This is a genomic window from Sphingomonas profundi, from assembly GCF_009739515.1.
GTDB lineage: Bacteria > Pseudomonadota > Alphaproteobacteria > Sphingomonadales > Sphingomonadaceae > Alterirhizorhabdus > Alterirhizorhabdus profundi.
The window spans coordinates 4,194,829-4,249,263 of sequence record NZ_CP046535.1; the positions used below are offsets into that span (position 1 = coordinate 4,194,829).

The following is a 54,435-nucleotide window of genomic DNA, read 5'->3' on the forward strand; positions in this document are numbered from 1 at the left end:
TCAACGCCGTTCCGCCTGTCGACGCATGTCGGCGATGTCGGGCACATGCTGGTGGTCGGGCCGACCGGCGCCGGCAAGTCCGCTCTGCTCGCGCTGATCGCGCTCCAATTTCGGCGCTACGTGAATGCCCAGGTGTACATCTTCGACAAAGGCTTCTCGGCCCGCGCCGCGGTCCTGGCGATGGGCGGCGCGCACCATGCGCTGGGCCTCGGCGCCGACGCCGGCGAGACGCTGGCGTTCCAGCCGCTGCGCCGGATCGACGACGCGACCGAGCGGAGCTGGGCCGTCGAGTGGATCGCGGCACTCCTGACGCACGAGAAGGTAACCGTCACACCCGAGGTCAAGGACGCGGTCTGGTCCGCGCTTGGCAGCCTCGCGTCAGCGCCGGCCGAAGAACGCACGCTGACCGGTCTGACCCTGTTGCTCCAGTCAAACGCGCTGCGCACAGCACTCGGCGCCTATACGCTAGACGGCCCCTATGGCCGGCTGCTCGATGCCGCGGAGCAGCATCTCGCATTCGCCGATGTTCAGTGCTTCGAGACGGAGGCGCTGATGGGCCAGACCGGCGTGGTCGCGCCGGTGCTGACGTATCTCTTCCACCGGCTGGAGGAGCGGTTCGATGGACGGCCGACGCTCCTGATCCTCGACGAAGCCTGGATATTCCTCGACCATCCTCTGTTTGCCGCCCGAATCCGCGAATGGCTGAAGGTGCTGCGCAAGAAGAATGTCGCCGTGCTGTTCGCGACCCAGAGCCTCGCCGACATCGCAACAAGCAGCATCGCACCCGCCATCATTGAGAGCTGCCCGCAGCGCATCCTGCTGCCCAACGACCGCGCGATCGAGCCGCAAAGCCGCGAGGCCTATGAGCGGTTCGGGCTCAACGACCGCCAGATCGAGCTGGTCAGCCGCGCGACCCCCAAGCGGCAATATTACCTCCAGTCCGCGCGCGGCAACCGGCTCTTCGAGCTCGGCCTTGGACCGATCGCGCTGGCGCTCTGCGGCGCCTCCGACCCCGTCACGCAGGCGCGGATCGACGCGATAATCGTAGAAGGCGGCCAGGCGGACTTCGCCGCCCGCTTCCTTGCCGGCACCGGCCTCGACTGGGCCGCCGAGCTTCTCACCGATTTTCCTGCCCCCCAAGTCCCCGAAGGAGATGAATGATGCTTGCCCGACTTCCCATTCGTCGAAACATGACCGTCGCGCTGCTTGCGCTCGGCCTGACCGGATCGCTCGCGTTGTCTGTCGTCGTGCCATCGACACCAGCGCAGGCGATCGTCGTGTTCGACCCCAGCAACTACAGCCAGAACATCCTGACAGCGGCGCGAACCCTTCAGCAGATCAACAACCAGATCCAGTCGCTCCAGAACGAAGCGAACATGCTGATCAATCAGGCAAAGAACCTGACGCGCATCGACTTCCCCGAGCTGCAGGCGATCACCCAGACTCTCCAGCAGATCGACCGGCTGATGGGCCAGGCGCAAGGCATCCGCTTCCAGGTTGCGGGTCTCGACCAGCAATTCCGGCAGATGTTTCCCCAGAGCTTCGCCCAGGCGCTGAGCACCAACGATCAGGTCGACGCCGCGCGCAGCCGGCTCGATACCGCCATGTCGGCGTACCGCCAGACGATGACGGTGCAGGCCCAGGTCGTCGAAAATGTCGCGGCAGACGCGCAGACGCTTTCCGCGCTCATGGCCAAGAGCCAGGGCGCCGAAGGCGCGCTGCAGGCGCAGCAGGCGACCAACCAGTTGCTCGCGCTCACCGCCAAGCAGCAGTTCCAGATCCAAAACGTGATGGCCGCGCAATACCGCGCCGAGGCGATCGAGCGGGCGCGCCAAGGCCAGGCCGAGATCGATGCGCGCGCGGCGGCCAAACGATTCCTCGGCTCCGGCACGGCCTACACGCCCCAGTAGTGCCGCCGGTCAGGGCGACGGCGGTCCCTCTCCCGTCGTCGTCCGCCGCGGGGCGGGGCTTCGCTCCCCCGGTCCCGCCTCGCGGCATCTTTTTATCTCTTCGGGATACCGCCAACGTGAACGACCTCAACGTCATCGACCGCTTCATGCAGGCCTTCATCCGCTACATCGACAGCGGATTCGGGCTGCTCGGCGGCGACGTCCATTTCCTGACCGTGACGCTGATCGGGATCGACATCACGCTGGCGGGTCTGTTCTGGGCGATGGGCGGTGACGACAATGTCATCGGCCGGTTCATCAAGAAGATCCTCTATATCGGCGCGTTCGCGTTCATCCTGAACAGCTTCTCGACGCTGGCCGACATCATCTTCCGCTCGTTCACCGCCGCCGGCCTCACGGCGGGTGGTGGCGGAATGACTGCCGACGACCTGCTCAAGCCAGGCCGGCTTGCGGGAGTCGGCTTCTCGGCCGCGTGGCCGCTTCTTCAACAGATATCCGACCTCACCGGCCCGATCGCCTTCTTCACGAACTTTGCGACGATCGCGGTGCTGTTCCTCGCCTGGGCGCTGACGATCATCACCTTCTTCGTATTGGCCGTGCAGGTCTTCGTCACGATTATCGAGTTTAAGCTGACATCGCTGGCCGGCTTCATACTCGTGCCGTTCGCACTTTGGAACCGCACCAGCTTCCTCGCCGAGCGCGTGCTCGGCAACGTCGTCAGCTCGGGCATCAAAGTGATGGTGCTTGCCGTCATCATCGGCATCAGCTCAAACTTCTTCACCGAGTTCGCGACGCCTGGTCAAGGCGAACCGGACTTGGCCGCCGCGGCGAGCCTGCTTCTCGCTTCGCTGACATTGTTCGGCCTCGGCATCTTCGGCCCCGGCATCGCGTCGGGGCTTGTCGCCGGCGCACCCCAGCTCGGCGCTGGCGCAGCGCTCGGCACGACGGTCGGTGCGGCTGGCATAACGATGCTCGCCGGCGGCGCGGCCGTCGGCGGCGCGCGCATGCTCGGCGGTGCTGCGCTTGGCGCTGTCCGCGCGGGCACGTCGATGGGATCGGCGGCGTCGACCGCCTACACTCTAGGCAAGGAGACCGCGCCCGCGCCCACCATGTCCGCCGGTCTTGGCGGAGTCGCGCGAGCCGCCGGCAACGCAGCGCGCGATCGCACCTCCAGCACGCTAGGCCTAGGCGAAGCCGCATCGCAGGGCCGCGCAGCCGCATGGAACGCGTTCAACCGCACGGGCGGAGACGCCGCGTCCCAGTCCCACGACGGCGACGGCGCGCCCGGATGGGCACGCGCCATGCGCAACCAGCAATCCGCCCGCCATCACCGCCAGATCGCGCTGCACACCCTCCAGCAGGGAGACCGCGGCGGCGCTTCCGCCACTCCGGACATCAAGGAAAGGGACTAGTCGATGATCTTTAAACGCGGCGTCCAGCGCTATGGACGAACTCCCGAACCGGAGACGCCCTACCAGCGTGCCGGGCAGCTCTGGGACGAGCGCATTGGGTCTGCTCGCGTGCAGGCGCGCAACTGGCGTCTGATGGCATTCGGATGTCTCGCGCTGACGACCGGCCTGTCGGGCGGTCTCGTCTGGCAATCGATGCAGAGCCGGGTGACGCCCTATGTCGTCGAGGTCGATCGGCTGGGCGAGGCCCGCGCCGTATCCGAAGCCGAGGCCGGCTATCATCCGACCGATCCACAGATCGCCTGGCACCTCTCGCGCTTCATCGCCAATGTGCGCGGCCGCTCGCTTGATCCGGTGCTGGTGCGACAGAAATGGCTCGAGGCCTACGATTTCACCACCAAGCGCGGCAGCCAGTTTCTCGGCGATTACGCGCGCGGGGCTGATCCCTTCGCCAACATCGGCGAACGCACCATCTCGGTGCAGGTCACCAGCGTCGTGCGGGCATCGGACCGCTCGTTCCAAGTGAAGTGGACCGAAACCGCCTATGAGCGCGGCAACGAGACTGGCACGTCGCGCTGGACCGCGATCCTGACGGTCGTGCTCAAGCCGCCCAGCGACGCCGACACGATCCGCCGCAATCCGCTCGGCCTCTATGTCGATGCCGTCGACTGGAGCCGCGAGCTCGATCCGCCCGCACCGCCGAGGCCGTCTCCCGCGCCGCTCGCGGCCCCGACCGTCCCAGCCACCGTGCCGCTCGGCTCACCCCTTGATCCCGACCTCGCCGCCCCGACGCGGCCCAATCCGGAGCCCCGTCCATGAAATTCGTCCTCGCCGCATCGGCGCTAGCCGTTAGCATTGCGCCGTCCGCACAGAAGGCCGCGTCGCCGCCACCGGCTCCGGCGCCCACACCGATGGCGACGGCAGTGCCCATCACGACGCCGCCCTCCAAACCGCAGATCCGCCGTGCCCACGTTCGAAAGTCGATCCGATCCAGTGTCTCGCGCGTCGCGGCTGCCAATCGCGCAGCAACGCAGGAGCCGCAGGCCCAAGCATTCGTGAACGCCGTGCAGGTCTACCCCTTCAGCGACGGCGCGATCTATCAGGTCTACACCGCACCCGGCGCGGTGACCGACCTTACGCTGCAGCCCGGCGAAAATCTCGTCGCCGTCGCGGCCGGCGATACGGTGCGCTGGGTTATCGGAGACACGACCAGCGGCGCCGGTACGGACAAGCGGACGCACATCCTCGTGAAGCCGTTCGCGACCGGGCTCGCCACAAACCTCGTCGTCACCACCGATCGCCGCAGCTATCATCTCCAGCTCACCGCGACGTCGCACACCGCCATGGCCGCCTTGTCCTGGACCTACCCGGCGGACCAGCTGATCGCGCTACACCGCGCCGCCGATCAGGCCGAGGCAGCCGCGCCGGTCGCAGAGGGCCTTTCGATCGACAGTCTGCACTTCAACTATAGGCTGAGCGGCGACAGGCCGGCTTGGCGGCCGCTGCGCGCCTTCGACGACGGCCGTCAGACCTTCGTGGAGTTTTCGGCGAGCATCGCCGTCGGCGAGGCGCCGCCACTTTTCATCATCGGTCCAAACGGCGAGGCAGAGCTGGTCAATTACCGGGTGCGCGGTCGCTTCTACGTTGTCGACCGCATCTTCGAGCGGGCCGAGTTGCGGCTCGGCGCGAGGAAGCAGCAGATCGTCCGTATCGATCGGGTCGCCGAGGACAGCGCGGCGCGCAGGGGCCAACGCTCATGAGCGAGGCTGTCATCTCACCCGCTCCGAAGGTCGATCCTGAAACGCTGGCGATCCGGGCCAGGCCCGCGCGGGCGATCCGTTTCCGTCGCGGCGTCATCATCGCCATCGCAGCTGTGGGCTCGGTCAGCCTCATCGCGGTCGCCTGGATCGCCTTGAAACCGCGCGTGTTCAGCGCGGTCGCCGATAGACAGGAACTGTCCGAGCCCAGCAACCGGCCGGCGACCGATGCGCTCAACGGACTGCCCTCGACCTATGGCGACACTCCGAAGCTTGGCCAGCCGCTGCCGGGCGATCTCGGCCGACCCATTCTCGAAAGCCAACGCCGCATGGCCATGGAGACCGGAACGGGCTCCGATGCATCGGCCCAGATGGTCGCGCAGGAACGTCAGCGGCAGCTGGCCGATCTCAAGGCCGCACGAGAATCGGGGGTCTTGGTTCAGGGCCGGACGGCGGTAGCCGTGCCAGTAGTGCCCGAAGCCGCTACGGCGTCGGCCGCGACGGATACCGCAAATCCCGCGCTCGATCCGGATCGCGATCCCAACGCCCAGGGCCGAAAGGCGCAGTTCGTCGGCGCGCTCGACAAGTCAGGCGATATCAATTCGCACACACTCGCAGCAGCTCCCTCGCCATACCTGCTGTCGGCTGGGAGCGTGATTTCGGCGAGCCTTATTACAGGGCTTCGGTCCGATCTGCCGGGCTTGGTCACAGCGCAGATCACTGCGCAGGTGTTCGACAGCCCCACTGGCCGCATCCTGCTCATTCCGCAGGGTGCGCGGCTGATCGGCAGCTACGACAGCGTCGTGGCGTTCGGCCAGAAACGGGCGCTGATCGTCTGGCAGCGTATATTGCTTCCAGATGGCAGCTCGCTGCGGATCGACAATGTGCCCGCAACCGATGCCTCGGGCTATGCAGGCCTGCAGGACAAGGTCGATTTTCACACTTGGGCTCTGCTCAAGGGCGTCGCGCTCTCCACCTTGCTCGGGGTCGGCTCGGAGCTGACCGTCACGGGCGAGAGCGATCTCGTCCAGGCTATCCGGGAATCGACCCAGCAGAATGTCTCGCGCGCCGGCGACCAGCTCACATCGCGCAGTCTCAACATCCAGCCAACGATCACGATCCGGCCGGGCGCGACAGTCCGGCTGGTCGTCCACAAGGATCTCATTCTCGCGCCCTGGCGCGGTTAGGAGCAAGCCATGCCTGATCTGAAACTAGGGAAACTGCCCGACCGGACACCGATTAAGCTGGCGATCATGATCATGCCGGACCTCGCGACCGATCTTGCCGCTTATGCAGCGGCCTATCAGGAAGCCTACGGCAAGGAGGAGGCCATCACCGACCTCATTCCGGCTATGCTGGCCGCGTTTCTTGAAAGTGATCGCAACTTTGTACGCGGCAGGCCGAGGTCGTGACTATGCCTTCCACAAACGAACGCCAATCCCACGCCGTCGTCATCGAGCCGCTCACTGTCCGCATATCGACAGCGGTCCAACTGACCGGGATAAGCCGGTCGCGGCTCTACGAGCTTATCCAGTCAGGCGATCTCACAACGATCAAAGTGGGGCGATCCACTCTCATTCCCTACAAGAGCCTTAAGGCTCTAACCGGCGCCTAGCCTGGCGAATTCCGGCCCTTGCTGAAGTCTGGCCGCAGGATTTTTGCACCGTCGCGCAGTTCGTCGAGATAGTCCGACCAGTGCTGCATCATGCGGACGCGCTCGTCCCAATATTCGCCGCGGGTATAGGCGCGGCGCACCATGGACGTGTCGAGATGAGCGAGTTGCTTCTCGATCGCGTCGGGATTCCAGATGCCCATCTCGTTGAGCAGGGTCGCCGCCATTGCGCGGAAACCATGGGCCGTCATTTCTTCCTGGCTGTAGCCGAGCCGACGCAGCGCCGCATTGATGGTATTCTCGGACATGCATTGCTTTGCCGATCGGAACGACGGGAAGAGAAATCGTCCCTCACCGGTCAAGGCGCGAAGCTCCGCGAGGATGTCCAGCACCTGACGCGAAAGCGGCACCCGATGCGGCCGCCGCATCTTCATCTTCTCTGCCGAGAGGGACCAGAGCGCGGCCCGTGTGTCTATCTCCGACCATTCCGCGCGGCGCAGTTCGCCCGGCCGCACGAAAAGGTGCGGGGACAGTCGAAGCCCGATCGATGTGATCTCGTGACCCGTATAGCCTTCGATCGCGCGCAACAGGCCTCCGACTTCCTTGGCGGTCGTGATCGCAGCGAGGTGTTGGACTTTCGGTGTGATGAGCGCGCCGCGCAGGTCGGCCGCGACGTCGCGATCGGTGCGGGCGGTTGCGATGCCATACCGGAATACTCGACTGAGCACGCTGCGCATTCGCCGGGCGCTTTCATAGCGGCCGGTTGCCTCCACCTTGCGGAGAACGGCGAGAACCTCCTGAGGCGTGATCTTCGAGATCGGCAAGGTACCAATCATCGGATAGGCCATGCCGAGCAGCCAGCGGATCTTGTCGAGCGTGATCGGCGCACGGCCTTCGCGTTCGTTCTTCGCCACCCATTCCTCTGCGATGGTTTTGAAGGTGTTGTCGGCGGCGACCTTGCGCGCGAGGGTGTCGATCCGCTTCTCGGCAGCAGGATCAAGCCCGGCGGCGATCTGCTCCCGAGCCTTCTCACGCAACTGACGTGCCGCAGCGATGCCTATCTCGGGCCAGCCGCCGAAATAGAGCGTCTTCTGCCGGCCAAGGTACCGGTAGTTCATGCGCCAGAGTTTCGCACCGTTCGTCTGAACGACGAGGTACAGCCCATCGGCGTCGGCCACCTTATAGGCCTTGTCTCTGGGCTTGGCGTTGGTGATCTGGATGTGACTCAGTGCCATGATGGTGCCAGCTCCGAAGGGCTCGCCGACACCATCAAAAACACCATCATTTTGATGGTGCTGCCGATGGATTCGGGTGGATGAGCCCGGATTCCAAACGGCGATTTTCACTGAAAATATGCTGTAAAACCAGCTGCTTGCTGGACCTTCCCGGACGTCGCCGGAAAGGCCTCTGGTGCCCAGAAGAGGACTCGAACCTCCACGACCTTGCGATCGCCAGCACCTGAAGCTGGTGCGTCTACCAATTCCGCCATCTGGGCACGGGGTAGGCGGCGGCCTTTAGGGGAGGGTGTCGGCGCTTGTCAACAACGGTCGGGCTGGGGCATGGCATCCGCGGACGAGACAGTAACGGGAAGCGCGAAGATGGATCGGCTGGTGACGCTGTTCGGCGGGGGCGGCTTTCTCGGCCGGTATGTCGCGCAGGAGCTGCTGCGCGGCGGCGCGCGCATCCGCGTGGTGGAGCGGGATCCGCGCAAGGCCTGGTTCCTGAAGCCGCTCGGCGGCCTCGGCCAGACGCAGTTCGCCGCGGCCGACATCACCGATCCGGCGGGCGTCGCGCGGGTGATCGCCGGCTCCGATGCGGTGGTGAACCTGGTCGGCATCCTGAAGGGCCGCTTCGATCGCATCCACGTCCAGGGCGCGCGGACGGTGGCGGAAGCGGCGCGCGATGCGGGTGCGGGCGCGTTCGTACAGATCTCGGCGATCGGCGCGGATCCCGAGTCGCCTTCCGCCTACGGCCGCAGCAAGGGTGAGGGCGAGGCGGCGGTGCGCGCGGCGTTTCCGGCCGCCACCATCGTCTGCCCGTCGATCATCTTCGGGCCGGAGGACGGTTTCGTCAATCGCTTCGCCGGCCTGGCGCAGAGGCTGCCGGTGCTGCCCGTGGTGCGCGGCCAGGCCAGGTTCCAGCCGGCCTATGTCGGCGATGTCGCACGGGCGATCGCCGCCGCCGCGCTCGATCCGGCGCGTTTCGGCGGGCAGACCTACGAGCTTGGCGGGCCGCAGGTGCTCACGATGCGCGAGCTGAACGTCTGGATCGCCGGGGCGATCGGCCGGGCGCCCGCCATCCTCGATCTGCCGGACGAGCTGGTCGGCCCGATGGTGAAGGTGGGCGGCGGCCTATGGGGTAGCCCGATGACCTACGATCAGTGGCTGATGCTGACGCGCGACAATGTCGTGTCGCCGGGTGCGGCGGGTTTCGCCGCGTTCGGCATCGCGCCGTCACCCCTCGCGGCGGTCGCGCCGGCGTGGCTCGTGCGCTACCGCCGTCACGGCCGCTTCGCCAAGCCGCGCGGCGAGGCCGCCTGATCGCTTCATCTTGATCGCGCTGTCCTCCGCCGATCGCCATTGATCCCCGCCCTCGCCGGTCTGGCGCGGCGGCAAGCCCCGCCCGCCGCGTGTATCGCGCGGTGGCAAGCCAGGTGAACGCTCATGGGTCCGTCGCTGCTCGTCATCGTCCTGCTCGGCATCGTCGAGGGGCTGACCGAGTTCATCCCCGTCTCCTCGACCGGGCATCTGGTGCTGGCGGGCGAGCTGCTCGGCTTCCACGATCAGTCCTCGGCCACCTTCGACATCGTCATCCAGCTCGGCGCGATCCTGGCCGTGCTGGTGCTCTATGCCGGGCGCTTCACCCGCGTGCTGGCGGGCCTGGCGCGGCGTGATCCGGCGGCGATCGCGTTCTCGCGCAACCTGCTGCTCGGCTTCCTGCCGGCGCTGGTGATCGGCGCGATCGTCTACAAGGCGATCAAGGCGATGCTGGAGACCCCGGTGATCGTCGCGGTGGCGCTGATCGTCGGCGGCGTCGCGATATTGGCGATCGAGCGCATGGTGAAGAAATATACCGTCTTCTCGATCGAGGCGATGGGCTGGCGCACGTCGCTGGGCATCGGCGTGATACAGTGCCTGTCGATGATCCCCGGCATCAGCCGCTCCGGCGCCACGATCATGGGCGCGCTGACTCTGGGGGTGGAGCGGAAGACGGCGGCGGAATACAGCTTCTTCCTCGCCATCCCGGTGATGCTCGCCGCCTCCGCGAAGGAGTTGTGGGAGCAGCGCGACGCCCTCGGCAACAATGACTGGAACGCTATCGCGATCGGGTTCGGCGTGTCGTTCGTGGTGGCGCTGGTCGTCATCAAGGCGTTCATCGCCATCGTGTCGCGCCACGGTTTCGCGCCGTTCGCCTGGTATCGCATCGTGGCGGGAACGGCAGCCCTGATCTGGCTACTTAGTCGATAGGTCCGTATCGAGCCCATAACGCCATCCCAGCTTATCGACATCCATGCGCTAAGCGATTGAAGATGCGAAGTAGGTAAGCTATTCATACCTAACATCCACTTTGCGCATGACTCTCCTTCACGAACGCGCTATGAAGCGCCTGCCGAGGAGATTGCTGATGGCCGATAATCCGATGCTGTCGTTCGTCCGCGTGGGCCAGGACTATCCGTCCAAACGTGCCGCCGACGAGCGCAACGACGACTTTCGCGAGATCGCGGCGCGCTATGCGATCGAGAAGGCAGAGGAGCAGTCCTCGCGCTGCTCGCAGTGCGGCGTGCCTTATTGTTCGACGCACTGCCCGCTCCACAACCACATTCCGGACTGGCTGCGCCTCACTGCCGAGGGGCGGCTGCGCGAGGCCTATGAGCTGAGCAACGCCACCTCGACCATGCCGGAGATATGCGGCCGCATCTGCCCGCAGGATCGGCTGTGCGAGGGCAATTGCGTGATCGAGTTCTCCGGCCACGGCGCCGTCACGATCGGATCGGTCGAGAAGTTCATCACCGATACCGCGTGGGAGCAGGGCTGGGTCGAGCCGATCGTGCCGCTGCCCGATCGCGGTCAGTCGATCGGGGTGATCGGCGCCGGCCCGGCCGGCCTCACCACGGCGGAGCTGATGCGCGCGCGCGGTTACGAGGTGCACGTCTACGATCGCCACGATCGCGCCGGTGGCCTGCTCACCTACGGCATCCCCGGCTTCAAGCTGGAGAAGGACGTCGTCATGCGGCGCGTCCGGCGGCTGGCGGATGCCGGCATAATCTTCCACTACGGGTTCGCCGTCGGCACGGATGCACGGTTGGCGGACCTGCGCGCCAGGCACGATGCGCTGCTGATCGCCACCGGGGTCTACAAGCCGCGCGCGATCAAGGCGCCGGGCGTCGGATCGGCCGGCATCGTCGACGCGCTCGACTATCTCACCGCCTCGAACCGCAAGGGCTTCGGCGATGCCGTGCCCGCCTTCGACGATGGCAGCCTGGATGCGTCGGGCAAGAACGTGGTCGTCATCGGCGGCGGCGATACCGCGATGGACTGCGTGCGCACCGCCGTGCGTCAGGGCGCCCGTTCGGTGAAGTGCCTCTACCGCCGCGATCGCGCGAACATGCCGGGCTCCCAGCGCGAGACGAAGAATGCCGAGGAGGAGGGCGTTGAGTTCGTCTGGCTCTCCGCGCCGGAAGCGTTCGACGGCGAGGGCGCCGTCAGCGGCGTGCGCGCGGCGCGGATGCGGCTGGGCGCACCGGACGCCTCCGGCCGCCGCGCGCCGGAAGCGCATCCCGGCAGCGAGTTCCGCCTGGACGCCGATCTGGTCATCAAGGCGCTCGGCTTCGATGCGGAGGATCTGCCGAAGCTGTTCGGCGCGGACGAGCTCTCCGTCACCCGCTGGGGCACGGTGCGGATCGATCACAAGACGATGCAGACGAGCATGGACGGCGTGTTCGCCGCCGGCGACATCGTGCGCGGCGCCAGCCTGGTCGTCTGGGCGATCCGCGACGGCCGCGACGTGGCCGAGCGGATGCACCTGTACCTGAAGGCGAAGGCCAAGGCGGCCCCGGCGCGCGAGATGGTGGCGGCGTGATCCGCACGGGTCTCGTCGCGATAATGTTGGTCGGTGTGCCGGCTCCGCCGGTGCTTGCCGAAGCATCGATGACACCTCCGGCGTCAGTCGAGGCCCCGGCTTTGCCGCCGATCGAGCCTGCGCGCCGAGCTGCGGCGCAGCGGGTGATCGATGCGATATGGCCGCTGGGCACCTATGGTCGCGTGATGAAGCGATCCATGGACGGCGCGATGTCAATGATGACAGGCGATCTCATCGGCGGCCTCACCGAGTCCGCGCGCGCGAAAGACCCGTATTTCGACGAGCGCATGCGCCTGACGATGGGAGTCATGGCCGAGGAAATGGCCAAGCTCATGACGAAATATGAGCCCGGCATCCGTGCCGGGCTGGCGGACGCTTACGGGCGTCACTTCGATCTCGCACAGCTGAACGATCTGGATCGTTTCTTCGCCACGCCGACCGGCAAGCTCTATGCCTCGGAATCGATGGTCATGATGACAGACCCCGCATTGATGAAGCGGATGCAGGCCTTCCTGCCGGACATGATGGCGGCCATGCCGGACATCATCAAACATATGCAGCAAGCGACGGCTCACCTGCCGCCACCGCCGAGATCCGCCACGGATGACGCCGCCCACGCCCCTGCGAAGACGGATGACTGATATGACCTTCCCCACGCCCGAGCATGAGCGCATCGCCCGCGAGGGCATGTACCGCCCCGAATATGAGGGCGACGCGTGCGGCGTCGGCCTCGTCGCCGCGACGGACGGGAAGGCGTCGCGGCGCGTCGTCGCGGCGGCGATCGATGCGCTGAAGGCGGTGTGGCATCGCGGAGCGGTGGATGCGGACGGCAAGACCGGCGACGGCGCCGGCATCCACGTCGACCTGCCCGTCCGCTTCTTCGACGACGCGATCGAGCATGCCGGCCACAAGCCGATGCCGAACCGCCTGGCGGTCGGCATGATCTTCCTGCCGCGCACCGACTTGGCCGCGCAGGAGACGTGCCGCACGATCGTGGAATCCGAGATCATCGATTTCGGCTACACCATCTACGGCTGGCGGCAGGTGCCGGTCGACGTCTCCGTGATCGGCGAGAAGGCGATGTCGCTGCGGCCGGAGATCGAGCAGATCATGATCGCCGGCCCGCTGCCGGACGCCGCCTCGCGCGCCGAGTTCGAGAAGGATCTCTACCTCGTCCGCCGCCGCATCGAGCGCAAGGTGATCGAGGCGCAGATCAACGGCTTCTACGTCTGCTCGCTGTCCTGCCAGTCGATCATCTACAAGGGGCTGTTCCTCGCCGAGGCGCTGTCGGTCTTCTATCCGGACCTGCAGGACGAGCGGTTCGTCAGCCGCGTGGCGATCTTCCACCAGCGTTATTCCACCAACACCTTCCCGCAATGGTGGCTGGCCCAGCCGTTCCGCACGCTTGCCCACAATGGCGAGATCAACACGATCCGCGGCAACAAGAACTGGATGAAGAGCCACGAGATCAAGATGGCGGCGCTCAGCTTCGGCGAGCATTCGGAGGAGATCAAGCCGCTGATCCCGGCCGGCGCGTCCGATACGGCCGCGCTGGATGCCGTGTTCGAGGCGATCTGCCGCTCCGGCCGCGACGCGCCCACCGCCAAGCTGATGCTCGTGCCCGAAGCCTGGCAGGACAAGCCGGCGATGCCGCAGGCGCACAGCGACATGTACTCCTATCTCGCCTCAGTGATGGAGCCGTGGGACGGCCCCGCCGCGCTGGCCATGACGGACGGGCGCTGGGTCGTCGCCGGGGTCGATCGCAACGCGCTGCGCCCGCTGCGCACCACCCGCACGGCGGACAATCTGCTGATCGTCGGCTCGGAAACGGGCATGGTCGTGGTGCCGGAATCCTCGGTCGTCGCCAAGGGCCGCATGGGGCCGGGCCAGATGATCGCGATCGATCTCGACGAGGGCCGGCTCTACGGCGATCGCGACATCAAGGATCGCATCGCCGGCGAGGCACCCTATGGCGAGTGGATCAAGGACTTCCTCTCGCTCAACGATCTGCCGCCGGCGGAGGCGGGCGCCGCCCCGCGCTACGACCGGCCGGAGCTGATCCGCCGCCAGGTGGCCGCCGGGCAGACGCTGGAGGACATGGAGCTGATCCTCAGCCCGCAGGTGGAGGACGCCAAGGAGGCGATCGGATCGATGGGCGACGATACGCCGCTGGCCGTCATCTCGGACAAGCCGCGCATCGTCAGCCAGTTCTTCCGCCAGAACTTCTCGCAGGTCACGAACCCGCCGATCGATTCGCTGCGCGAGACGCAGGTGATGTCGCTGAAGACGCGATTCGGCAACCTCGCCAACATCCTCGATACGGAGAGCGCGCAGTCGAACGTGCTGGTGCTCGATTCGCCGGTGCTGGCCGGTGCCGACTGGTCGCGGCTGAAGGCGCATTTCGGCAGCCACGCGGCCGAGATCGACTGCACCTTCCCGGTCAGCACCGCGACGGACGCGCTGCGCCAGGCGATTGCCACGGTGCGCGCCGAGGCCGAGAAGGCGGTGCGCGAGGGCAAGACCGAACTGTTCCTCACCGACGAGGCGGTGAGCGCCGACCGCATCGCCATCCCGATGGTGCTGGCGGCCGCCGGCGTGCACACCCACCTCGTCCGCAAGGGCCTGCGCTCCTACGCCTCGATCAACGTGCGCTCGGCCGAATGTCTCGACACGCACTATTTCGCCGTCCTGATCGGCGTCGGCGCGACGACGGTGAACGCCTATCTGGCCGAGGCGGCGATCGCCGAGCGGCACGGCCGCGGCCTGTTCGGCGATCTGTCGCTCGAACAGTGCCTGAAGCGTCACCGCAAGGCGATCGACGACGGGCTGCTGAAGATCATGTCCAAGATGGGGATCGCGGTGATCTCCAGCTATCGCGGCGGCTATAATTTCGAGGCGGTCGGCCTCAGCCGGGCGCTGTGCAACGATCTGTTCCCCGGCATGCCGGCCAAGATCTCGGGCGAGGGCTATGGCTCGCTCCAGCTGAACGCCGCCGAGCGGCACGAGGCGGCCTTCGACGAGCTGGTGACGACCCTGCCGATCGGCGGCTTCTACCGCCAGCGCGCGGGCGGGGAGGCGCATGCCTATTCGGCGCAGCTTATGCACCTGCTGCAGACGGCGGTCGGCACCGACAGCTACTCCACCTACCTGCAATTCTCGCGCGGGGTGAAGGATCTGCCGCCCGTCTACCTGCGCGACCTGATGGAGTTCAACTGGGCGCGGGAGGCGATCCCGATCGACAGCGTCGAGGCAATCACCGAGATCCGCAAGCGCTTCGTCACGCCCGGCATGTCGCTCGGCGCGCTCTCGCCGGAGGCGCACGAGACGCTGGCGATCGCGATGAACCGCATCGGCGCGAAGGCCGTGTCGGGCGAGGGCGGCGAGGACAAGCGCCGCTACAGGCCCTACGAGAATGGCGACAACGCCAATTCCGTCATCAAGCAGATCGCCTCCGGCCGCTTCGGCGTCACCGCCGAATATCTCGGTTCCGCCGAGGAGCTGGAGATCAAGGTCGCGCAGGGCGCCAAGCCCGGCGAGGGCGGGCAGCTGCCCGGCTTCAAGGTGACGGAGATGATCGCCCGCCTGCGCCACTCCACGCCCGGCGTCACGCTCATCTCGCCGCCGCCGCACCACGACATCTACTCGATCGAGGATCTGGCGCAGCTGATCTACGATCTAAAGCAGATCAACCCGCGCGCCCGCGTGTGCGTGAAGCTCGTGTCGTCGGCCGGCATCGGCACGATCGCGGCGGGCGTCGCGAAGGCCCATGCCGACGCGATCCTGATCGCCGGCCATGTCGGCGGCACCGGCGCATCCCCGCAGACCAGCATCAAATATGCCGGCACGCCGTGGGAGATGGGGCTCAGCGAAGCCAATCAGGTGCTGACCCTGAATGGTCTCCGCCACCGCGTGAAGCTGCGCACCGACGGTGGCCTCAAGACGGGCCGCGACATCGTGATCGCCGCGATCCTGGGCGCCGAGGAGTTCGGCATCGGCACGCTCAGCCTGGTGGCGATGGGCTGCATCATGGTGCGCCAGTGCCATTCGAACACCTGCCCGGTCGGCGTCTGCACGCAGGACGAGGGCTTACGCAAAAAGTTCGTCGGCACGCCCGAGAAGGTCATCAACCTGATGACCTTCATCGCCGAGGAGGTGCGGGAGATCCTCGCCAAGCTCGGCGTCCGCTCGCTGGACGAGATCATCGGCCGCACCGAGCTGCTCCGTCAGGTGAGCCGCGGCGCCGAGCATCTCGACGATCTCGACCTGAACCCCATTCTGGCCAAGGTGGACGCGCCCGATCATCACCGCCGCTTCTCGGCGGAGGGGCATCGCAACGAGGTGCCGGACAGCCTGGACGCGCAGATGATCAAGGATGCGCGCGCGGTGTTCGAGCGTGGCGAGAAGATGCAGCTCACCTACTCGGTGCGCAACACGCACCGCGCGGTCGGCACCCGCTTCTCGGCGGAGATCACCAGCCGCTTCGGCATGGCGAAGCTGGCGGACGGCCATGTCCATGTCCGCCTGCGCGGCTCGGCCGGCCAGTCGCTCGGCGCCTTCGCCTGCAAGGGGCTGACCCTGGAGGTGTTCGGCGATGCCAACGACTATGTCGGCAAGGGCCTGTCGGGCGCCGTCATCACGGTACGGCCGATGGTCTCCTCGCCGCTGGAGAGCAAGGCGAACACGATCATCGGCAACACCGTCCTCTACGGCGCGACGGCGGGCAAGCTGTTCGCCGCCGGCCAGGCGGGCGAGCGTTTCGCCGTGCGCAACTCCGGCGCGACCGTGGTTGTCGAGGGCTGCGGCGCCAATGGCTGCGAGTATATGACGGGCGGCATCGCCGTGATCCTGGGACAAACCGGCGACAATTTCGGTGCCGGCATGACGGGCGGCATGGCCTTCGTGCTGGACGAGACCGGCGATTTCCCCACGCGCGCCAATCCCGACAGCATCGTGTGGCAGCGTTTCGGCTCGGCCTATTGGGAGGCGCGGGCCAAGTCGCTGATCGCCGAGCATGCGGTGAAGACCGACAGCCGGTGGTCGAACACGATCCTCGACGATTGGGATCGCTGGCGCGACCATGTCTGGCAGGTCTGCCCCAAGGAGATGCTCACCCGGCTGGAACACCCGCTGAACGACACGACGGAAGCGGCCGTGGCGGCGGAGTGAGGCTACAGGGCCGGGACGACGTCCGTCAGGGCGAAGTCCCGGCCCTTGAACAGCAGAGGCGCGCGCCGCGCACGGGCGAGCGCATAGGCGATGCAGTCGCCGAAGTTCAGCCCGGCCGCATGGCGCCCCTTGCCGAACCGCACGAAGGCATCGTGCGCCAGCGGCACGAGATCGGCGGTGAAGGGTGCGATCTGGATGTTGTAGGCACGAAGAACGCCGGAGAGCGCCGCCTCGGCACCCGGCCGGCGGCTCAGCACCATCAGCGTCTCCAGCTGGTTCGGCGCCGCCATGACCGCGTCGTTATCCAGCAAGCGCTCGCCGAACGCCGCCGCTTCCGCTTCCGCGAGGATGATCGCCACGATCGCCGAGCTGTCGACGACGAGTGTCATTCGGGCTGCGTCGGAACGCCGTTCTCGTCATAGCCCAGGATTTCATCGTCGGTCATGGACCAGTCGACAGGCCCCGCCCTGAACCATTCCTGCGCCGCCTTGACCGCGGCTTCGGCGCGCACCCTCCGCGCCTCGCGCTCCGGATCCACCGCCTCGCGCGCCAGTTCGTTGTCCACCGCCAGCCTGATCGCGCCGGTGAAGCTCGTCTTGCGCAGCGCCGCCAGCCGCCGCACCTTGCGATCGAGTTCCTCGTCCTTGATGCTCAGCGCCATCGCGGCCTCCGGTCTAGAACCTGCCGGCGCAGTATAGAATTTTGCCACCGGCGCTTCAAGGCTGGCGCTCCGCGCGGCGCACGCTAAACATCCTCCGGGCATGTGGCAGCTCTACCAATTCCCGCTCTGTCCCTTCTCGCGCAAGGTCCGGCTTCTGCTCGGCGAGAAGGGGATCGGCTACGATCTCGTCCGCGAATCGCCGTGGGCGCAGCGCGACGAGTTCATCGACATGAACCCCGCCGGGCAGACGCCGGTGATGGTCGATACCGATAGCGGCCTGGTGCTGATGAACTCGGCGGCGATCTGCGAATATATCGAGGAGACGACCGAGAAGGCGTCGATGCTGCCGGGCACCGCCGCCAACCGCGCCGAGATCCGCCGCCTGTGCGCGTGGTTCGACGAGAAGGTCTATGCCGAGGTGGTGGCGCCGCTGATGCACGAGCGTATGTTCAAGCGCATCGTCCACCGCGCCACGCCGGACGCCAAGGCGCTGCGCGAGGCGATGAAGGTGGCCAACAACCATCTCGACTATATCGACTATCTGCTCGACCACCGCCGCTGGATCGGCGGCGCGGTGCTGAGCCTCGCCGATCTCACCGCCGCCGCCCACCTATCGGTGGCGGACTATCTCGGCGGGATCGACTGGCGCGTCCACGATCGCACCCGCGAATGGTATGCCGCGATGAAGAGCCGCCCCAGCTTCCGCCCGCTGCTCGGCGAACGCATGGAGATCGTCTCCCCGCCGGATCACTACGACAAGGTGGATTTCTGGGAGTGAGCGGACGAGACGGGCGACGGACCCGTCCGCTCGCCCCGATCAGCCCTGCGCCTGCCGGCCATAGTCCATCGCCCGGAGATCCGTCAGCAGGTCCGGGCCGGTGGGTTTCCAGCCGAGCCGCTGCCGTGTCCAGGCGCTGGACGCCGGCATGTCGAGGCTGGTGAACATCGCCAGCCAGCCGAAATGCTCCGCCGCCTCCTCGGCGGACAGCGACCGGACAGGAACGCCGAGCCCCGCGCCGATGACCTGCGCGATCTCGCGCGCGGGCACGCCCTCCTCGGCGACGGCATGGTAGCGCGCGCCCGCCTCGTGCCGCTCCAGCGCCAGTCGGTAGAGGCGGGCGACGTCGCCGACATGCGCCGCCGGCCAGCGATTGCCGCCATCGCCGACATAAGCGGAGAGGCGCTTGGCACGGCTCAGCTCGATGAGCGGCGATATCAGGCCCTGCTTCTCGGTATCGTGGACCTGCGGCAGCCGCACGACCGCCACCGAGACGCCCCGCTCCGCCGCGGCGGCGCCGGCCTCCTCCGAGGCCACGCGCGGATTGGGATGGTGCCAGTCCACCGCCTGCTCGATCGCCGGCCGGCCCGGGCCGACGCTGCCCAGCCCGGTGCCCGAGGTGATGATCAGCGGCCGATCGGAGCCGACGAGCGCGTCCGCCATCGCGCCGATCACCCGCCGGTCCTTCTCGCAATTCTCCACGAAGCGCGAGAAATCGTGATCGAAGGCGGTATGGATCACCGCGTCCGCCTGCGCCGCGCCGCTGGCGAGGGTGGCGGGATCCTCCAGCGCGCCGCGGTGCGCTTCGGCGCCGGCCTCCGCCAGCTGCCGCGCCCCGGCCTCGGACCGGGTGAGCCCGAGAACATGGTGCCCGGCCGCGAGCAGCTCGGCCACCACGCGAGAGCCGATGAAGCCGGTCGCCCCGGTGAGAAACACGCGCATGATACATCTCCGCATTGTCGAGCCGACGATCTGGCGCTTCGCTCTACCCGGTTAAAGTGGTGATCGACAGGATTGCCACTGATTGCCTGCATCAATCGACCGGGCACCGACCCTCGCGATCGTCGCGCCCGACAGAACGCTGCCGTAACCCGTCGGACAGCCGCGCCACGCCACTCTGCCTCCGCTCCGCGCCAGGGCGAACACGCCGCTTGCGCATCTACGGGTTATCGCGCGTAATCGGCCGAGCCGCTGCCGGCGGCGCCGCGCCCGATCTTCTTCCATCCACCCGCCCGGTGCGCCCATTTACCCCCTTGCGGCCCCCCGGCCCCCACGCTATTAGCCGCGCCTCACCGGGGAGCATGCTCCTCCGGGGACGCCAGAGCGGGCGTAGCTCAGGGGTAGAGCACAACCTTGCCAAGGTTGGGGTCGAGGGTTCGAATCCCTTCGCCCGCTCCAGACTTACTAGCAAACGGAACAAGTTAGCGGCGGACTGCGTGGGCCGGGCCGCCCGCTTGTTTGCGCGGGGTAACGCTGGGGTAACTCAGAGTGGTTGGCTGGGCTGGGGCTGACCTAGCGGCCGGCGGGCCTCAAGCAGACGCATCAGCGCCTTTCCGCCCGGCGGTATGGTCGCGCTCAGCCCTTCTGGCAGAACATCGAACCCGAACGACAGGGCCACGCCGCTGCCGGCTCCCAGTAGCCGCACGCCCGCGTCCACGGCGGCCTCAAGCCGGGCGAGCGCGAACGGAGCGTAGTAGGCGGCCGGCGCCAGCACGCGCAGGTCTACCGTGTCGGCTTGGAGCAGCGCTGACGGCCGCGTCGGCGGGTTGGCGCGGGTCAGCAGCCAAATGCTGGCATAGCCCAGCAGCTCCACGGCGGCGTACAGCGGCGTGTCGCTCGCGATCTTCAACTCCACGAACTGGAAGTGCCGCGCGCCGCGCATGTGCACCAGATCTATGGCCCGCCGCCCGTCCGCCGCTCCGCGAATCAGGCCCGAGGCGACGGGAACCTGATTCGCCCAATCGTCGCGCCCGAGGGCCACGCAGGCAGCGGCGATGGCGCGCTCAAGCACCACCTCAGGGCTTTTATTGGCGGCCCCTATCTGAGGCTGCGGCACGCACCAGCGCCAATTCTGCGCGGAACGGTCCCTGTTGTCCGCCGCCCGGCCCGTGCTCCAGTTCGCCGCGACGGCTTCGTAGACCAGCCGGGCTAGGTCAATTTCTTCGGGCAGCGACAACGAGTGCAGGGCCGACCGGTGGCGCAGGTTCGAGATGCCCAGCGCGTTGCAGACTGCCGCGTCCACACCTTCCAGCAGCGACGCGGGGGCATGCAGCGGTGCGGTGGGCGGACCTGGCATGCGGGAGAGGTACAGCAGGTTGCCGCACCGGGGCCAGGGTGATCGGCCTCGTGCGCCGTCGCCGAGAGAGGTGCAGCTGCGGTCACCTTGATCAGGCGGGACAGTCCGCATAGCGCTGCCGCATGATCCGACAGCTCGCTATCATCGCAATGTCCGCCCTTTTACTGGCGGGGTGTGACCCACCGGATCGCGACGCTGCCGCAAGCCGGCCCGGCTTCGGCGCCAACGGCCGCCGCGATCTGATTGGCTCAGCCGCGGACACCGGCGGCGAGAAGGGCGGACAGACCTATGCCGCGTTCGACGCCTACCGCGACCTGAAGGGAAGCGGGCTGGCGTTCGCCGGGTACGGATGCGTGAGCGACTGCGCCGACGTGATCGGCGGATACCGCTGGGCGCGCCAGCGGAACGTCACGGACGCGCGGCTTTGCGAGGCGGCAACGTGGGGCGAACTGGAGGGCTGCGTCGCTTTCGCGCAGGGTTTGCCGTCGGAGCTGTCGAGTCTGCCGCCGCTTAAGAAGGAGGCCGCGCGCTGACGTAAGCGGTGCAGCCTTCAAGGCGTCTGAAGGCCCGCCGGGCGTGCCAGGCACTTGCCCCGCCGCGCGGGTGCTGCCGCGCCTCAGAGGACGTCCACGACGGTCGAGCAGTCCTGATTGTGTTCGCACTGGCTCGCTTCAGCTGATTTTCATTTAGTATCCGCTTGCCGCCGGCATCAAGGCGAACGCATCGCTCAGGCGGCCCTGCTCTGCGGGGATTGTCAACGCGACCGTCCCGCAAAAGCGCGGCGAGGTCAGCGGAATGTGGGCTGCGACGACTGATCGCCTGTTAAGGCAGTCTGTGTATTGATGAAAATAGTGTATATCGACCGGTCAAGGCGGACATTTTCGGTAAAGGTTTGAATCCTCTTTATCACCGGAAAGGGTTTTCCCGTTATCCAAGAGGCGAAAGCCGATCTTATCGTTGAACTGGTTATTTCCTTCATCGTAGCCCGTGACGCTTAGTTCTATTTGATTTTTGCTAATCACCTTCACTTTTTCAACGTCTGTATTTACTTCGAAGTTTCTGAACGTCGTCGCTGTTAGCGTGTAACGAGCCTCTCGACCGGCACACCGATCGCTGACGATTTCGTCCCATGAGCCTCTGAAGGCAGTTGGAACTACGCTCGCAAACCGAGGGTAAATTTCGGCGTGCTTCGGCATCTCGGCTGGAGCGGTGGCTTGCACGGAAGGCCTTGCGGACGCCAGAGCCTTCGGACCTGAGTGATCGGGTACTGCATTCTCCGGCGCGATCGATATAGTCTGGCTCAGGGGAGCGACTGAGGCGCGTCCCAGCATGAAAGCCAACCCGATCGTCGCGGTCCAAGCGACGGCAGCGAGGAAAACGGTTGTTCTCGATAAACTGTACAGGGTCGGCGGTTCTCCGCTGACATCGCGATAAAGTCGCTTGCCGCGCGGTGAGGCGGGCGGCACGGCCCTCTCGTCTTTGATAATGATCTTAGCCATGACACCCCAGCCGCTCTGCGGTTAGGTAATATCATCTGAAGCGCGCGATGGAACGCGATGTTGCTGAATTTGTATCCCCGGCAATCGTGCCACTATCATTTTCGATCCAGCCAATCTCCGGCCTGCGATGTCCGGATCGATGAGGCTCGTTGTAGCCCGTGGCGCGCGTATGCGGTGGCATGCCATCCACGCCCGCCGCATTCCCGCGCCGGTGGCGCATGGAGAACGCCGTTGTTCCGTCCGCTGCTCGGCGCCGCCTCGCTCGCCCTGATCGTCACCGCTGCGGCGCCGGCGTCAGCCGCGCCGTGCAAGGACGCCGAGGGGAAGTTCGCCAAGTGCGGTGCGCCGGGCGCGGTGCCGATAAAGTAGGGGCCGCGCCGGGGCGGCCTCGACAGCGCTCCGGCTATAGCAGGCCCTGCCGGGCCCGGCGGCCGGCCGCGGAACCTCAGAGGACGTCGAGCGGCGTCGAGAGGCTTTGCGGCTAAGCCGCGACCCTTGAGCACTCGTGATCCCTCAGCGTCGTTCTTGCGCCAGAAGGCCGCGGCGACCATTCGCTCATCTCGCGTCGACCCGCATAAGCTGATGCCCCATAGGCGCGCGGCGGGGCTGCGGATCGCTGCGTTTTTCCCTATCGTCGCCGGATATGACGAACCTCTTTGATGCTATCGCCATTCGAACCGCCTTACGGGATCATCATCCGTTCTACGTCTACGTCCTATGCCGTCCATGCGGCGAACCCTTTTATGTGGGCAAAGGCGTGAAGTTTCGCTGCCTCCAGCACGAAGCCGACGCACGGACAACGACGGCATTGACGCACAAGCTAAACGTCATTCGGAGCCTGCATCGCCAAGGGCAGACGGTTGCATATCGCGTCGACAGTTCATTCCTCAGTGAGGCTGGCGCGCTCGCACGCGAACGTGCGCTGATCGCCGAAATCGGGAGACACGATCTGAAGCTAGGCCCGCTCACCAACCAAACGGATGGCGGCGAAGGCACATCAAACCCATCGGAGGAAAGCCGCCAGCGCGGGCGGGATTCGCTTTGGGGCGAAGCGGACGATCCGGAACGCCAAATCATCAACCGATGGTTTCAGAAACTTACGCCGGTCAAGTCCGTCCCAATCAAGCCCGTCGCGACGTTCACGCGCGCGGCGGGACTTTGGAAGAACGATGACACGATCGGCATGAAGCCCCGGCAAGCGGGCGCGATCGTCGCAACCGCCTTAGCAAATGACGTGATGTTGGAACCCGGTTGCCTGTTGCCGCGTCGGCTCGAAATCGAAGGCGTTGAATATATCATCGAAAACGGCGTTGGCCGCGACATGGTGTCGAATGGTATGATCGAAGTTCACGATGCCACGGTAACTTACGAAACGCTGAAGCTAACACGCCTCGGATATGTCTTTGTTGTAAAGACGTTCGGAGCATCAACCCTGATCGACGCGGGCGTTCTTGCACCATAGGCGGGAAGCGCCGGGCGACGAACCTAAAGGATTGGCACGGCTGAATATCGTCGTTCATCGTTTTCAACATGTCGAGATAGAAGCGGACTCCGTGCGTCATTGATAATGGTTGAACCCTTAGAATATACTTCTAATCCCGCGGCTATGAATCGCATAGCTATCAGCGATTGCGATCCGGAAAATCAGAAGGGTGAAATCACGCATGTCGGACGAGAATATTAACCCGGAGATTGAAGGCATTGTCGCGCTGACTGCGGACATCGTATCCGCGCACGTCAGCAACAACAACGTCCCGGTCGCGGATCTGCCCACATTGATCAGTTCTGTGTACGCGGCGCTCACCGGCCTGGACGCGGCGCCCGAGCCCGAGCCCGTCAAGCAGGAACCCGCCGTGTCCCTGCGCGCCTCGGTCAAGCCGGACTATATAGTGTGTCTGGAGGACGGCAAGAAGCTGAAGATGCTCAAGCGCTATCTGCGCACCAACTTCGACATGAGCCCGGACGAGTATCGTCGGAAGTGGGGCCTCCCGAGCGATTACCCGATGGTGGCGCCGAACTATGCCGAGAAGCGTCGGACCCTCGCGCACTCGATTGGCCTGGGTCGCAAGAGCGCTCCGGCAGAGACACCGGCCCCAGAGCCGGAGCCTGAGGAGGTCGTAGCGCCGGCGCCGAGGGCAAAGCGTGGTCGGCCGGCGAAGGTCGCCGCGCCGGCCCCCACCGAGGAGCCCGTCCGCAAGCCGCGCGCGAAGAAGGTGAGCGGTGCCGAGGCGCTCGCGAAGGCCCGGGGGGAAACGGTCGAAGGTTGATTTCGAGGGGCGGACGACGGACGAGGCCAAGCCTCGCTCGTCGCCCTTCATCTCGCTGGCGCCAGTCTCCATCCGTGCTACCGCCACGGATGAAGATAGATGGCACGATCGCCGATAACCTGAGGCTGGCCGTGGGGAGCGCGAAGCGGCTGCGCGGGCACCCGGTCTATCCCGACACGATCGCCTTCTGGCGCGAGCTTCTTGACAAGGCTGCCGTGCACGGGGCAATACCGCCGGGCCAGCGCTCGCAGCGCTCGAAACCTTGCTCGAGACGCTCGAGCGCGAGCTTGCGGGTCGGCCTCCGCCGACCACGTAAGGAGTCCCGGGCGGCCGGTCGTATGTGGGGCCGCTTTACGCCGCGATCGCTTCTGTGCCCGACAACGCCGTATCCACGCCGGCTAACGCCGCCCGCGCCACCGCCGCCGCATGCTGCCGCCCGTAGGCCGGGCTCCCGCCAAACGCCTCGCGCAACACCCGATCGGTGACGCACGCCAGCTCCTGCGGGTCTGGCGACCTGCCCTCGATAATGCACGCCAGCAGGGCGCGCGGGAATATGCGGTGCATCGTCGCTCTCCTTTTGTGCCCGCCGCTCGGTGGCCCGCGGTTAGTCAGCCACATAGCAAGTTCTTGCGGAATTCGCGACGGCTTCGGCACGCCGCGGGCGGTGCCTTCCCCAGCGACCGCCTACGCAGGCCCTCAACTGCTTTGACAGCCGCTGTCAGACGCAGCGGTGACGGCTCTGGGATTATGGGGCCGAGGACGGCTTGCGGCGTCTTGTAGGTCGGCCTGCCCGATCAGACCGTCCGTGACCGCCCAACCTCCGCCTTATTTCCCGCCTTCCCGGCGGAATCCTCCTGATCGCCGCGGCGTACTCAGCCGCCAGCACGATCACCCAAAACTCCACGCCGGCCCACTCGCCCTTGGCGGCGCCCTGCGCCACGTCCATCGCTAGGAACGCGACCGCCAGCAGTCGGAACACCATAGAGCTGCGTGTCGGCCAGTCGGCCCGCAGCGACGCGGTGACCATCATCACCACGCTCATCACGCCGAACATGATGGCGGAGCCGAGGGTGTCGGCCCGCCACAGCCCGTCCAGCGCGGCGACGAACCAGAACAGGCGCGACACTGCGTACTGGGTCTGGCCAATGCGCTGGCAGAGCTTGACGATCGGCGGGACGAACAGGGTGGCGCCGATCCAGCAGTCGATGCGGGCAAGGATCATGGGGGGGGGATGTAAGGCGTCGTGGGTGGATGTGCCATCCGTGGGAAAGCGGAGCTTGCCAGGCAGATTGGGCAGCTCGGCGCCAGGCTGGCCTAAAAGGCAGGTCTGCGGATCCCACCAGCGGCCATTGTGACGCGGACTTCAGACACTTGGACAGCAGCGAAAAACTGTCGGGTGATCGTTAATGTCAGCGCCGACTGGTTTTGACACTTGAGTTATGAGCTGAAAGAATGATCAAGTCGGGGGGGGGGGGACGCAGCAGTTATTCGCACCGGTTGATAGCACCGTGTCTTCGTTCGATGCCCATGCGACGAGCGGTGCCGCTAAGATTGCAGCATGGACGAAACCTAAATAAGGAGCGATGATCGAGCGATGGCAATCACATACAACATCGGCTTTCAGACTCCGACCAGCTATGTCTCTCTCCCAATTTCGGCAGGCTCCACAACGTTGGTTGCTGGTCCAAATGGGGTTGGGAAATCTGCGCTGCTCGCTGCTTTGTTTCGCTCTCTACCACAGGGGGTAGCAACATATTTGCCAGGACATCGCCAGATAAACTTCAATAACGGCTGGGAGACAATAGGCCAGGACGCTGCTCAACTCGTCAAGAACATGTTCCAGCATGTTGATGCTTTCAACCGTTATAAAGGCGCTTGGGCGGAGGACCAGTTTAAGACGACCGTCCGCCGGCTTCTACATGCCGAGGCAGCGTACAATCGCGACTTTCGGCATAGCTTTGCGCAAGGTTATTACGACAGCAGGGAGGCAGGATCACTACGGCTAAGCCCGATAGACACGTTAAACCTAGTTTTTGAAGGCGCTCGTCTCCCTGTACGATTTACGTTGACGGCGGATGGCCTTTCCGCAGCGCGGGAGGGAGCGACATACCCTATTGACGCAATGTCTGATGGAGAGCGAGCTGCACTCTTTATTGTCTCGGTTATTGTTACTCATCAGACGATACCGTTGTTCTGATTGATGAGCCAGAAAAACATTTACATCCTAGCATTACCGCCCTTTTATTGGATGCGTGCATCAGGGCCCGACCAGAAGTCTCGATTGTTGTTTCATCTCATGACGTGTTCCTAATTGAGAGATTATCCCCGACACACGTCATACATATCCGAAACTCAACCGTAACAAACATAAATCCGGAACATCGTGTTTTTGATGCTCGTGTTATCGAAGATATAGAAAGCGTCCCCGAAGACCTGAGAACAGCCCTCCTAGGATCAAGGCGGGAGATCCTATTTGTTGAAGGAGAAGGTGGATCGCGCGACTTAGCGCTTTACAGCCATGTGTACGAAAGCGTTAAGGTTGCTCCCCGGGGAGGGCATGGAAAGGTACAAGAGGCTGTTGGTGCTTTAAAGAGTCTCGTGGAGCAACATTGGCTTGTTCCGTATGTAATTATAGATGGCGACGGGCGTAGTTTCGACGAGCGGATGAGACTCGCAGCGAAAAATATCTTTGTGCTTCCAAACCCGACCATCGAAAACATATTTTTCTATGACGAGATGATATCGTGTTTTGTTGATGCTGATATTGCGTTCTCGGGTGGACCGACACTTGAAGCTCGGATCGCGACAATGGCTGATCGTTGCAGGGAAACTGCCGCTAGGGACAAACCTGAGATCATTGCTCTTAGAACTAGTTGGCTTTTAGAGCGTACGTTAAGCGAGGCAAAGCTCAGCCCGTCAGCTATCAAGGCTGCTCACCTGACACCAATTACAATAGACCTTCGTAGCATTGAGCAACTCGCCCGAAGAGAGATAGAGCTTGTTATTGATAGTGGAGACTGGCGAAGAATACTTCAATGTATACCTATAAAGAAAACTGGGTTACCCAATGAGGCGGCAAAGGCATTGGGCGCGTCATCCTTTGCCGAGTAATGCTCGGTAATCATCCGACAATTTGATATAAGGTCCGATTTTGGGAACCGGACGCTAAGTGCAATCAGACAACAACTACCAATTCTCGCGTAAGCGAGAGCATGCCGGGCTATAAGCGTACAAGCATCACGTTCTATCTACATCAATCATTGGCGGCCTATCCATCTTGCATGTAGACGTTGGTGTCAAAACCGAGCGGTTGTGACGCCATAGTCACGTCGCTTTGCACTGCGTCGCCGCGCAACACCCCCCTGGTCCACTCCGCCCCCTCCCGCTATCGACCCCTTAACACCACCAGCGGCGCCGGAGCCGCGGCCCAGCGCCTCCCTTCCACCGCCGCGCCAGCAGCGCAGAGGACACGAGAATGCCCCTACCCACCGGCCTATACAAGCTGGCCATAGAGACCCCCGCCGGCACCGACTACGGCGTCGCTTATCTCTCCGCCGACGCCAAGCTGCGCGGCGGCGACAGCGGCATGGCCTACGTGGGCACGTACCGCCAGGTTGGCGACCTGTTCACCGCCGAGCTGTGCGTCACGCAGCATCGGCACGTGCCGGGCGTCACCTCGGCGCTGGGCTACAACGACCTTGTGGTGCAGCTGGAGGGGGTGGCGGGCGACTACGCCGCCGAGGTGCGCGGCAGCAGCCGGGAGGTGCCGAGCGTGCGGTTCTCGGCGAGGTTGTCGCATATTGCGGATTGAGATCCCGACGAGCGGCGTGGCGTCCTTGTCGGATGGCAGGAGCCGAACGATAGGGTCGGGGCATGGCGCGGACCAGCCTGCTCAACCCGGGTGTCGGCTTCCGGGTTATTTAAAGTAGAAGTGGACGTTTACAGCTCAGCGGGGAGCCAGCACAACTTCCATGCCTACGCGTGCGTCTGTAACCACCTCGGTACCAGTTCCGCCATTCATAAGCGTGATCATCTGCGACCAAACCTGCGGTTGTTCCGAAGTGGCGGCCGGATCGAATACGCGCACTATGCGTGACACGCGCAGGCCTAGCGCAGCAGCGTAGGCCTCGGCTTCTTCCTTAGCCTTTGCAATCGCTTGAGATATAGCTGCGCGTCGCGCGGCGGTGTCATCACGAAGGGAGAGTGTCGGGGGTTGAGCAGTGACGTCCTCCCTGTCGAGGAGAACCTGACGTACGGAGGCTAGGCGGTTCATGTCGGTAAGCTCGATCTGGACGCCGACCGTGGCAATCTTTTGCTGCCGAGCCATCGCGAGCAGCGCTGCCGCACCCGCAGGATTTGGGGTCTCATCGTCAGAGTAAGCTTCGTTGCCGATGAACCCGATCTGCGATGTAACCGGCGGCAACACCGTGATTGCTGCGTCAGGCACTCCCACGCTCCGCAGCTTAGCCTGAAGGTCGCGTTGCGCCGCATCGCACGCGTTGCGAGCGGCGGCTGCGCTATTGGCCCGGGCCGTAACGGTGAGGCGGAAGCGTGCAGTCTCGGGTCGGCTACGCACCTGTCCCATTCCCGCGGCCTGCGCGAGAACCTCTCCGGGTGCGAGGACGACTTGACTTGCGTTCTGTGCCGCAAGCGGCGATGCGGCGATCAGAGCCGTAGCTATAATTAACAGCAAACTTGTCCGCATCTGCCCAACCCCGCACAATATAGATAGAAGCGACGCTCCCTTACCTAGCAATGGCCCGGTTCCGGCAAGCAGGTCAACGGTGCAGATCGCGAGCGATCCCAGGCGCAGGCTTGATGCCGGGGGCTATTCGGTTGAAGGCGTGGAACATGACCAACGTTCGGCAAGACAGGCTGTACGATCGGGCAAGCGCGATCCTGGACGGCAACGCTGTCGGCCTCGGCGAGCCGATGCTCTGGCACCTCGCGCTGAGGCGCCACACGGAGGCCATGCTCGCGCTCTCCGGGCGCATAAGGCCGGCGGGCAAGCCCGCGGACCCATATTCGCAAATAGGGCTGGAGCGACGCGCGTTCCGCCTGGGCAACGAGCGTGCCGCTCAGAACTTGGCGATGACGCACTTCAACAAGCGCGATCTGGCCGGCTACCGGCATTGGCTCAGACGAGCTGCCCGCGCTGGCGATGAGGAAGCCGCGCTGGAGGTGAGGCGGTTCGAGACGAGGCTGCCGCACGCCGCCGCGGGCGATATCGGGCGCCGCCGCCCATACCGCCGGAGCGACGGATTGTGGTCCGGGAACCGACGCGCCAGCAAGGCGACGAAGTGGTACCCTCCCGATCCATTCCAACCCCGCGGCGAGCAGTAACGGCCGTATGCGCACGGGATTGACGCTGGGCGCAGCCGCACTTCGCGAACGACCAGCCGACTGTTGCGGCGGGGCTGCGGCGGGGTTGGCAACCCCCTGGCACGGCAGCAACCCCGCCGAGAATGTAGAGCCATGACAACGGTATAGGTTAGGCTGGCGGGTTGCGGGGTTGGCGGGGTTGTTTTGCGTGTATTTTCACTAGCGCCCGCCAGCCAGCTTGCGCGCCGGCAGGCCATGTGCCAGCCGGCCGCCCTTACCTTCTAATTAGAAACAACCCCGCGACCCCGCCAACCCCGCAAAGGACGGAAATCCGCCATTCTGCGGGTGCCGCAGCCCCGCCCGCAACCCCGCCAGCCCCGCCAGCCGGCCTACGCAGACGGCAGAGCTATGGCTCTCGTGCGCGACGACGTTGGCCCTCGCGGGTATCGGCTGTGCGGGGAGCCTGGCAGTTCGAGGATCGGCGGCTGCTCCGCGGGGGTGACCTACAGCATGTCTCACCCCCTCTCCATCGGCACCGGCACCATCCGCGCGTGCCCACGCCGCCGGCAGCCGCGGCACACCAGCCGCAGCTCCGCTCGCGCGATCGGCACCGGCAGCGGGAACATGCGCCGCAGCTCCTCTGCGTCCACGGTGCGCGCGCGCCCGCACTTGCACTCCACCCGGCACTGCGCGCCGTTGGCCCCGAAGCTGAAGGTCGTGTCGAACCGCGCCGTGGTCACAGCTGCCCGAACAGGGGCAGCGGCTCGGGCAGACGCACCGTCAACGCCGAGTCCTCCACGTCGCTGATCGTGATCCACTCCACCGCCCAGTCCAGCGTCACCACGTCGCTGGCGCCAGTGTTGCGCACGCGCGTGATCGCGGCGCCCTCCACCTCCACGGCGAAGCGGTAGCTGCCCTCGTTGTAGGTGCCCAGCAACAGCGTGCCGTCCGAGGTGGCCACGCGGAAGCGCCGGTCCGCCCAGCCCACCGGCACCCGCAGAGTGGTGGTGATGTCGCCCGACACGCTGACGCGCTCGTGCGGCTGGCCTTGCAGGGTGAGGTTCATGAGTCGTGTCCTCCGGTGGCGGAGATTAGAACATAGCAGGAACACGACTCAAGCCTTTGCCCCGCGGCCCGCGTGATTCGGCCTCGCCAATGGACCGGACACACCGGCCGCGGGCGTGTTATGGTGGCCGAATGGACTTCGATCAGCTTCTCTTTCGCTTCTTCGGCACCGCCGACCTGGAAGCGCTATCGCCCGATGCTTTGGTGGCGGGCACCACCCGCCTGCGGCTCCAGTTCGCGCTGGAGAAGGACGAGGAGCAGCGCTTCGGCCTATGGTGCCTGATGTACATGCTGGGCGCCGCGCCGGAAGTGGATGAGGCGTTCACCAGCGAGGACGACCGCGAGGCCGCACGCGAGTTTGCCGACAGCGTGGACGCGGAGATGGACGAGGCGGAGTAGCACAGAATTAGCACTTCGGCACAAGCGGCGGCGTCAGGACGCCCACCAGCCGTTCTGCTCCAGCCAGTCCGCTACCGCCTCCTCGTCATCCTCCGACCCCGGCACGCGCAATGTCTCGCGTCCGTCCGGCCGCACCACGAACGTCGGGTCGTACGATCCGCCGCCCGGCAGATACTTGTGGCGCGACAGCAGGAGATAGCCGCGATACGGCCCGTTCCGGATCACGGCCAGGCTGTTGCCCGGCCCCACCTCCCGGCGCTGCCCGTCGTTCAGGCGTATCTGCACGATCACGTCGGACGTCACCCAGCGGCACCGCTGCTGGTAAAGGTAGCGGGCATAAGCCATCTCCTGATTGATCCTGGATCGAGGCGTGCCGGAACTCTTGCAATAGGCTGGCCAGCACCAGACGTGCATTCACTCGGGAGCGTTTTCGCCCTCATCAGGCAGGCCGATGCTGAGCTTGTCAGCTTCATCCAATTCTTTCGCCGAGCCCTTACCCGCATCGCGGTTCGGCGTGTTGACGCGCGCGTCTCGGTTGATGCCCGTGATGTCAGAACGGGGACCGGATGGCGGCGGCTTAGACAAGGAGTGTCTCCTCAGGTGAGGCACGGCAGTATCGTGCAAGTTGTGGACCGGGGACGTTCGGTCGATTGCACCAGCGGACGGCCCGCTGACCATGTTGTCACATGGCCTTCAAGGTGGTGCTCGTCGGCTGGGCAGGGGGTGGGGCAAGACCAGCCGACGAACACTACCCGCGATACTTCAATTTGAAAGCCAGGATTTGATGTGGATCAGTTAAATCGACGCGTTAATTCTAGCGGAGTCAAAGGCGGCGCTGATCCATCGGTGAGCGCCTGCAATTGGTCAGCGAGAGCGCTGAACGTGAGACCCTGAAGATAGAGCCGCTCTCGCTCTACTAAATCCTCCGATCTCGTTGCCGCCAAATGGCACTGCATCGCTTCGAAACGCAGACGAACGATGTCCATCCTGACCTCGCAAATAGCGGGCTCATCGCTGAGCAGCCAGTCGGGTAGTTCATCGCATGAATAGCAGTAGCAGTTGTTATCTTGGATCAAGACTTACACGAGTCTTGACGCTACGCGGCGCTGCGAAGCCTCCGATGAAGGTAGTTCTCGTCAAAGCCCGCGATCTGGACCAATTTGGCCGGATCGGTAATGATGAGGCTCCCACGCCGTAGCACCATCACTTCCTTTTGCCGTAGCTCCTTCAAGACCCGGTTGAGGTGCACCGGCGTCATGCCCAGAGAGTCGGCGAGCAGCAACTGGGACAAGGGCAACCCAAAGGTAGGCTCATCGGTAAGGCCGATGTTACGCGCGCGTAGGTAGAGTTCGCACATGAGATGGGCCACCCGCTCGATGCTCGTCCGCCGGCCCATGCTGGTGATCCAGGCGCGCATGGTAGCCTGGTCAACCAGCTGCGCCACGTACATCGCTCTGGCGATCTCGCGGTGTCCGTCCATCATTGCGTCCATCTCGCCACGACTGATCGTCGCGACGACTGATGGCGTGACGGTTTGAATGCTGTGATCCATCTCCGCCAGCAAACCAATATGCAGATCGCAGGAATCGCCGGGCATCAGATAGGCCAGCACTTGCCGCGTGCCGTTCGGCAGAATCTTATAGCGACAGGCCCAGCCTTCGAGCATGACGATCACGGGGCCGGGACGGTCTCCTTCCCGGATCAGATCCTGCCTGGCGGCGAACTTCCTGGGCCGTGCGGTCGCCGTAGCAAGCGCCGACATGTCTGCTTCGCTCAACTCGCCAAAGCCGCGCAATTTGTCGATGAAGCGGTTCCCCATAGGCTATATTCACACGTATAGGCATTCAGGAACATAGTCCGATGTTATAGTCGAATGTTAATGTGAGTGGTAGCGCGATTGCTCCCGCCTGCTATGAGAGGCGATCGTCGGCCCAGGTCCAGGCTCCGACGGCTGAGAGTCACTCGTGCTCTCGCCTGGTCCGGAGTTTTCCACGATGGTCGACGAGATCTCCAACGACAACGACCTCCGTCGCGACATCACCACCCATCGCCCTGACCCCCATGGACAAGCGGCCATGTTGCTTGTCGAGAGCCTCATCCACGGGCTCATCGCCCGCTCTGTGATCACAGTGCAGGACGCGGTCGACATCATCGAGACCGCCGCTGAGGTGAAGGAGGAGATCGCCATAGAGTTAGGCGATTCTCCCGCCACCATGCAGAAATCGCTGGCGATCCTCCAAGCGATCCTGGCTAGTTTGAGCTTCGACCTGCCGGATGGAACGGCCTGATCGCATCGCGCTTTCGCTGTCGTAAAGAAGCGGCGTCGTATCTCCGTTCGCCGGTACAGCCGCTGATTCATGTTGCACACCGAAGTTCAAGATCGCGTCAGACCGGATGGGGAACGCGGGAGCTCCTGAATGAACGAGCCGGTCATTAAAGGCGAAATACGTGCCGGCAGCGGTTGGGTGCCCATCGACGCCACAGAGGCAATCGCGAGACCTGGAGAAGATATACGCTGCTCGATCTGCTGGGGGCAGCCACTCCCTAGGATCAATGACGACGGGGTTCCGCCGAGCTTTGTCCACGACCATGCGTTGGCGGCTGCGCTCGCGGAAGCGCGGAGACGTTGCGGAAACATCCGGATGCGTTTGTCTAGACTATAACCACACCGCGGGCAGTGCCTTTACCATGCTCATTGCTTAGGGGAGTTCATTGTACAAGAGATGGCATTACCAAGCAGTCGGGTAGCTCAGTCAAGGCTGTTAATGCGCCTCTTTAACATAATGGGTGTTGCAATGTCGAACAATGACCCGACCCGACGCGCTGAGATCGAAGTCTTGGCACTGGTAATACTTGTAACAATCGCGCTTGTGGCATATCGCTCTATTTAGTATGGTTTTTCCGGAATCGTTCCCGACATTTCCCGGTGCTGTTTGGATGGCATGACATGTCCTGTCTGGGCAAGGGGATGATTGGCACTTGACAGCAGTGCTCGACGATAAAGTCGTAGGATGCGAGCGCTTAAATCAAGCGTCGGTTGTAGCCTAGAGAAAACCGAGCTTGATCATACTAGGCGGAACCGCTGATAGAACTCTTAAAGGTGAGATCGTGCAATTCATATAGTGCTGTCACGCGGGAGACGGCGATGAGCTGGCGATCGGATCAGAGCTGATTACAATAACTGCGGGATCATGATCGCGGCGGCGGATGGCGGCGTGCCGGTTGGGCGAGCGGCGCGGTTAGGGTGAGCATCGCCTACGTCTACAAGGTGCTGATCCGGCGGCAGTTGACGGGGAGCAGCGGTCCGAACCCGAACCGCGGGCCTCGGCGACGCTCTGATACGCTTACTAAAGAACTTCGAACGGTGCCGCGCGAGAAGCACGCACAAGGCTTGACATAAGCGTCCGGATCAAATCCGCCTGACGATTGGTGCGAGTCTTCGCGAATACCTGCTTGAGGCAGCTCTTTGCCGTATGCTCCTTGATCTTCATCGAGACGGCGGCTTCGGCGAGGGTTGCGCCCCCGGTGAGCAGGCAGGACAGCTTCGTTTCGACGGGTGTCAGATGATATAGCCGACAGATCGGCTGCAGCAATTGTTCCGTGTCGAGTGCTGGATCAAGGATGTAGAGGATGGCCGTGACGTCGCTAGCCTCGGCAGGCGGCTCGTCCAACGGCATGACCGACACGACGAGCGACGGTCGCTGCGCCCGTGCGAGCATCAGCAGCGGGGCGCGCGTCGCCGCGCCATCGGCGCCCGCGATATGCTCGACAGCGGCGCGCAGCTTTATCGCATCCTGCAGGCCGGTAGCGGCGATGCCGCCGCGATGGCGTCGAAGACCATCTGCATCGAGCAGCACCGTCTCGGCCGCACTGTTCGCGAATGCGATGCGTCCGTCGCGATCAAGCAGGATTATGCCGAGATCGAATCGATTGAGCGCCGCCTCCAGCGCGACCATGCGCCGCATTCGCGCTCGATCCAGCTGCCAGAGGCGAAAATAACCGACCGCGAAGGGGCGCCGACGCAGATAGACCTGTTCCGCCGCGCCTCGCTCCGCCGCGTCCATGGCTTCGAACACCGCACTTATGACAAGCTGGCTGTGCCCCGGCACCTGTTGCACAGGCATGGCCAGCACTAAGTGAATGCCGCCGTCGCCACCCTCTAGCTCGAACCAGCCATGCTCGCCGCGCGAGAGCGCCTCCTGAAGCGGTAGTTCTCGCATCAATGGTGCGATCATGTCTTCGCCGCCCGAGCCGGCGAACAGAAAGGCCGGCGTCGTCCCGGCCGTGTGGATCGTAAGGACGGTGGTCGTCGCCGCCATCGCTTCCTGGATTTCAGCCATCACACGACCGAGTTCCTGCTCCTCGGCAACCTTCATCCATCCTCCTCCAGCGTCCTGACGCGCGGCTTCGCCACGCGCGCTGTCACGGTGAACGCACGAACAACTATAAATGCAGCAATGGCTTGGGAGCCAACATGGATCATAGTCGCCGCTCCCGAAGTGTGGCGTGGTGGGCTGGCAGAAGGTGAGGGAGAGAGATCATGCAGGCAGAGGCGAAACGCGCCTGCCCGGCGGCGAAGGCGGCCGAAGACGATCCGCTGATCCTGCTGCTTGAGGCTATCCGCGTGCAGATCGGAGCATCGTCGCTCCGTCTCGAGCGGGTGAAGGATGCAGCGGCTCTCGCGCAAGCTCAGGTTTCGCAGTTGGCGCAGCGATCGCGAAGGCAAAGTGAGTGGGAGAGGGCCTCCGCTGCCAAGAGCCGAGACGATCGCACATACGATGCCGAAGCAGCGGAAGAACGGCACTGGCCGATTGGTATAGTCGGCTCAGCCGAATTCATGCTGATAGGATCGGGTTGGCAGGGTGGTGGCCGGGATCATGGGCGCGACAATTCGACCATCGCGGCGATCGCGCCAGTGCTGCTCGCGTGCTTATCGGCGGCCACGCGGATGGAAGCTGCGGAAGAGCGCGCCGCCAGGGCAGAGGCCGCGATCGGCACCAGCGCGATGGGCATGGTCATGCTCGATCCTGCCGGAAACATCTGTTGGACGAACGATGCCGCCGATCGCCTGCTCGCTGCCGGGCGCGGCTTGCGTCGTAACGGCAATCTGCTGCACGCGACGAACCTTCGCGACGGAGTGGCGCTGCAGACGGCGGTAAGCGGCGGTATCAAGGTCGGCCATACGGCGCCTTGCGTGACTCTGCTCGTCGGAGCGGATGCGGCAAGCCCCTCCCTTTCGGTGACGGTTGTCGCGATGGACCGGGAACCCGGCGGCATAGCCCACGTTCTATGGCTACTGGACCCGGCGAGGGATGTCGGCGATCACGTACGGGCCTTTGCGCGACACTTTGCGCTATCCCGGTCAGAGGCGCTAATCGCCGAGCATCTTCTGCTTGGTGACACGCTCGACATTGCCGCAGATGCAATGCGCATCAAGATCTCGACTGCGCGGACACATCTTAGATCAGTATTTGGAAAGTCAGGAGCCACGTCTCAGACCGGACTGGCACGCCTCGTCATGTCTTCCAACCCGCATGTTTTCCCGCATAATTGCACGGAAATTGAAGATTGCGCGACTACTGTTTGAGAGGATGGTCGATCACTTCCTCTTTACAGGCGTGATCATCCATTTGGATGAGCGGATTTATTCCAATTGGAGGGGCGTTCGAGTGCCGGCCGAGGGTCTTCCTAAATGCTTCGTTAATCTATCGATCTTCCACCGGATCGACTGCCCCCGCGGATCTGGATCGACCCACGGCGCGGCACCCGTCGCACCGGCAGAACAGGATGGCCTCAATGAACGCGCGAATCATGTTGACTGCATCGGCATCCGCCGCCGCGATGATGGTGGCGATGCCCGCTTTCGCTCAGACCGCAACGCCCGATCGTTCGATCAGCGGCAACGGTGCGGTCGCCAGTGGCGACGCGGCGAACGGCTCGTACAACGACAGTTCCACTTACTCGGACTCGTCGCAAACTGCTCACCAATCCAACCTCAACAACGACTACTCGGACAATTCGAGCGTCGTGAACGACAGCTCGGACAACTCGTCGCACGTGGCGACGCACTCGGACTCCAGCGGCGCATCGGGCGCGCAGGTGGCGGCGAACAATGGCGGGAACGCCAGCGACAGCCGCGACATGTCCACGACCGACAATTCCGATCGTTCGACGACGAATCATTATTCCGACAATGCGGACCGCTCGACGACCGACAATTCGAATCGTTCGACGACGAACAACTACGCGGACAGCTCCGATCGATCCACGACCGACAACTCGGATCGTTCGACAAAAGCAACCAGCACGGACAATTCCGATCGTTCGACCGCGACGACCAACCGCTACACGGACAATTCCGATCACTCGACCCGAACCGACGATAATTCCGATCGTTCGACCACTACAACGAGTCACTATGCGGACGATTCGGATCACTCGACGAAGGTGACGAACACGGACAATTCCGATCGCTCGACGACCAGCCACTACGCCGACAACGCCGACCGCTCGACGACGGACAATTCGAACCGATCGACCACCGACAACTCCGATCGCAGTGGCGCCGGCGGAGCGCAGGTCGCCGCAAACAATGGCGGAAACGCCAGTGACAGCCGCAACATGTCGTCGCACTCTGACAGCAGCTCGGCATCCGGGGCGCAGGTTGCGGCCAACAACGGAGGTACGGCGTCCGACAATCGCGACATGTCCGACCGATCGACGACCGACGACTCGGATCGTTCGACAACCGATAACTCCAACCACTCCACCAACCGGGCGGACGGCAGTTCGGCATCGGGTGCGCAGATCGCGGCCAATAACGGGGGCACTGCCAGCGACAACCGCGACATGTCCAACCGATCGACAACGGACAATTCGAACCGCTCGACCGCGGACAACTCGAACCGCTCGACCGTAGACAATTCCAATCGCTCGGCGAACGACAACTCGAACCGTTCGACGGCCGACAATTCAAACCGTTCGACTAACGACAACTCTAACCGCTCGACGGCCGACAACTCTAACCGCTCGACGAACAGCAATGATAGCAGCGGTGCTTCCGGCGCACAGGTCGCTGCGAACAACGGCGGCACCGCCAGCGACAATCGCAACCAGTCCAGCTCGAACAGCAGCAGCGCGAGCAACGACGGGCGCGGATCGGTCGCCAACGGCGGTGGTGACGCCAGCTTCGCGGACTCCTCCACGTCGCAGACGAGCGACACCCGCGCGGGCACCGGGGCCGCAACGACGAGCAACCAGTTCGGCGCGAGCGCGATCGTCGCCTCGGCGAATCTTGCCAGCTATGTCACGGGCGTGAAGGTGAACTTCACTCCGCCAAGCAGCAGCGCCGGCACCGTCAACAACAGCCTGACCACAGGCGACGGAGCGTTCCAGAACTTCGCCGGCATGCAGTCGCTCAACATGAACACCGGTGTGGCTGCATCGCAGAACTCGTCGATCAGCGTGAGCGTGTCCACGCGGGACATCAACCTGCGGTGATGCGAACGGACGCGGCGGCCGGGCTCCCCGGCCGCCGCGCTCTGCCATCCCACTCCTCCGGCTCACGGACGCGACATGACCCCAGCCCTCCGCCTCATCTTCGCCGCCGCCGCCGGCCTCGCCATACCTGCGACGGCTCAAGCCGCCGATGACGGTGCCACGCCTTTCGCCGCCACCTCCGTGAGCAATGACGAACTGGGCGCGATTGCCGGCAAGACCGACCTCAACATGGTGGTCGATGCGCGCAACACGAGCGAGGTCTCGCACAACAGCGTGAGTGGATCGAGCGTGACGGGCACGATCAGGTTCGACGGATCCTCCTTCGCGGACCTGCACGGCCTTTCGGTGCTGAGCGCCAACACCGGCAACAACGTCTCGATCAATGCCTCGCTAAACGTCAACGTCGCGATCCGACCGTGACGGCATGAAGCGGGCGAGGTCCATCCGGCGAAAGGCGTCGCTCTTCGGCGCCTTGCTGCTGTCGGCATGCAGCACCGCGCCGATTCCGGAAGGCGTGAACCGCGTGAACTTCGGCGGCGCGCTGGAATTCGCGGTGCCCGTGACGAGCATGATCGGGCGCAAGTTCGCCACGGTCGTCCGCCAGCAATATGATTTCAGCTGCGGCTCGGCCGCGCTGGCCACGCTGCTGCGCTACCACTATGACGATCCGCAGTCCGAACAGTCCGTGTTCCTCGGCATGTTCCGCGACGGCGATCGCGAGCAGATCCGCCGCCTCGGCTTCTCGCTGCTGGACATGAAGCGATACTTGGAGCGCCGCGGGATCGCCGCCGACGGCTACCGCGTCTCGCTGGCGGACGTCATGCGTGCGCGCACGCCCGGCATCGCCCTCATCGATTTCAACGGCTATAAGCATTTCGTCGTCGTGAAGGGCGTGCAGGACGACATGCTCATCCTTGGCGATCCCTCGCTCGGGCTGCGGCGCGAGAATGAGCGGACATTTCTGAAGCAGTGGAACGGCGTGTTCTTCGCGCTGAATGGCCGCATCGAAACGGCACAGCGACATTTCAACCAGCCGTCCGATCTCGCGCTCGTCCCCGCCGGCCGCTTCTACCCGGAGGCGCAGGCGGTAAGCCTTGCCGAGCTTGCCCTCACCCGGCCGCTGCCCGGCGAATTCTAGGAGACGCCGATGGTCGTCCGGACAGCATCGCAATGTGCCGCGCTTCTGGGCCTGTGGGCGGGCACGGCGGTCGCCGCGCCACTTACCGCCGGAGATATCGTCGTGCTTGCGCCCGCGGCGGCTCCGTTCTCCGGCCCGCGCGTCGCCGATCCGGAGCTCGCCGTCATGCGTGGCGGCCTGATGCTGCCGAACGGCTTCGACGTCGCGATCGGCATCGACATCCAAACACGGATCGATGGCGTGCTGGTGCTGCACACCATCTTTTCCAGTGACGGACCGATCACCGGCACGCGCGTGTTCACCGATGGCCGCGATGGCGACCGTCTCGCGCCAGGCACCGCCGTGGTGACCACGCCCGCCTCGTCCGGCGTGCCCGTGATCGTCACCGCCCGCTCACCGAGCGGCACGACCGTTTCCGTGACCCCGCAGGCCGGCGCCGCGATCGTCAACCTTGTCGACGGGCCGCAGAGCACGTGGGTTACGGCCGAGGGGCAGACCCTGGTGCCCGTGACCGCCGATGGCGCGCCGGTGACGACCGGCCCCGGCACGTTCCGCCAGACGAGTACGGACGCGGGCACCGTGATTACGCTCGATACCGGCGATCTCCAAGTGCGCCATCTGATCGGGCAGGCAACCGGCGCGGTCGTCGCGAATACCGCGAACAACCGCGATCTCGATACGATCGCGTCGGTCAACGTGGATCTCGGCAACGTCGCGCCGCTGCTCGCGGCAAGCCTGTTCGCCAACGAGGCGCTGGCCCTTCAGCTGGTGCGGGGACGATGAAGGAAGAGAGCCTGTGGCCGGATTACTGATTCTGACGGCCGCGCTGGCGGCGGCGGCCCCATCCGCCGCGCCGGCGCCGCAGGAGCTTGCCGACCTGCGCGACCAGATCGCCCGCGAGCGCACCCGCCTCGACGAGCAGCAGCGGGCGCTCGACGCGCAGCGCACGCGTCTCGAAGAGCTGGAGCGGACGATGGTCGCGAAGCTGGGCAGCGGCCCCGAGACGCAGAGCGCGGCCGTCACGCCCGGCGGAGTGCCGCTGCCGCCCTCACCCCCGGCCCCGGCCCCCGGATCGGCGGAGGCCGGCGCTCCGTCGCGAGCGCGCTCCGCTGCGATCCAGCCGGTAGGTCAGGCACCCACCGACCAGCGGCAGGTGCAGGTCGCGGTGCTGGCGGAACAGGGTGGGGTCATCACCCGCGCGGGCCGGCTGACCCTTGAGGGCGACCTGGAATATGCCCGCGCCGATCGCAACCGCGTCGTGTTTCGCGGCATCGAGATCCCGCAGTCGGTGCTGATCGGCGTGTTCGACATCAACGAGAGCCGGCAGGACGTGCTGACGATGGCCGGCGTCGCCCGGCTCGGCGTGACCAACCGGCTGGAGGTGAACGCCCGCGTGCCCTACGTCTACCGCTCTGATCGTTCGGTGCTGGCACCCGTGTCCGATCCGGCCATGCCCAACGCCGGTCAGATCGACAAGCCGGTCAGCGACGGCGGGCTTGGCGACGTCGATTTCGGCGTGCGCTACCAGTTCACCAACGGCACCGGCGGCCGCCCCTATCTGATCGCCGGCGTGCAGGGCATCGCGCCGACGGGCACGAACCCATTCGCTGTGAACCGCGACGCGCTCGGCAACGCGACCGAGGCGGCGACGGGCGCCGGCTTCTGGGGCGTGTCGCCCTCGCTCACCGCGATTCTGCCCACCGATCCGGCGGTGCTGTTCGGCACGCTCGGCTACACGATCAACTTCGGCCGCAGCATCAACCGGACGATCGGCCCGGCCTTCATCGAATATGTGAAGCCGGGCAATGAACCGGCGGCAAGCCTCGGCATCGCGCTTTCACTCAATCCGCGAACGTCTCTAAGCTTCGGCTATGCGCACACATGGGCTTTCGGCACGCGGACCCGGCTGCGGCTGTCCGACGCGCAGACCGGCGAGCTGGGCGAACTGCAGCGCACAAAGACGCGCGACCTCCAACTCGGTCGCTTCCTGTTCGGCGTGAGCTATCGCACCAGCTTGAAAACGACGATTAACTGGAATGTCGAGGTGGGAGCTACCGACGATGCGACCGACCTACGTACGACTTTGCGCATACCGCTTTCGCTGAACCTTTTCTAAAGCGGCTTTCAATCCTATTGCACCAGATCGCCGCTCTGACCTTCTGTTTTGTCGCGGATCTAGGTTGGCAGGTAATTGAAACTTCTTCTTAGCCGCGCCAATGCGGATGCACCGGAATGCCTCAAACGCCATCGCGCTCGATCCTCCAGAAATGGATCTTGGCGTCTTCACCGAGATCCTGACAGCAATGAAGCAGCACCTGGCAGATGCTGGCGGCGCGGCCGAGCCGAGCGCTGCGCGGGCGAAGATCCTCGCGTGCTTGATCGGCAATGGGTTCAATTTCGCCGGCGACCGCGACACCTACGACGATCCCGACAACGCCGACATGGTCCCCGTAATCGACCGCAGGCGCCGGTTGTCGGGGAGCCTGTCTATTCTCTACGTCGCGGCGGCGCGACGGGTGGGCTGGGCAGCGGACGCGCTGAACACGCCGGGGCATACGCTGGTCCGCGTCGGCGCGGACACCGCGGTGGTGCTCGTCGATCCGTTCGCCGGCGGCGGCGTCGTGCGGCCAGACCACATGATGGCGCTGACCGGCGGCGCGCTGCCCGACAGCGAGATCTGGGCGCGTGGAAGGTGCTGGGCGGGCAGGCCAAGTGGCCGATGACGAACGTGCGCCAGCTCGGCCTGCCGCAGTGGCGGCGCCTTGCCGAGAGCCCCGCAAACCGCTGCCTGGTGCCGCTGACCGAGTTTGCCGAGTGGACGCCGGAGGCGCACGACGTGGGCGGCGGCAAGCCCATCAAGGGCGAGATGTGGTTCAGCGTGACGGACCAGCCGGTGTTCGCCGTGGCGGGCCTGTGCCAGCAGATGGCGGGCAGGCTGTGCTGGGCGATGGTGACGTGCAACCCCAACGAGCTGGTGGCGCCGGTGCACCCCACGGCGATGATCGCGGTGCTGGAGGTGGCTAATTGGGATACCTGGCTGCGTGGCAGGTACGACGAGGCGGTGGCGTTGCAGCGGCCGTACCCGGCGGCGCGCATGGCGGTGCGCGGGCCGGTGTTCCCCACGCGGGCGGGTAAGGTGGCGGGCGTCTGACGCCCCGAACAGGAACGGTGGGCCGAGGCGCTGGCGGTGCTGCGCGTCTATGGCCAAAGCGCGCTGACGCACGTGTCCGAGCGGGTGACGGCGCTGGCGCAGGGCGGCGACATGGCGGGTGTGAGGCGATGGACCGAGATCGCGATCAAGCTGGACGAGTTGTCTACGGGAGAGGGTCGGCCGCAGTAGTGGAGCGACCCATTGGTCGGTCAGGCTCGCCGCGCCACCGCGCATGGCTCTCGTCAGCCCGTCGCGTGTGCTGTCTGACGAGCGTCGCAGCCAGCGCCAGCCCGGCGGCCAGCTGCAATATCCCATATGCGCGCTGCCGGCTTGGCCTGCCCGCGAGGGGCCGTACGAGGACGTCGGCGGCGGGCACCTCCGAGCGCCAATGGTCAACGTGCCGCCTTGGCTGGACGATGCCGAGCAACCCGTCGCCGATATGAACACGGCCGCCATCTCCAACGTCCTCTTCGCGGCAACCGACGTACCGCTTCTCCCGAGCATCGGAAGGGATAACGCCTGGGGTCAGGCTCAGTTCGGCGGCCCACCGGTGATCCCCGCGGCTGCTGTCGCGAGCGAGGATCGTCGCTCACCCACCGAGCTTTGTCAGGATGAAGGCCAGAAGGAAGCCCACGACCGTGATCAGCCCACCATATTCGTGCGAGGACTCAGCCGCCTCCGGGATCATGGTGTCCACCAGCATCGCCAGGATCGCGCCGGCCGCCACGGCGGTGGTCGCGGCGACGATGTCCGGGCTGGCGCTAGCTAGGCCAGATTGCCAAACGCGGCAGCCAGCCCGGAGGCGAACGCGATCGCGCCCCATACTCCGAATATATAGGCCGGCTTGTGGCCCGCGGCCTTCATGCCCGAGGCGCTCGATAAGCCCTCGGGCACATTCGACAGGAACACGGCGGCCACGGTCACCAGGCTCACGCCGGCGCCCTCAAGCAGGCTAACGCCGATCACGACTGACTCAGGGATACCGTCCAGCAGCGCGCCCACAGCGACCGCCAGACCGGCGCCCTCCGCCGCCGGCGGCAGCGCTGCGGATGGGTTCGCGCCCGAGCGCTTGCGGTGCTTGGCGCCCCGACGGGAAATAAGAATGTTGGCGACGGTATACGCGGCGGCGCCGGCGAGGAAGCCGAGCGCGGTGGAGTCGAACCCGCCGCGCTTATACGCCGCGTCCATCAGATCGAACGCGACCGCCGATATCAACACACCGGCGCCCACCGCCATGACGGCCGCGACAAGCCGCTGAGGTAGGCGAAACAGGAAGGCGGTGGCAGCGCCAAGCAACAGGGCCGAGCCGCCGAGGAGGCCCCATAGGCCAGCCTGCAGATATTGCGGCATGCGGCTAGCGCTGTGGTTCGAGGACGCAACGCCTCATACGGCGGCTGCCGTGCTAATCATGCGATCCGATGGAGACACGGAAGCGTCGGGACCGAACTTGACGATCTCGTGGTCGACCGCGTGGGGCATCAGCGGCGCGCAGCAGGCGCATGTGCGTGACGCCGGTGGCGTCTTGACCCTGCTCGCAGCGGCCCGACGCTCATGACGGTTCATACATCACGCCTTCCCGACAAGCACTTGCGCCTGAGGCTACGAACGTTCGACGTGTTCAGCGAGGCCCCGGCCTGCTCATAATCGCGATCGAATTACAGTTTCTCACGCGTCAGCGGACCGCATCGGTAGGGGCCGAACGATACGCCAACATGCCTGGACTGGTCGTCAGCGACGCCCGCGCAGCGTGTTCAGCACCGCCATCGCCGCGATGCCGGCAAAGGCGGCGCTGGTCCACGGCCGGGCCTTGGCGAAGTTCGTCGCCTTCTCCGTGAGCGGCGCGTTGCCGGAGAAGTGATCGCGGAACGCGTCCGTAAGGCCGGTCTTGCGGTTGCTCGTCGGGGTTGGTGTGGTCTCGGACATGTCAGCTCCATCGGGGCGCGGAATTGCGCCTGTTGTGGCGCTGAACGCACCGACGCACGAGTTGGTCCGGAACGGAGGTCGTGGCTGATATTGCCGTGGCAGCGCCGATAAGCTGGGCTGGCGGCCCCCGGCAGGCCGATCAAGCCCGTCGCGCCAGCGGGATCATCGTACAGTGTTCGATCGCACCGCCGCCTCCGCGTCGGCCATCGTCGTGTCGCGCGCGGCTGTCTGGCCGGCGTCGACATCGGGCAGCTGCATGGCTTTCACCAGCGCAGTGAAGCGCCGCGCATCCTGCTGGCCGCGCTCCATGGCCTCGTCGGTCAGGGCCGCGAGACGGTCGTCGACAGCCGGCAGCAGGGCGCTGGTGGGGTGGTGCCGGCCGCTTATGCGCACGGCCTTGCGGGCGCACGCCAGGCCGAGAGCGAGGGCCACGGCACCGGCGGCGCCAGCGCCGGGCGCGGGCTGGTCGGAGGCGATGGCGGCTAGCAGGCGCGATACGGTCGCGCTGCCGATGTCCAGATCAAACGTCATTCGGACAGGGATAGCGACGCTGGTAGCGCGGGCAAGCCGCGCGGTTTGGACTTGCCGGTGGGGCCGGTCACGGTGACTTGCGCGACCGTGACGGCAGTCGGCGCACGAGCGACACGGATAGCACGGTTCAGCGGACGGGTAGCGGCTCGACGAACCGTTCGAACAGGGGAACGCGGTGACCGTCGCGGTGGAGCAGCAGCGCAGTAGCCAGGTCGGCGGTGCGGCAGCCGCCTATGGTGGAGTTTAGCGGGCGCATGCGCGGGGAACACGGCGATCAGCCCCGCACGTCATCGTGGTTCGGAGGAAAAGGACGGCCTCGGATCGAGAAAATCTTCTTCGGGTTCAGCGTCACTATCTAAATCCGGCGATATCCGCATCGATCCCGGCAAAAGGCGGCAGCTTGCGGCACCACTGCGGCAGCTGCGCCTTCCAAAAAGTGGCCGATTTTGGGGAGCTGCGGCAGCTGCGGCAGCTGCTCCCCTTTTCCAGAGGAAGATTAGAAGGTCAGCCCCCTGCCGCTGCCGACGGCCGCGGTCAGCGTAATTGTCGGGAGTTGTCGATCGGGCTGCCGCAGCTGCCGCAGCTGCCGCAAATGCCAGCCAACAGCCGACACGGCCGCCCCGCCGTCGATCGCCGTTCCCTTTGGCCTAGCCCCGCCGCGCCTCCCCGATCGGCACGAACGCCGCGGTGCGAGTCAGCACATAGCTAGACTTGTTGATGTGGCCGGTGCGCCCCACGAACTTCCATTCGACACCGAGGTCTGCCAGCCCAGGCCCGATGCGACGAAGCCGATCCTTGAGCATGTTGGTCGCCGGCCAGTCGCGGCCTTCGTTATCGTAGCCGCGCAGCGCCAACAGCATTTCGGTGGCCGCGCCCTCCAGTGTGTTGCGCTTATCGTCGCCGCCGAACACCGCGCCCGCCAAGCCGCCGCGCGATCCGTCGTCCGAGAAATAGCGCATGATCGCCATGCCGAGGGGGTTGCCGAGCGCTGCTTCCGCCTGCATCGTGGACTGGCCATCCCGCAAAATGGTGGAGAACTTACCGGGGACCAGGCCAAGCAACTCGGCCGCGCCCTCCACGAACATGGCAAAGCCCGCCATCCGCGGCAGGCGTAAATCGCCGGCAGCGACCGCCGCCTCCAGCGCGGGCTTGTTGCGCAACGCCGCCGAAACGCACCGGAACAAGAAGCCCAGCATCCGCGGCCGGTCAGCCTCGAACGCGGCGCGCACCATCTCGTCCGGCAGCGGGTTCGGGATCGGCAGGGTGGTGACCCGCACGCAGCGGCTGAGGAAGTCGCCCTTGCCGCTCGGCGTGCCGATGCAGGTAATGATCGTCGGCCGGATCGCCCGGTGGCGGATTTGCGCGTCGTCGCTGTAATTTTTGCGGACGCTGGTGCTGCCGCCGGTCGCCAGCCGGCACCACCAGTCGGCCTGCTCGCCTGTAATCGCCGACATGTTGTCCAGGCCGACAACCCGCACGCCAGCCGCCTCGATCTGAAGGTCGCGCTCGCTGCGCGGCTGCGCCATGTGGGTGTCCAGCGGATCGCCCGGTGGATCGCCCAGCGCCATCAGCTTGTCGAGCAGGCTGGTCTTGGCGGTGCCGTGCGGCCCCTCCCCCAGCAGGATCGGGTAGGGTCCGGCCGGATTGAACATGGCGATGGCGAAGCCGACGGTCTGCAGGCGATCCTTGGGCGACAGGTTGAGGTGACGTTCGAAATCAGCGTACGTGCCGCCCTCTGCCGGCAACGGCAGCTCACCACCCCGGCCGCGAACAAAGGCAACGGGCGACTGATCGATCACCGTGTAGCCGGTGCGATCGATACGCACGACCTTGCCGTCAGAGCGCGACAGATCGACGTAGACAACACCTTCGTGCCCGGCCACGCGCACCGCGGCTTCGCGCACCTCGCCGCGGGTGCGGGCACGATGCTCCATCAGCTCGACGGCGATGTTGGCTTGCTCTCGCGACAGCACCCTCTTGCCGGTCTCGGCCAGGAAGCGCTCGGCTATCTCGCCGCGATACAGCTCGCTGTTCACCCGCTCGCTGATCCGCCGACTGCCGCCACGCGCTGTTCCAGGCTGAACGTGACGAAGGCTCGGCCGACCGTGTCGACCCAGAAGTCGTCGCCGGCATCCTCGGCCTGATCGAGAACGGTCACGGCCGCGTCGGTCTTGCCGCGGGCACCGCCTCTTCCGCCGCCACTATCTGCGCCGCCGCCGCCACCGCCATCGCCATCGCCATCGCCATCGCCATCGCCGCCGCGACCACCGCCGCCGCCCGGATGCTTCCAGCCGCTGTACTTCGCGTTCTGGATGAACGTGGCGATCGTCAGCTGCTTGTCGGCCGGCCGATCGTTCTTGAACGTGTTCCACTGTTTCCGACAGGAATCCTCACCGTCGAAGCCGTCGGCCTCGCTGGAGAGCTGAACCCACAGCGGAAATCCATCCTCGCCGCAGCTGGCCTTCAGCGCGATGCCGACCTTGATCCACTCCGACCGCTCGGCCAGATCGAGGGTGCCCGCGGTGATGCTGTGGCGCAGCGCCGACTCGGCAACGGCCAGCTCGCGCGCGACGTCGCGGTCGGCCGGCGGCGCGATCGTCGTCGGCAGCGGCTTGCGCGGCGCCTCCGCGACGATGCCGCTCGCCGCCTCGGCCGCCGTCAGCGCGGCGACGAAGGCGTCATATTCGTAGGCCGGCGCGTCGCTGGTGGCGACGATCGTCGCGAGGTGCGGCGCCTCCGGCTGCTTCATGTGCAGAAAGCCCGGCAGCCGCATGATTCGCGGTGTGTCGTGGATGGACTTGTCCGATCCGAACAGCGCGATCAGCCGCTTCTGGACTGCCGTCCAGGCGTCCATCGGGATGCCGCTCACCCGCCAGTAGAAGTGCCGCTTACCGGGTGAGGTTTCCACCGTGACGTGGGGCGCCAGCCCCGGTCGATCGACATTGCCGAGCGGGGTGCCGTCAAAGTCGGCGAAGAAGGTCGTCGCGCCGACGATGTTGCCGGCCTTGAAGCCGAGGCCGTCGGCGAGGTTCGCCTGATAGAAGATGCCGTAGCCGGCGTCGTTCAGGCGGCGCAGCGCCTGCGCGTGCTGATCGAACGTGCCGTCCAGCTGCACCGGCCGGAAGCCCGGCGCGTTCTTCCGCTCCGGATCGTCCGTGATCGCGCGGAACATGATGGTGCCGTCGGCGCGGCCGATCCGGGCGAGATGATCGCGCGCGATCGCGCTCTTCTGGCGGGGGGCGTCGCTGCCGGCGGGGGCGTCTTCGGTCATAGCAAGGCTCGCTCGCGCGGGCGCAACCCACGCGTAGAATGTCGCGCCCAAGGGGGCGCCGGGCGGAGCTACGGTCATGACGGCGGCGCCTTGCTTGGTTCCGTCGCCGTCGTGACCGCGCTCGCGGATCGATGGGAGCCGGCGGCCTAGAAGTCGGCCTCGGCGCCGTAGGCCATCGGCTCCGCCGCCCAGGCGAGCACTTCCGACTCGCGGAAGGCGATCCGGTTGGCGGTAATCTGCACGGGCGCCGGGAAGCGGCCGGCCTTGACCAGCCGGTGGATGCTGCTGCGGCTCAGGCTGCTGATCTGGGTGGCCGCGGTCATCCCGATGAGCGGATCATAGGCCGGGGGATGGTGGGGGTTCATGGTGCCTCCTGTGGCTGGGCGGCCCTATGTGGCCGCCGCAAGCAACATGGCGCCCAAATGCTCGCTGGACCATACAGCCAGGAGCCTAAGTTATTGAGACCCTGAGGGTTTGCGTAGCCAGCGCGGCAGCTGTCCTTTCGAACAGGGAAGATCCCACGGTGCGACGAAATCACTCAAACTCGGCTTGCGGCCGCCGTCGCGAAGCTCGTCGACATAGTGCTGAAGGTGATGCTTCACGGCGTTCATGTCCGCGTTGATGCCAAGCGCCACGACGATGGCGCAGGCCAGCCGGGCGGCGTCGGTGGTTGGCGCAAGCACAGTGTCGTTGTCGGGATCGCGCCGCTGGCGCCGCGCTGAAGGGTAGTCCCAGCCGACCGACAGCGGCAACCCGTGCGCCCACCGATAGAAGTAGCTGGCGCGCACGGCGATACGGGCTGGCCCCCAGCCGGTGGGCCGTCCGCCCGCTTCGCCTGGCTCAAGTGCGAGCGGCGCCGTGGCCAGCAGCTCGATGGCCGCGGCGATACGGGCGTGATGGTCCTCGGCTGGCACACCCGCTGGCGGCACGAACAAGCGTTGCAGGGCACTGGCGTGATGATCGACGTTGCCGAGCCACGGCTGTCGCGTCAGGACTGTGGCGAAGTCCGCGTCACTTGGTTGAGGCGGCGTGAGCTTACGGTGGGCTTGAGCGGCGCGGGCAATCGTCAGCAGGTTGCGCCGACTCTTGTTTTCGGCCTCCGCATACACCGCCTGCTGCCCGGCGCCAACGATGTCGTCGAGCGACTCGTGCGGCCGAAGTTCGGTCGCGGCTAGATCAATCGCCTCGCGCGTGAGGGCGACGAGTTTTGCAGGCTCCGGTCCGACGATCGAACTGTTAAGGCCGCTAAACGACACGAATTCTGACAACATCCCGCTGATCCTAAAAAGAAGGGCGTCGGATCGCTTGACCCGACGCCCATTCAATGAAGTCGCCATCTGCGACTATTTGACGACTTTCAGCACGACCGGCTTGGCGCGACGGGCCTGCTCCGCCTCAAGCTTCGGCTTCACAGCAGCGGACAGCCACTCCGGCGGGAATGCCAATGCTGTCACCGGCAATGGCGGCGTGCGCCTCGGCGATTGCCGCAGGCACGGCCGTGTGCATCCACTCACTGCCCGGCGCGTGCTCGAACGCGAACAGGCTGGCGTGACCGCAATCGCGGTCACCGCGCACGATCAGCACCTCTTCGCCGCAGCTCTTGCAAAAGTAGACGAACGCAGTCACCTCTGCCCCGTCGCGCAACTCCTGCTCGGCAACGTTGAAACCGTCGGCGTTAAGCAGGGCGCCGCAAGCGGCGCGCTCCTCATAGCCGTACGCATAGATGCTCGTGCAGCAGTACCCGCGCGCCTGATGCGGGATGAGGCCTTTGGTAAGCCCATCGGTGTGGTCGCGGCCGCCAGCCGACGATGTAGCACGCTTCATATGTCTCTCCTGTGTTGGAGAGCCTGTAATAATCGAAGGCGGATCAGACCGCGCTACCATAGGCCGGACAAACCCCGACGAACGACGGTTGGGTTATTTCAGGCGGCGCTCTTGACTCTGGGGCAACTCCCGCAACGGCTGTTCTCCACCTCAACCTATGCTGGAAAGCGAGAGCGGGTTTCTACCAGCCAAGCTCCGCGTAATATTCGGCTTCCGCCAGCATGTGATACGCTTCCTCGACATTGTCGGCGATTTCTTGTCGCGTACAGTCGAAGCCCGCCGCGATAAGTACGCGATAAACGAACTCCGCGCCGACATCCTCATCAAGTGCGCAATAGCGCGCCTCTGGGGCAAACGATTCAGCTTCCACGTACCCGGTCGAGATTTTGGCCCACACACGAGCCGGCTCTACGATAAGAGCTTGGATCAGGGCCGTTGACGGGTCGAGCGCCTCGTCGCGCACGACACCCTGCTGGAGATGTTCAAGACCCTGCACAATCTGTAACGCGGCGCCGAAACCAAGCGCGCGGAAAACCATCTGAAAAGCCGGTACGCTCTGCAGACCGAACAGCTTGCGAAGCGCGACACCGGCGGCATGGTACCGCGAGACGGCTTGCAGGAGGCGACCACGCCGAGCAATGGCACTCGGCTGGCGCTCGACATTCAAGCCATCGCTCGCAGCCGGTTCGTCTTCGCACAGCATTACGATGAGCTTGGCGGTTGCCTGTACCGCCTCATGATCCTCGTTAATGCCGAGTATCGCTTTCGCTTCTCTCAAAGCATAAGCGCATGCTGCGTCGCGATCCTCATCATCGCCAACTTCGTCTAGACAAATCAATTGATAATCCGGCTTCATAAATGACCTCCGAGCTGATGGAGGCCGAAGCAACTAGGAATAATCTACCTGATGAGCACCAGCATTGGCCGGCAAAACTCCTTCAAAAAACCTCGATGTTGATTCCATCAAGGCACTTGCAAATAGAAAAGACCCGACCGTCAACAGGATCACAGGCTATAGTGCTTCAGGACCAACCTGGTCGTGGCGCGTCTGGCAGGACCATGCCGCAACCGAATTTCGGCTCGCGCCACTTCGTTTCTCGGCTCACCGATGCGAGCAACGATCCCAGCTTGCCGTTCAATCGGACTCCGGCGACTTCTAGCGCGGTCACGACAAGAACGCCTGCGCGTCCCGTCGGTATATCGTCCGCCGTTACCAACACCACTGGTTCCTCTTTTTCGTGCGTCAGGAGATACCAAAAGACGATTCGGGCAACAACGCGCGCAAACCGATCGGCTACTGGTCTTCCCCCCCCTTGCTTTTTAATCGGGGATTAAGCTTGAGATCTGCAAGTTTTGGCAGGAGGGCTTCGAGTTGAATAAGAGCCTTTTCATCATCAACAGTATTTACTAATCGAGGCCGCATCACTTCTGCGAGGTGATACTTGAATGTAGATTCTCTCGGTAGAGCATATAGCAGTCTTCGGGCTGCTGTTAGGGTTGCGCGAAGGCGGTCGTCCACGTGCTTCGCTAAAGTGTGCTCGCCCTCAGGCGACCAATCGTAGCCATATTCAGGCCAGGCGATGCTATTCGCTATGACGGTGGCCAAACGTCGAGGGTCTGCGGGGCGACTTTCGTTATGCAGCTTGCTCAAGCAAGTGGTCAACGCGGCCGCAAGCTCCTGCTCTGGGCCTGGGGTGCCGGTCTCCTCCATTTCCGATCCTGTTGCCATCTCATCCTCCATGCACTGCAAAAACCCGCGCTATCGGATTATCGTACAAGGCTGATCAAGGGCTTCAATCTTCAGGGTAAAGGAGACCGGCTACATGCCGCTCCCATCTTAGCAAAGCCTCACGCTTTTCTGGCAAATAGTCATGCCTGTTGTAAATCTTGTCGACCTTCGATCCGTCGGCATGGCAAAGAAGATGTCGTGCGGTCACTTCTGAAATTCCGAGCGCTGCAAGCCCGGAGCGACATGTGCGGCGCAGATCATGCAGCCTATATGGCGCTACGGCTGCGCCTGCCCCCCACGCCAGCCAGTTCGTCCAGTTTTGCCTTGATCTTCGCGAAATTGCTCGCCGCCGTGCGGCCGCTGGTTGTGCTGAACACGAAGCCGGTGGCATGGAGCCGGCGTAGGGGCGCCAACAGCCGCATCACCTCCGGCGGCAGCGGTAGAACATGCGCCCTATCCGACTTAACGCGCGCCCGGGGGATGGTCCACACATCGCCATCCAGCTCCTCCCAGCGCATGTTGCTCACCTCGCAGCGGCGCTGGCCGGTCGGGATCAGCATGCGGATCATGGCGTCCCACGGGCTGGGCAGATCGCCGCACGCCTTCCACACCGCCGCCAGCTCCACGTCGGTCAACACCCGCTCGCGCTCGGTGGTCTTGGCCGGCGGCCGCACGCCCACCAGCGGGTTGGCTGGCAGCAGATCGCGCTCGGCCGCGTAGTTCAGCGCCATCTTAAGGTGGCGCATCAGGTTCACCGCCGCCTGCGGCGTCTCCACCGCCACCGCGTCGATCACGGCGAGCAGCTCGCGCTTGGTCACCGCGGTGGCGATCAGCGGATGCAGCGGCATCATCTCCGGCCGGCGCAGGTTCGCGGCGATGAGCTTGTGGGACCGGGCGTTCTTGCTGATGTGCGCTATATAGGCGTCCATCACCCCGCCGAAGGTGGCAGCCCGGTCCTTGGCCGCTGCCTCGGCCGCAGCGCGCTCGGCAGCCGCCTGCTCGCGAGGATCGACGCCGTTGGCCACCTCCCGCATCACCTCCAGGGCCTGACGCCTGGCGTCGGCCAGCCCCATGACCGGATACCGCCCGAGGGTGACCCGCTGCACCCGGGTCTGCACCCGCATCACCAGCGACCATGTCTTGGCGCCGGTCACCGTCACGCGCAGGTAGAGGCCGGGGCAGAGCAGGTCGGCAACCTCGCGCCGGCCGGCGGCGGGGAGGGACGCGGACTGGACCCAGCGGTTCGTTAGTTTGACTTTCTCCAAGACGAGTACCGTGTTTATAGTTGCGGGGTAACACCCGGGGTAACAAATAACCGCGCTCCCCTGGCAAGCGCTGCAACATAATGGCACAATACTCGCTTGACAAACGCGTAGACGGGGGCTGTATGGTGTCTATGGCACGCCGCTAGTAGGCCTCAGCTAACCTTGCCAAGGTTGGGGTCGAGGGTTCGAATCCCTTCGCCCGCTCCAGTTTAGTATCAGATTCAAAAAAGTTAGCGGCGGACTGCGTGGGCCGGGCGCCCGATTGTTTGCCCGGGTTAACGCTGGGGTAACTCAGAGTGGTTGGCTGGGCTGGGGCTGACCTAGCGGCCGGCGAAGCCTGTTCGGCTGCAATAGAAGGCGGCGGTCCTCACCGCTTCGCCAGCCGCGCCGGCGGCGATCAGCGCGCGGCGGCGTGCGCCGATCGACTCGTAGGTGTCGGCATGGCACAGCCGCACGGCTTGGTGACCGGCGATGTCGCCGCTGGGATGTGGCGATGGACTGGAATTGAGGTCCGCCACTTCCTCACCGTCGCGCGTACCGGCAGCAGCTTGGCCGCCGGCAGGCCGCTGCGTGTTAGCCAGCCGACCGCCGACCGCCGCCCGGCGCTTCGGAGCGGGCCCTCGGCCCCGCACTGCTCGAACGGCGGCGGCCGGCTATCGCCTCACCGCGCCACAGGCTGTGGTTCGCCGAACGCATGCCGCGAGCCACTATCGCAACCTCCGCCGATCGGGGGACGCCCTCATCCGAACTGCGAACCGCATCCTCAGGATCTACGAGCGGGATGCTGTCGCGGCGGGAGGGTCAGCGAACGGCACGAGGAACGCAGCCACATTGTGGCCCAGTTCCGAAGTGGCGTAGCCGCCTTCCATGACGATCACGGTGG

General features: G+C 65.0%; 61 protein-coding genes, 2 tRNA genes and 1 pseudogene (2 of these 64 cut by a window edge). 35 read left to right on the plus strand and 29 right to left on the minus strand.

Annotated features, from left to right (window positions below):
- From trbE to GNT64_RS19910, 8 genes are all read left to right on the plus strand, one after another.
- Positions 1–1,161, plus strand: partial view of a conjugal transfer protein TrbE gene (gene trbE, locus GNT64_RS19875; RefSeq protein ID WP_156681085.1) — the 3' portion only. The gene continues 1,287 nt to the left of window position 1, outside the view; 1,161 of the gene's 2,448 nt are visible here — the last part of the coding sequence; the start codon falls outside the window, past its left edge; it ends in the stop codon at positions 1,159–1,161.
- Positions 1,162–1,190: 29 nt separating this feature from the next.
- Entirely contained in the window at positions 1,191–1,910 is a 720-nt protein-coding gene (gene trbJ, locus GNT64_RS19880) for a P-type conjugative transfer protein TrbJ (RefSeq protein ID WP_156681086.1), read from the plus strand.
- Positions 1,911–2,026: 116 nt separating this feature from the next.
- On the plus strand, positions 2,027–3,322 hold the full coding sequence (trbL, locus tag GNT64_RS19885; RefSeq protein WP_156681087.1) for a P-type conjugative transfer protein TrbL: 1,296 nt from the start codon (positions 2,027–2,029) through the stop codon (positions 3,320–3,322).
- 3 nt (positions 3,323–3,325) lie between these two features.
- Positions 3,326–4,138: a conjugal transfer protein TrbF gene (trbF, locus tag GNT64_RS19890; RefSeq protein ID WP_156681088.1), complete on the plus strand. Its 813-nt coding sequence runs from the start codon at positions 3,326–3,328 to the stop codon at positions 4,136–4,138.
- Positions 4,135–5,079, plus strand: a complete 945-nt coding sequence (trbG, locus tag GNT64_RS19895; protein WP_156681089.1) for a P-type conjugative transfer protein TrbG — start codon at positions 4,135–4,137, stop codon at positions 5,077–5,079. Before trbF ends, trbG begins: the two co-directional genes overlap by 4 nt.
- Complete coding sequence (locus GNT64_RS19900) at positions 5,076–6,263, plus strand: TraB/TrbI/VirB10 family type IV secretion system protein (protein ID WP_156681090.1); 1,188 nt, start codon at positions 5,076–5,078, stop codon at positions 6,261–6,263. Before trbG ends, GNT64_RS19900 begins: the two co-directional genes overlap by 4 nt.
- Positions 6,264–6,272: 9 nt before the next feature.
- Positions 6,273–6,488 (plus strand): DUF2274 domain-containing protein, encoded by a 216-nt coding sequence (locus GNT64_RS19905; protein ID WP_156681091.1) that lies wholly within the window; start codon positions 6,273–6,275, stop codon positions 6,486–6,488.
- Between the two features lie 2 nt (positions 6,489–6,490).
- Positions 6,491–6,691: a helix-turn-helix domain-containing protein gene (locus tag GNT64_RS19910; RefSeq protein ID WP_156681775.1), complete on the plus strand. Its 201-nt coding sequence runs from the start codon at positions 6,491–6,493 to the stop codon at positions 6,689–6,691.
- Here GNT64_RS19910 and GNT64_RS19915 read toward each other — a convergent pair.
- Entirely contained in the window at positions 6,688–7,923 is a 1,236-nt protein-coding gene (locus tag GNT64_RS19915; protein WP_156681776.1) for a tyrosine-type recombinase/integrase, read from the minus strand. The two genes, GNT64_RS19910 and GNT64_RS19915, sit on opposite strands and share 4 nt — an antisense overlap.
- A gap of 173 nt (positions 7,924–8,096) precedes the next feature.
- A tRNA-Leu gene (locus GNT64_RS19920) sits at positions 8,097–8,183 on the minus strand.
- Between the two features lie 103 nt (positions 8,184–8,286).
- On the opposite strand from GNT64_RS19920, the gene GNT64_RS19925 reads away from it, so the two are divergent.
- From GNT64_RS19925 to gltB, 5 genes are all read left to right on the plus strand, one after another.
- The gene (locus GNT64_RS19925) at positions 8,287–9,228 is read left to right on the plus strand and encodes a complex I NDUFA9 subunit family protein (protein ID WP_156681777.1); all 942 of its coding nucleotides are present in this window, start codon (positions 8,287–8,289) and stop codon (positions 9,226–9,228) included.
- Between the two features lie 123 nt (positions 9,229–9,351).
- Complete coding sequence (locus GNT64_RS19930; protein ID WP_156681092.1) at positions 9,352–10,155, plus strand: undecaprenyl-diphosphate phosphatase; 804 nt, start codon at positions 9,352–9,354, stop codon at positions 10,153–10,155.
- A gap of 157 nt (positions 10,156–10,312) precedes the next feature.
- On the plus strand, positions 10,313–11,767 hold the full coding sequence (locus GNT64_RS19935) for an NAD(P)-dependent oxidoreductase (protein ID WP_156681093.1): 1,455 nt from the start codon (positions 10,313–10,315) through the stop codon (positions 11,765–11,767).
- Positions 11,764–12,408, plus strand: coding sequence for a DUF2059 domain-containing protein (locus GNT64_RS19940; RefSeq protein WP_156681094.1), 645 nt, complete (start codon positions 11,764–11,766; stop codon positions 12,406–12,408). Before GNT64_RS19935 ends, GNT64_RS19940 begins: the two co-directional genes overlap by 4 nt.
- Positions 12,401–16,933, plus strand: a complete 4,533-nt coding sequence (gltB, locus tag GNT64_RS19945) for a glutamate synthase large subunit (protein ID WP_422396606.1) — start codon at positions 12,401–12,403, stop codon at positions 16,931–16,933. The genes GNT64_RS19940 and gltB overlap by 8 nt, the downstream gene beginning before the upstream one ends.
- Positions 16,934–16,935: 2 nt before the next feature.
- Here the strand turns inward: gltB and GNT64_RS19950 are convergent, their stop codons facing one another.
- Complete coding sequence (locus GNT64_RS19950; protein ID WP_156681095.1) at positions 16,936–17,322, minus strand: type II toxin-antitoxin system VapC family toxin; 387 nt, start codon at positions 17,320–17,322, stop codon at positions 16,936–16,938.
- Positions 17,319–17,594, minus strand: coding sequence for a type II toxin-antitoxin system VapB family antitoxin (locus GNT64_RS19955; protein ID WP_197277141.1), 276 nt, complete (start codon positions 17,592–17,594; stop codon positions 17,319–17,321). Before GNT64_RS19955 ends, GNT64_RS19950 begins: the two co-directional genes overlap by 4 nt.
- A gap of 100 nt (positions 17,595–17,694) precedes the next feature.
- On the opposite strand from GNT64_RS19955, the gene GNT64_RS19960 reads away from it, so the two are divergent.
- Complete coding sequence (locus GNT64_RS19960; RefSeq protein WP_156681097.1) at positions 17,695–18,372, plus strand: glutathione S-transferase family protein; 678 nt, start codon at positions 17,695–17,697, stop codon at positions 18,370–18,372.
- A 39-nt stretch (positions 18,373–18,411) separates the two neighbouring features.
- Here GNT64_RS19960 and GNT64_RS19965 read toward each other — a convergent pair whose 3' ends face one another.
- Positions 18,412–19,314: an SDR family oxidoreductase gene (locus GNT64_RS19965; RefSeq protein WP_156681098.1), complete on the minus strand. Its 903-nt coding sequence runs from the start codon at positions 19,312–19,314 to the stop codon at positions 18,412–18,414.
- 381 nt (positions 19,315–19,695) lie between these two features.
- On the opposite strand from GNT64_RS19965, the gene GNT64_RS19970 reads away from it, so the two are divergent.
- A tRNA-Gly gene (locus tag GNT64_RS19970) sits at positions 19,696–19,770 on the plus strand.
- Between the two features lie 85 nt (positions 19,771–19,855).
- Here the strand turns inward: GNT64_RS19970 and GNT64_RS19975 are convergent.
- Positions 19,856–20,668: a hypothetical protein gene (locus GNT64_RS19975; RefSeq protein ID WP_156681099.1), complete on the minus strand. Its 813-nt coding sequence runs from the start codon at positions 20,666–20,668 to the stop codon at positions 19,856–19,858.
- A 122-nt stretch (positions 20,669–20,790) separates the two neighbouring features.
- Between GNT64_RS19975 and GNT64_RS19980 the strand changes: the two genes are divergently transcribed.
- Positions 20,791–21,201: a hypothetical protein gene (locus GNT64_RS19980; RefSeq protein WP_156681100.1), complete on the plus strand. Its 411-nt coding sequence runs from the start codon at positions 20,791–20,793 to the stop codon at positions 21,199–21,201.
- A gap of 333 nt (positions 21,202–21,534) precedes the next feature.
- Here the strand turns inward: GNT64_RS19980 and GNT64_RS19985 are convergent, their stop codons facing one another.
- Positions 21,535–22,167: a hypothetical protein gene (locus tag GNT64_RS19985; RefSeq protein ID WP_156681101.1), complete on the minus strand. Its 633-nt coding sequence runs from the start codon at positions 22,165–22,167 to the stop codon at positions 21,535–21,537.
- A 231-nt stretch (positions 22,168–22,398) separates the two neighbouring features.
- On the opposite strand from GNT64_RS19985, the gene GNT64_RS21690 reads away from it, so the two are divergent.
- The 3 genes from GNT64_RS21690 to GNT64_RS19995 all read left to right on the plus strand — a co-directional run bounded on the left by GNT64_RS21690 (position 22,399) and on the right by GNT64_RS19995 (position 24,434).
- A complete protein-coding gene (locus GNT64_RS21690; RefSeq protein WP_197277142.1) occupies positions 22,399–22,536 on the plus strand; it encodes a hypothetical protein in 138 nt (45 codons plus the stop codon).
- A gap of 274 nt (positions 22,537–22,810) precedes the next feature.
- Positions 22,811–23,629, plus strand: coding sequence for a GIY-YIG nuclease family protein (locus GNT64_RS19990; protein ID WP_156681102.1), 819 nt, complete (start codon positions 22,811–22,813; stop codon positions 23,627–23,629).
- 202 nt (positions 23,630–23,831) lie between these two features.
- Positions 23,832–24,434 (plus strand): Ros/MucR family transcriptional regulator, encoded by a 603-nt coding sequence (locus GNT64_RS19995; RefSeq protein ID WP_156681103.1) that lies wholly within the window; start codon positions 23,832–23,834, stop codon positions 24,432–24,434.
- A 351-nt stretch (positions 24,435–24,785) separates the two neighbouring features.
- On the opposite strand, the gene GNT64_RS20000 is transcribed toward GNT64_RS19995, so the two are convergent.
- Positions 24,786–24,998, minus strand: a complete 213-nt coding sequence (locus tag GNT64_RS20000; RefSeq protein WP_156681104.1) for a hypothetical protein — start codon at positions 24,996–24,998, stop codon at positions 24,786–24,788.
- A 181-nt stretch (positions 24,999–25,179) separates the two neighbouring features.
- Positions 25,180–25,656 carry a hypothetical protein gene (locus GNT64_RS20005; protein ID WP_197277143.1) on the minus strand — a complete coding sequence of 159 codons (477 nt, stop codon included), beginning with the start codon at positions 25,654–25,656 and terminating at the stop codon, positions 25,180–25,182.
- A 372-nt stretch (positions 25,657–26,028) separates the two neighbouring features.
- On the opposite strand from GNT64_RS20005, the gene GNT64_RS20010 reads away from it, so the two are divergent.
- From GNT64_RS20010 to GNT64_RS20020, 3 genes are all read left to right on the plus strand, one after another.
- Entirely contained in the window at positions 26,029–26,631 is a 603-nt protein-coding gene (locus tag GNT64_RS20010; RefSeq protein ID WP_156681105.1) for an ATP-binding cassette domain-containing protein, read from the plus strand.
- A gap of 32 nt (positions 26,632–26,663) precedes the next feature.
- A complete protein-coding gene (locus tag GNT64_RS20015; protein ID WP_479683749.1) occupies positions 26,664–27,545 on the plus strand; it encodes a DUF4435 domain-containing protein in 882 nt (293 codons plus the stop codon).
- A 364-nt stretch (positions 27,546–27,909) separates the two neighbouring features.
- Positions 27,910–28,245, plus strand: a complete 336-nt coding sequence (locus tag GNT64_RS20020; protein WP_156681107.1) for a hypothetical protein — start codon at positions 27,910–27,912, stop codon at positions 28,243–28,245.
- Positions 28,246–28,380: 135 nt separating this feature from the next.
- On the opposite strand, the gene GNT64_RS20025 is transcribed toward GNT64_RS20020, so the two are convergent.
- Positions 28,381–29,139 (minus strand): SIMPL domain-containing protein, encoded by a 759-nt coding sequence (locus GNT64_RS20025; protein WP_156681108.1) that lies wholly within the window; start codon positions 29,137–29,139, stop codon positions 28,381–28,383.
- A gap of 146 nt (positions 29,140–29,285) precedes the next feature.
- On the opposite strand from GNT64_RS20025, the gene GNT64_RS20030 reads away from it, so the two are divergent.
- Positions 29,286–29,777, plus strand: coding sequence for a hypothetical protein (locus GNT64_RS20030; RefSeq protein ID WP_156681109.1), 492 nt, complete (start codon positions 29,286–29,288; stop codon positions 29,775–29,777).
- A gap of 494 nt (positions 29,778–30,271) precedes the next feature.
- Here the strand turns inward: GNT64_RS20030 and GNT64_RS20035 are convergent, their stop codons facing one another.
- A complete protein-coding gene (locus tag GNT64_RS20035; RefSeq protein WP_156681110.1) occupies positions 30,272–30,496 on the minus strand; it encodes a hypothetical protein in 225 nt (74 codons plus the stop codon).
- Entirely contained in the window at positions 30,493–30,822 is a 330-nt protein-coding gene (locus GNT64_RS20040; RefSeq protein WP_156681111.1) for a hypothetical protein, read from the minus strand. The genes GNT64_RS20035 and GNT64_RS20040 overlap by 4 nt, the downstream gene beginning before the upstream one ends.
- 131 nt (positions 30,823–30,953) lie before the next feature.
- Here GNT64_RS20040 and GNT64_RS20045 point away from each other — a divergent pair, with 131 nt between their 5' ends.
- Positions 30,954–31,220, plus strand: a complete 267-nt coding sequence (locus GNT64_RS20045) for a hypothetical protein (protein WP_156681112.1) — start codon at positions 30,954–30,956, stop codon at positions 31,218–31,220.
- 33 nt (positions 31,221–31,253) lie between these two features.
- Here the strand turns inward: GNT64_RS20045 and GNT64_RS20050 are convergent, their stop codons facing one another.
- The 3 genes from GNT64_RS20050 to GNT64_RS20060 form a co-directional block, all read right to left on the minus strand.
- Positions 31,254–31,565 carry a hypothetical protein gene (locus GNT64_RS20050; RefSeq protein WP_156681113.1) on the minus strand — a complete coding sequence of 104 codons (312 nt, stop codon included), beginning with the start codon at positions 31,563–31,565 and terminating at the stop codon, positions 31,254–31,256.
- 69 nt (positions 31,566–31,634) lie between these two features.
- Complete coding sequence (locus GNT64_RS20055) at positions 31,635–31,805, minus strand: hypothetical protein (RefSeq protein ID WP_156681114.1); 171 nt, start codon at positions 31,803–31,805, stop codon at positions 31,635–31,637.
- A 511-nt stretch (positions 31,806–32,316) separates the two neighbouring features.
- Positions 32,317–33,039, minus strand: a complete 723-nt coding sequence (locus tag GNT64_RS20060) for a Crp/Fnr family transcriptional regulator (protein ID WP_231639115.1) — start codon at positions 33,037–33,039, stop codon at positions 32,317–32,319.
- 175 nt (positions 33,040–33,214) lie between these two features.
- Here GNT64_RS20060 and GNT64_RS20065 point away from each other — a divergent pair, with 175 nt between their 5' ends.
- A complete protein-coding gene (locus GNT64_RS20065; RefSeq protein ID WP_156681115.1) occupies positions 33,215–33,508 on the plus strand; it encodes a hypothetical protein in 294 nt (97 codons plus the stop codon).
- A 1,059-nt stretch (positions 33,509–34,567) separates the two neighbouring features.
- Here GNT64_RS20065 and GNT64_RS20070 read toward each other — a convergent pair.
- Positions 34,568–35,596: a helix-turn-helix transcriptional regulator gene (locus GNT64_RS20070; protein ID WP_156681116.1), complete on the minus strand. Its 1,029-nt coding sequence runs from the start codon at positions 35,594–35,596 to the stop codon at positions 34,568–34,570.
- Between the two features lie 164 nt (positions 35,597–35,760).
- Between GNT64_RS20070 and GNT64_RS20075 the strand changes: the two genes are divergently transcribed.
- The 10 genes and pseudogenes from GNT64_RS20075 (at position 35,761) to GNT64_RS21705 (ending at position 43,778) form a co-directional block, all read left to right on the plus strand.
- Complete coding sequence (locus tag GNT64_RS20075; RefSeq protein WP_156681117.1) at positions 35,761–36,807, plus strand: helix-turn-helix transcriptional regulator; 1,047 nt, start codon at positions 35,761–35,763, stop codon at positions 36,805–36,807.
- Positions 36,808–37,016: 209 nt separating this feature from the next.
- Complete coding sequence (locus tag GNT64_RS22085) at positions 37,017–38,720, plus strand: beta strand repeat-containing protein (RefSeq protein ID WP_231639116.1); 1,704 nt, start codon at positions 37,017–37,019, stop codon at positions 38,718–38,720.
- A gap of 75 nt (positions 38,721–38,795) precedes the next feature.
- Positions 38,796–39,140, plus strand: coding sequence for a hypothetical protein (locus tag GNT64_RS20085; protein ID WP_156681118.1), 345 nt, complete (start codon positions 38,796–38,798; stop codon positions 39,138–39,140).
- 4 nt (positions 39,141–39,144) lie between these two features.
- The gene (locus tag GNT64_RS20090) at positions 39,145–39,858 is read left to right on the plus strand and encodes a C39 family peptidase (protein ID WP_156681119.1); all 714 of its coding nucleotides are present in this window, start codon (positions 39,145–39,147) and stop codon (positions 39,856–39,858) included.
- A gap of 9 nt (positions 39,859–39,867) precedes the next feature.
- A complete protein-coding gene (locus tag GNT64_RS20095) occupies positions 39,868–40,641 on the plus strand; it encodes a hypothetical protein (RefSeq protein ID WP_156681120.1) in 774 nt (257 codons plus the stop codon).
- A 13-nt stretch (positions 40,642–40,654) separates the two neighbouring features.
- Positions 40,655–41,974: a transporter gene (locus tag GNT64_RS22090; RefSeq protein WP_156681121.1), complete on the plus strand. Its 1,320-nt coding sequence runs from the start codon at positions 40,655–40,657 to the stop codon at positions 41,972–41,974.
- A gap of 151 nt (positions 41,975–42,125) precedes the next feature.
- Positions 42,126–42,581, plus strand: a complete 456-nt coding sequence (locus tag GNT64_RS20105; RefSeq protein WP_197277145.1) for a transglutaminase family protein — start codon at positions 42,126–42,128, stop codon at positions 42,579–42,581.
- Positions 42,578–43,009 carry an SOS response-associated peptidase family protein gene (locus GNT64_RS20110; RefSeq protein ID WP_156681123.1) on the plus strand — a complete coding sequence of 144 codons (432 nt, stop codon included), beginning with the start codon at positions 42,578–42,580 and terminating at the stop codon, positions 43,007–43,009. Before GNT64_RS20105 ends, GNT64_RS20110 begins: the two co-directional genes overlap by 4 nt.
- A gap of 18 nt (positions 43,010–43,027) precedes the next feature.
- Positions 43,028–43,198, plus strand: a pseudogene (locus tag GNT64_RS21700) (DUF6961 family protein); the annotation flags it as partial.
- A 43-nt stretch (positions 43,199–43,241) separates the two neighbouring features.
- A complete protein-coding gene (locus tag GNT64_RS21705) occupies positions 43,242–43,778 on the plus strand; it encodes a hypothetical protein (RefSeq protein WP_197277147.1) in 537 nt (178 codons plus the stop codon).
- On the opposite strand, the gene GNT64_RS20115 is transcribed toward GNT64_RS21705, so the two are convergent.
- The 13 genes from GNT64_RS20115 to GNT64_RS20170 form a co-directional block, all read right to left on the minus strand.
- The gene (locus tag GNT64_RS20115; protein ID WP_197277148.1) at positions 43,775–44,359 is read right to left on the minus strand and encodes a ZIP family metal transporter; all 585 of its coding nucleotides are present in this window, start codon (positions 44,357–44,359) and stop codon (positions 43,775–43,777) included. The two genes, GNT64_RS21705 and GNT64_RS20115, sit on opposite strands and share 4 nt — an antisense overlap.
- 378 nt (positions 44,360–44,737) lie before the next feature.
- Positions 44,738–44,932, minus strand: a complete 195-nt coding sequence (locus GNT64_RS20120; protein ID WP_156681124.1) for a hypothetical protein — start codon at positions 44,930–44,932, stop codon at positions 44,738–44,740.
- Between the two features lie 162 nt (positions 44,933–45,094).
- Positions 45,095–45,463 (minus strand): cyclodeaminase/cyclohydrolase family protein, encoded by a 369-nt coding sequence (locus GNT64_RS20125; protein ID WP_156681125.1) that lies wholly within the window; start codon positions 45,461–45,463, stop codon positions 45,095–45,097.
- A gap of 647 nt (positions 45,464–46,110) precedes the next feature.
- Positions 46,111–47,499, minus strand: a complete 1,389-nt coding sequence (locus GNT64_RS20130; protein ID WP_156681126.1) for a hypothetical protein — start codon at positions 47,497–47,499, stop codon at positions 46,111–46,113.
- Positions 47,496–48,734, minus strand: a complete 1,239-nt coding sequence (locus tag GNT64_RS20135) for a PriCT-2 domain-containing protein (RefSeq protein ID WP_197277149.1) — start codon at positions 48,732–48,734, stop codon at positions 47,496–47,498. Before GNT64_RS20135 ends, GNT64_RS20130 begins: the two co-directional genes overlap by 4 nt.
- 146 nt (positions 48,735–48,880) lie before the next feature.
- A complete protein-coding gene (locus GNT64_RS20140; RefSeq protein ID WP_197277150.1) occupies positions 48,881–49,099 on the minus strand; it encodes a helix-turn-helix transcriptional regulator in 219 nt (72 codons plus the stop codon).
- A 90-nt stretch (positions 49,100–49,189) separates the two neighbouring features.
- Entirely contained in the window at positions 49,190–50,071 is an 882-nt protein-coding gene (locus GNT64_RS20145; RefSeq protein ID WP_156681128.1) for a hypothetical protein, read from the minus strand.
- 58 nt (positions 50,072–50,129) lie between these two features.
- Complete coding sequence (locus tag GNT64_RS20150; protein ID WP_156681129.1) at positions 50,130–50,558, minus strand: hypothetical protein; 429 nt, start codon at positions 50,556–50,558, stop codon at positions 50,130–50,132.
- A gap of 181 nt (positions 50,559–50,739) precedes the next feature.
- On the minus strand, positions 50,740–51,414 hold the full coding sequence (locus tag GNT64_RS20155; protein WP_156681130.1) for a hypothetical protein: 675 nt from the start codon (positions 51,412–51,414) through the stop codon (positions 50,740–50,742).
- A 438-nt stretch (positions 51,415–51,852) separates the two neighbouring features.
- On the minus strand, positions 51,853–52,287 hold the full coding sequence (locus GNT64_RS22095; protein WP_231639117.1) for a hypothetical protein: 435 nt from the start codon (positions 52,285–52,287) through the stop codon (positions 51,853–51,855).
- A gap of 266 nt (positions 52,288–52,553) precedes the next feature.
- Positions 52,554–53,639, minus strand: a complete 1,086-nt coding sequence (locus tag GNT64_RS20160; RefSeq protein WP_231639118.1) for a tyrosine-type recombinase/integrase — start codon at positions 53,637–53,639, stop codon at positions 52,554–52,556.
- A gap of 233 nt (positions 53,640–53,872) precedes the next feature.
- Complete coding sequence (locus tag GNT64_RS20165; RefSeq protein ID WP_156681132.1) at positions 53,873–54,070, minus strand: hypothetical protein; 198 nt, start codon at positions 54,068–54,070, stop codon at positions 53,873–53,875.
- A 252-nt stretch (positions 54,071–54,322) separates the two neighbouring features.
- Positions 54,323–54,435: the final stretch of a histone deacetylase family protein gene (locus GNT64_RS20170; protein ID WP_156681133.1), read on the minus strand. 928 nt of this gene lie beyond the right edge of the window; 113 of the gene's 1,041 nt are visible here — the last part of the coding sequence; its start codon lies off the right edge, out of view; the stop codon is at positions 54,323–54,325.

Excerpts from the sequence above, each read along its gene's own strand:
- GNT64_RS22095 (WP_231639117.1), bottom strand. The coding sequence starts at position 52,287 with ATGGCAACAGGATCGGAAATGGAGGAGACCGGCACCCCAGGCCCAGAG.
- GNT64_RS20140 (WP_197277150.1), bottom strand. The coding sequence starts at position 49,099 with ATGAACCCCCACCATCCCCCGGCCTATGATCCGCTCATCGGGATGACC.
- GNT64_RS22085 (WP_231639116.1), top strand. The coding sequence starts at position 37,017 with ATGAACGCGCGAATCATGTTGACTGCATCGGCATCCGCCGCCGCGATG.
- GNT64_RS19915 (WP_156681776.1), bottom strand. The coding sequence starts at position 7,923 with ATGGCACTGAGTCACATCCAGATCACCAACGCCAAGCCCAGAGACAAG.
- GNT64_RS20010 (WP_156681105.1), top strand. The coding sequence starts at position 26,029 with ATGGCAATCACATACAACATCGGCTTTCAGACTCCGACCAGCTATGTC.
- GNT64_RS19980 (WP_156681100.1), top strand. The coding sequence starts at position 20,791 with ATGATCCGACAGCTCGCTATCATCGCAATGTCCGCCCTTTTACTGGCG.
- GNT64_RS19955 (WP_197277141.1), bottom strand. The coding sequence starts at position 17,594 with ATGGCGCTGAGCATCAAGGACGAGGAACTCGATCGCAAGGTGCGGCGG.
- GNT64_RS20145 (WP_156681128.1), bottom strand. The coding sequence starts at position 50,071 with ATGGCGACTTCATTGAATGGGCGTCGGGTCAAGCGATCCGACGCCCTT.
- GNT64_RS20110 (WP_156681123.1), top strand. The coding sequence starts at position 42,578 with ATGACGAACGTGCGCCAGCTCGGCCTGCCGCAGTGGCGGCGCCTTGCC.
- GNT64_RS20025 (WP_156681108.1), bottom strand. The coding sequence starts at position 29,139 with ATGCGGACAAGTTTGCTGTTAATTATAGCTACGGCTCTGATCGCCGCA.
- trbJ (WP_156681086.1), top strand. The coding sequence starts at position 1,191 with ATGACCGTCGCGCTGCTTGCGCTCGGCCTGACCGGATCGCTCGCGTTG.
- GNT64_RS20065 (WP_156681115.1), top strand. The coding sequence starts at position 33,215 with ATGGTCGACGAGATCTCCAACGACAACGACCTCCGTCGCGACATCACC.
- GNT64_RS20095 (WP_156681120.1), top strand. The coding sequence starts at position 39,868 with ATGGTCGTCCGGACAGCATCGCAATGTGCCGCGCTTCTGGGCCTGTGG.
- GNT64_RS20070 (WP_156681116.1), bottom strand. The coding sequence starts at position 35,596 with ATGAAGGTTGCCGAGGAGCAGGAACTCGGTCGTGTGATGGCTGAAATC.
- GNT64_RS20075 (WP_156681117.1), top strand. The coding sequence starts at position 35,761 with ATGCAGGCAGAGGCGAAACGCGCCTGCCCGGCGGCGAAGGCGGCCGAA.
- GNT64_RS19930 (WP_156681092.1), top strand. The coding sequence starts at position 9,352 with ATGGGTCCGTCGCTGCTCGTCATCGTCCTGCTCGGCATCGTCGAGGGG.
- GNT64_RS20045 (WP_156681112.1), top strand. The coding sequence starts at position 30,954 with ATGGACTTCGATCAGCTTCTCTTTCGCTTCTTCGGCACCGCCGACCTG.
- GNT64_RS20155 (WP_156681130.1), bottom strand. The coding sequence starts at position 51,414 with ATGAAGCCGGATTATCAATTGATTTGTCTAGACGAAGTTGGCGATGAT.
- trbG (WP_156681089.1), top strand. The coding sequence starts at position 4,135 with ATGAAATTCGTCCTCGCCGCATCGGCGCTAGCCGTTAGCATTGCGCCG.
- GNT64_RS20060 (WP_231639115.1), bottom strand. The coding sequence starts at position 33,039 with ATGGGGAACCGCTTCATCGACAAATTGCGCGGCTTTGGCGAGTTGAGC.
- GNT64_RS20105 (WP_197277145.1), top strand. The coding sequence starts at position 42,126 with ATGGATCTTGGCGTCTTCACCGAGATCCTGACAGCAATGAAGCAGCAC.
- GNT64_RS19935 (WP_156681093.1), top strand. The coding sequence starts at position 10,313 with ATGGCCGATAATCCGATGCTGTCGTTCGTCCGCGTGGGCCAGGACTAT.
- trbF (WP_156681088.1), top strand. The coding sequence starts at position 3,326 with ATGATCTTTAAACGCGGCGTCCAGCGCTATGGACGAACTCCCGAACCG.
- GNT64_RS19950 (WP_156681095.1), bottom strand. The coding sequence starts at position 17,322 with ATGACACTCGTCGTCGACAGCTCGGCGATCGTGGCGATCATCCTCGCG.
- GNT64_RS20030 (WP_156681109.1), top strand. The coding sequence starts at position 29,286 with ATGACCAACGTTCGGCAAGACAGGCTGTACGATCGGGCAAGCGCGATC.
- GNT64_RS19900 (WP_156681090.1), top strand. The coding sequence starts at position 5,076 with ATGAGCGAGGCTGTCATCTCACCCGCTCCGAAGGTCGATCCTGAAACG.
- GNT64_RS19975 (WP_156681099.1), bottom strand. The coding sequence starts at position 20,668 with ATGCCAGGTCCGCCCACCGCACCGCTGCATGCCCCCGCGTCGCTGCTG.
- GNT64_RS20125 (WP_156681125.1), bottom strand. The coding sequence starts at position 45,463 with ATGACGTTTGATCTGGACATCGGCAGCGCGACCGTATCGCGCCTGCTA.
- GNT64_RS20020 (WP_156681107.1), top strand. The coding sequence starts at position 27,910 with ATGCCCCTACCCACCGGCCTATACAAGCTGGCCATAGAGACCCCCGCC.
- GNT64_RS19995 (WP_156681103.1), top strand. The coding sequence starts at position 23,832 with ATGTCGGACGAGAATATTAACCCGGAGATTGAAGGCATTGTCGCGCTG.
- GNT64_RS20005 (WP_197277143.1), bottom strand. The coding sequence starts at position 25,656 with ATGATCCTTGCCCGCATCGACTGCTGGATCGGCGCCACCCTGTTCGTC.
- GNT64_RS20090 (WP_156681119.1), top strand. The coding sequence starts at position 39,145 with ATGAAGCGGGCGAGGTCCATCCGGCGAAAGGCGTCGCTCTTCGGCGCC.
- GNT64_RS19990 (WP_156681102.1), top strand. The coding sequence starts at position 22,811 with ATGACGAACCTCTTTGATGCTATCGCCATTCGAACCGCCTTACGGGAT.
- GNT64_RS20150 (WP_156681129.1), bottom strand. The coding sequence starts at position 50,558 with ATGAAGCGTGCTACATCGTCGGCTGGCGGCCGCGACCACACCGATGGG.
- GNT64_RS20000 (WP_156681104.1), bottom strand. The coding sequence starts at position 24,998 with ATGCACCGCATATTCCCGCGCGCCCTGCTGGCGTGCATTATCGAGGGC.
- GNT64_RS20040 (WP_156681111.1), bottom strand. The coding sequence starts at position 30,822 with ATGAACCTCACCCTGCAAGGCCAGCCGCACGAGCGCGTCAGCGTGTCG.
- GNT64_RS19965 (WP_156681098.1), bottom strand. The coding sequence starts at position 19,314 with ATGCGCGTGTTTCTCACCGGGGCGACCGGCTTCATCGGCTCTCGCGTG.
- GNT64_RS19905 (WP_156681091.1), top strand. The coding sequence starts at position 6,273 with ATGCCTGATCTGAAACTAGGGAAACTGCCCGACCGGACACCGATTAAG.
- GNT64_RS20120 (WP_156681124.1), bottom strand. The coding sequence starts at position 44,932 with ATGTCCGAGACCACACCAACCCCGACGAGCAACCGCAAGACCGGCCTT.
- GNT64_RS19960 (WP_156681097.1), top strand. The coding sequence starts at position 17,695 with ATGTGGCAGCTCTACCAATTCCCGCTCTGTCCCTTCTCGCGCAAGGTC.
- GNT64_RS20050 (WP_156681113.1), bottom strand. The coding sequence starts at position 31,565 with ATGGCTTATGCCCGCTACCTTTACCAGCAGCGGTGCCGCTGGGTGACG.
- gltB (WP_422396606.1), top strand. The coding sequence starts at position 12,401 with ATGACTGATATGACCTTCCCCACGCCCGAGCATGAGCGCATCGCCCGC.
- GNT64_RS20135 (WP_197277149.1), bottom strand. The coding sequence starts at position 48,734 with ATGACCGAAGACGCCCCCGCCGGCAGCGACGCCCCCCGCCAGAAGAGC.
- GNT64_RS20115 (WP_197277148.1), bottom strand. The coding sequence starts at position 44,359 with ATGCCGCAATATCTGCAGGCTGGCCTATGGGGCCTCCTCGGCGGCTCG.
- GNT64_RS19985 (WP_156681101.1), bottom strand. The coding sequence starts at position 22,167 with ATGGCTAAGATCATTATCAAAGACGAGAGGGCCGTGCCGCCCGCCTCA.
- GNT64_RS20085 (WP_156681118.1), top strand. The coding sequence starts at position 38,796 with ATGACCCCAGCCCTCCGCCTCATCTTCGCCGCCGCCGCCGGCCTCGCC.
- GNT64_RS19925 (WP_156681777.1), top strand. The coding sequence starts at position 8,287 with ATGGATCGGCTGGTGACGCTGTTCGGCGGGGGCGGCTTTCTCGGCCGG.
- GNT64_RS19910 (WP_156681775.1), top strand. The coding sequence starts at position 6,491 with ATGCCTTCCACAAACGAACGCCAATCCCACGCCGTCGTCATCGAGCCG.
- GNT64_RS21705 (WP_197277147.1), top strand. The coding sequence starts at position 43,242 with ATGGCTCTCGTCAGCCCGTCGCGTGTGCTGTCTGACGAGCGTCGCAGC.